General features: G+C 45.7%; 35 protein-coding genes and 3 rRNA genes. 12 read left to right on the top strand and 26 right to left on the bottom strand.

What is annotated here, in order from left to right:
* Together MSP8886_RS20910 and sfsA are read right to left on the bottom strand one after the other, a co-directional pair.
* A 16S ribosomal RNA gene (locus tag MSP8886_RS20910) occupies nucleotides 1-122 on the bottom strand; the annotation flags it as partial.
* 441 nt (nucleotides 123-563) lie between these two features.
* Nucleotides 564-1,286 (bottom strand): DNA/RNA nuclease SfsA, encoded by a 723-nt coding sequence (gene sfsA, locus MSP8886_RS20905; RefSeq protein WP_067020767.1) that lies wholly within the window; start codon nucleotides 1,284-1,286, stop codon nucleotides 564-566.
* Between the two features lie 517 nt (nucleotides 1,287-1,803).
* Here sfsA and MSP8886_RS20900 point away from each other — a divergent pair.
* Nucleotides 1,804-2,937 (top strand): MFS transporter, encoded by a 1,134-nt coding sequence (locus MSP8886_RS20900; protein ID WP_083201078.1) that lies wholly within the window; start codon nucleotides 1,804-1,806, stop codon nucleotides 2,935-2,937.
* Nucleotides 2,938-3,336: 399 nt separating this feature from the next.
* Here the strand turns inward: MSP8886_RS20900 and guaA are convergent, their stop codons facing one another.
* Together guaA and guaB are read right to left on the bottom strand one after the other, a co-directional pair.
* Entirely contained in the window at nucleotides 3,337-4,914 is a 1,578-nt protein-coding gene (gene guaA / locus MSP8886_RS20895) for a glutamine-hydrolyzing GMP synthase (RefSeq protein WP_067020748.1), read from the bottom strand.
* Nucleotides 4,915-5,040: 126 nt separating this feature from the next.
* Nucleotides 5,041-6,507: an IMP dehydrogenase gene (guaB, locus tag MSP8886_RS20890; protein ID WP_067020745.1), complete on the bottom strand. Its 1,467-nt coding sequence runs from the start codon at nucleotides 6,505-6,507 to the stop codon at nucleotides 5,041-5,043.
* Between the two features lie 93 nt (nucleotides 6,508-6,600).
* Here guaB and xseA point away from each other — a divergent pair, with 93 nt between their 5' ends.
* Nucleotides 6,601-7,962: an exodeoxyribonuclease VII large subunit gene (xseA, locus tag MSP8886_RS20885; protein WP_067020742.1), complete on the top strand. Its 1,362-nt coding sequence runs from the start codon at nucleotides 6,601-6,603 to the stop codon at nucleotides 7,960-7,962.
* Here xseA and MSP8886_RS20880 read toward each other — a convergent pair.
* The gene (locus tag MSP8886_RS20880; RefSeq protein WP_067020739.1) at nucleotides 7,959-9,887 is read right to left on the bottom strand and encodes a methyl-accepting chemotaxis protein; all 1,929 of its coding nucleotides are present in this window, start codon (nucleotides 9,885-9,887) and stop codon (nucleotides 7,959-7,961) included. The genes xseA and MSP8886_RS20880 overlap by 4 nt on opposite strands.
* Nucleotides 9,888-10,320: 433 nt before the next feature.
* Here MSP8886_RS20880 and MSP8886_RS20875 point away from each other — a divergent pair, with 433 nt between their 5' ends.
* Nucleotides 10,321-11,616, top strand: a complete 1,296-nt coding sequence (locus MSP8886_RS20875; RefSeq protein WP_083201077.1) for an MFS transporter — start codon at nucleotides 10,321-10,323, stop codon at nucleotides 11,614-11,616.
* Nucleotides 11,617-11,701: 85 nt separating this feature from the next.
* On the opposite strand, the gene MSP8886_RS20870 is transcribed toward MSP8886_RS20875, so the two are convergent.
* On the bottom strand, nucleotides 11,702-13,102 hold the full coding sequence (locus MSP8886_RS20870) for a M20 family metallopeptidase (RefSeq protein ID WP_067020737.1): 1,401 nt from the start codon (nucleotides 13,100-13,102) through the stop codon (nucleotides 11,702-11,704).
* A 107-nt stretch (nucleotides 13,103-13,209) separates the two neighbouring features.
* Here MSP8886_RS20870 and MSP8886_RS20865 point away from each other — a divergent pair, with 107 nt between their 5' ends.
* Nucleotides 13,210-14,112 carry a LysR family transcriptional regulator gene (locus MSP8886_RS20865; RefSeq protein WP_067020734.1) on the top strand — a complete coding sequence of 301 codons (903 nt, stop codon included), beginning with the start codon at nucleotides 13,210-13,212 and terminating at the stop codon, nucleotides 14,110-14,112.
* A gap of 10 nt (nucleotides 14,113-14,122) precedes the next feature.
* Here MSP8886_RS20865 and MSP8886_RS20860 read toward each other — a convergent pair whose 3' ends face one another.
* Nucleotides 14,123-15,502: a sigma-54-dependent transcriptional regulator gene (locus MSP8886_RS20860; protein WP_067020732.1), complete on the bottom strand. Its 1,380-nt coding sequence runs from the start codon at nucleotides 15,500-15,502 to the stop codon at nucleotides 14,123-14,125.
* Entirely contained in the window at nucleotides 15,489-17,417 is a 1,929-nt protein-coding gene (locus MSP8886_RS20855; protein WP_067020721.1) for a sensor histidine kinase, read from the bottom strand. Before MSP8886_RS20855 ends, MSP8886_RS20860 begins: the two co-directional genes overlap by 14 nt.
* Before the next feature lie 372 nt (nucleotides 17,418-17,789).
* Between MSP8886_RS20855 and MSP8886_RS20850 the strand changes: the two genes are divergently transcribed.
* The 4 genes from MSP8886_RS20850 to MSP8886_RS20840 all read left to right on the top strand — a co-directional run bounded on the left by MSP8886_RS20850 (nucleotide 17,790) and on the right by MSP8886_RS20840 (nucleotide 21,420).
* Entirely contained in the window at nucleotides 17,790-19,211 is a 1,422-nt protein-coding gene (locus tag MSP8886_RS20850) for a cytochrome ubiquinol oxidase subunit I (RefSeq protein ID WP_067020717.1), read from the top strand.
* On the top strand, nucleotides 19,208-20,206 hold the full coding sequence (cydB, locus tag MSP8886_RS20845; protein WP_245659166.1) for a cytochrome d ubiquinol oxidase subunit II: 999 nt from the start codon (nucleotides 19,208-19,210) through the stop codon (nucleotides 20,204-20,206). The genes MSP8886_RS20850 and cydB overlap by 4 nt, the downstream gene beginning before the upstream one ends.
* Nucleotide 20,207: 1 nt before the next feature.
* Entirely contained in the window at nucleotides 20,208-20,342 is a 135-nt protein-coding gene (locus MSP8886_RS22730) for a hypothetical protein (protein WP_267905994.1), read from the top strand.
* A gap of 181 nt (nucleotides 20,343-20,523) precedes the next feature.
* Nucleotides 20,524-21,420, top strand: coding sequence for an EamA family transporter (locus MSP8886_RS20840; protein ID WP_067020711.1), 897 nt, complete (start codon nucleotides 20,524-20,526; stop codon nucleotides 21,418-21,420).
* Between the two features lie 142 nt (nucleotides 21,421-21,562).
* Here the strand turns inward: MSP8886_RS20840 and MSP8886_RS20835 are convergent, their stop codons facing one another.
* From MSP8886_RS20835 to MSP8886_RS20785, 11 genes are all read right to left on the bottom strand, one after another.
* Nucleotides 21,563-22,417 (bottom strand): alpha/beta hydrolase, encoded by an 855-nt coding sequence (locus tag MSP8886_RS20835; RefSeq protein ID WP_067020709.1) that lies wholly within the window; start codon nucleotides 22,415-22,417, stop codon nucleotides 21,563-21,565.
* 270 nt (nucleotides 22,418-22,687) lie between these two features.
* A complete protein-coding gene (locus tag MSP8886_RS20830) occupies nucleotides 22,688-23,314 on the bottom strand; it encodes an RraA family protein (RefSeq protein ID WP_067020706.1) in 627 nt (208 codons plus the stop codon).
* Nucleotides 23,315-23,361: 47 nt separating this feature from the next.
* Nucleotides 23,362-24,198, bottom strand: a complete 837-nt coding sequence (locus tag MSP8886_RS20825; RefSeq protein WP_067020703.1) for an ion transporter — start codon at nucleotides 24,196-24,198, stop codon at nucleotides 23,362-23,364.
* Nucleotides 24,199-24,366: 168 nt separating this feature from the next.
* On the bottom strand, nucleotides 24,367-24,642 hold the full coding sequence (locus MSP8886_RS20820) for a hypothetical protein (protein ID WP_067020700.1): 276 nt from the start codon (nucleotides 24,640-24,642) through the stop codon (nucleotides 24,367-24,369).
* Between the two features lie 160 nt (nucleotides 24,643-24,802).
* A complete protein-coding gene (locus MSP8886_RS20815) occupies nucleotides 24,803-25,387 on the bottom strand; it encodes a mechanosensitive ion channel family protein (RefSeq protein ID WP_175365333.1) in 585 nt (194 codons plus the stop codon).
* Between the two features lie 90 nt (nucleotides 25,388-25,477).
* Nucleotides 25,478-26,485, bottom strand: a complete 1,008-nt coding sequence (locus MSP8886_RS20810) for a substrate-binding domain-containing protein (RefSeq protein ID WP_083201076.1) — start codon at nucleotides 26,483-26,485, stop codon at nucleotides 25,478-25,480.
* 107 nt (nucleotides 26,486-26,592) lie between these two features.
* The gene (locus MSP8886_RS20805; RefSeq protein ID WP_067020697.1) at nucleotides 26,593-27,387 is read right to left on the bottom strand and encodes an ATP-binding cassette domain-containing protein; all 795 of its coding nucleotides are present in this window, start codon (nucleotides 27,385-27,387) and stop codon (nucleotides 26,593-26,595) included.
* The gene (locus tag MSP8886_RS20800; protein WP_067020694.1) at nucleotides 27,387-28,469 is read right to left on the bottom strand and encodes an ABC transporter permease; all 1,083 of its coding nucleotides are present in this window, start codon (nucleotides 28,467-28,469) and stop codon (nucleotides 27,387-27,389) included. The genes MSP8886_RS20805 and MSP8886_RS20800 overlap by 1 nt, the downstream gene beginning before the upstream one ends.
* A gap of 128 nt (nucleotides 28,470-28,597) precedes the next feature.
* Nucleotides 28,598-29,617: a sugar ABC transporter substrate-binding protein gene (locus MSP8886_RS20795; RefSeq protein ID WP_067020691.1), complete on the bottom strand. Its 1,020-nt coding sequence runs from the start codon at nucleotides 29,615-29,617 to the stop codon at nucleotides 28,598-28,600.
* 159 nt (nucleotides 29,618-29,776) lie between these two features.
* Nucleotides 29,777-32,311 (bottom strand): PAS-domain containing protein, encoded by a 2,535-nt coding sequence (locus MSP8886_RS20790; RefSeq protein ID WP_067020688.1) that lies wholly within the window; start codon nucleotides 32,309-32,311, stop codon nucleotides 29,777-29,779.
* Between the two features lie 14 nt (nucleotides 32,312-32,325).
* Complete coding sequence (locus MSP8886_RS20785) at nucleotides 32,326-33,063, bottom strand: response regulator (protein ID WP_067020685.1); 738 nt, start codon at nucleotides 33,061-33,063, stop codon at nucleotides 32,326-32,328.
* A 140-nt stretch (nucleotides 33,064-33,203) separates the two neighbouring features.
* On the opposite strand from MSP8886_RS20785, the gene MSP8886_RS20780 reads away from it, so the two are divergent.
* The 3 genes from MSP8886_RS20780 to MSP8886_RS20770 all read left to right on the top strand — a co-directional run bounded on the left by MSP8886_RS20780 (nucleotide 33,204) and on the right by MSP8886_RS20770 (nucleotide 37,947).
* Nucleotides 33,204-33,506 carry a 2Fe-2S iron-sulfur cluster-binding protein gene (locus MSP8886_RS20780; protein WP_245659165.1) on the top strand — a complete coding sequence of 101 codons (303 nt, stop codon included), beginning with the start codon at nucleotides 33,204-33,206 and terminating at the stop codon, nucleotides 33,504-33,506.
* A gap of 44 nt (nucleotides 33,507-33,550) precedes the next feature.
* Nucleotides 33,551-36,085, top strand: a complete 2,535-nt coding sequence (hrpB, locus tag MSP8886_RS20775) for an ATP-dependent helicase HrpB (protein WP_067020682.1) — start codon at nucleotides 33,551-33,553, stop codon at nucleotides 36,083-36,085.
* 338 nt (nucleotides 36,086-36,423) lie between these two features.
* The gene (locus MSP8886_RS20770; RefSeq protein ID WP_067020679.1) at nucleotides 36,424-37,947 is read left to right on the top strand and encodes a hypothetical protein; all 1,524 of its coding nucleotides are present in this window, start codon (nucleotides 36,424-36,426) and stop codon (nucleotides 37,945-37,947) included.
* Between the two features lie 108 nt (nucleotides 37,948-38,055).
* Here MSP8886_RS20770 and MSP8886_RS20765 read toward each other — a convergent pair whose 3' ends face one another.
* The 4 genes from MSP8886_RS20765 to MSP8886_RS20750 all read right to left on the bottom strand — a co-directional run bounded on the left by MSP8886_RS20765 (nucleotide 38,056) and on the right by MSP8886_RS20750 (nucleotide 42,760).
* Nucleotides 38,056-38,448, bottom strand: coding sequence for a Zn-ribbon domain-containing OB-fold protein (locus MSP8886_RS20765; protein WP_067020675.1), 393 nt, complete (start codon nucleotides 38,446-38,448; stop codon nucleotides 38,056-38,058).
* A 2-nt stretch (nucleotides 38,449-38,450) separates the two neighbouring features.
* Nucleotides 38,451-39,638, bottom strand: a complete 1,188-nt coding sequence (locus MSP8886_RS20760) for a thiolase family protein (protein ID WP_067020671.1) — start codon at nucleotides 39,636-39,638, stop codon at nucleotides 38,451-38,453.
* Between the two features lie 102 nt (nucleotides 39,639-39,740).
* Nucleotides 39,741-41,906, bottom strand: coding sequence for an acetate--CoA ligase family protein (locus MSP8886_RS20755; protein WP_067020668.1), 2,166 nt, complete (start codon nucleotides 41,904-41,906; stop codon nucleotides 39,741-39,743).
* A gap of 62 nt (nucleotides 41,907-41,968) precedes the next feature.
* Nucleotides 41,969-42,760, bottom strand: coding sequence for a crotonase/enoyl-CoA hydratase family protein (locus MSP8886_RS20750; protein WP_067020665.1), 792 nt, complete (start codon nucleotides 42,758-42,760; stop codon nucleotides 41,969-41,971).
* A 270-nt stretch (nucleotides 42,761-43,030) separates the two neighbouring features.
* Between MSP8886_RS20750 and MSP8886_RS20745 the strand changes: the two genes are divergently transcribed.
* On the top strand, nucleotides 43,031-43,546 hold the full coding sequence (locus MSP8886_RS20745) for a MarR family winged helix-turn-helix transcriptional regulator (protein WP_083201075.1): 516 nt from the start codon (nucleotides 43,031-43,033) through the stop codon (nucleotides 43,544-43,546).
* Between the two features lie 337 nt (nucleotides 43,547-43,883).
* Here MSP8886_RS20745 and MSP8886_RS22725 read toward each other — a convergent pair whose 3' ends face one another.
* The 3 genes from MSP8886_RS22725 to MSP8886_RS20735 all read right to left on the bottom strand — a co-directional run.
* Nucleotides 43,884-44,012, bottom strand: coding sequence for a hypothetical protein (locus MSP8886_RS22725; RefSeq protein WP_281197874.1), 129 nt, complete (start codon nucleotides 44,010-44,012; stop codon nucleotides 43,884-43,886).
* A gap of 112 nt (nucleotides 44,013-44,124) precedes the next feature.
* Nucleotides 44,125-44,239, bottom strand: a 5S ribosomal RNA gene (gene rrf / locus MSP8886_RS20740).
* A gap of 186 nt (nucleotides 44,240-44,425) precedes the next feature.
* Nucleotides 44,426-44,513 (bottom strand): 23S ribosomal RNA (locus tag MSP8886_RS20735); the annotation flags it as partial.

Genomic DNA, 44,513 nt, shown 5'->3' with positions numbered 1-44,513 from the left:
TACGCGTTACTCACCCGTCCGCCGCTCGTCAGCAGGAGCAAGCTCCCCTGTTACCGCTCGACTTGCATGTGTTAAGCCTGCCGCCAGCGTTCAATCTGAGCCATGATCAAACTCTTCAGTTTAAAAGCTTGCTCACTCAAATTCTTACACTAACAATAACTTAATCGATTCATCATCTAAGATCACAAATCAACATAAAGCGAATTGACGTGTTTGACTCTCGTAAGACTTCAATTTTTTTGATCGCTCAGTGCCCTACTCAGTAAACTAAGCAAAACCCTGTCGATCTTCTGAAGGTCTCAGCGAGCGCCCACACAAATTATCTGATTATCTATTTTAAAGAGCGTCTGACGTGTTATCGTTCGGCTTGCTTAGCTTGTTGTTTCAGCCAAGTGGCAAAGCGTTGTTTGCGTTGCCGTCCGTGTCAGTGGGTGCGTATAATACATCCTAGAATTTTGAGCGCAAGTACTTTTTTAGGTTTCCGATGATTTTATTTTATAAAGTCTAAAATCGTTCAATAAGCCAACAAAAAAGCAAAAATCTAGCTCAAAACTAAGCCAATCTCATGCATCAAGTCGTTCAGGCATTACCACTGGAAGTTGGCGCTCGATTTTCATCGACTGCAGGCTTACCTCAACTTGATAGGCAATGACCTCTACGCCCTTTGCAACCACTTCGATAAAAGCTTGTGCATACTTCTTATCAATATGTGCAGCGGGTGTCACAGAATCGATTCCAGTATGACTCACACAGAAAAACATTACTGCACGATGTCCCTCTTCAACCATCTGTGCCAGTTCGTATAGATGCTTACGTCCCCGATCTGTTACCGCATCTGGAAAGTAGCCCCTTCCATCTTCTTCTAATAACGTGACATTCTTCACTTCTACATAGCACTTACGGCCGTCCTCACCCGTGAGTAACCAATCGATTCGGCTGTTTCCGCCATATTTCACTTCCGCTTTTTGCTCAGCGTAACCAGCAAGTTCTTTCACTACACCATTAGCAATGGCTTCGCCCACCAGCTTATTTGGATAGCCAGTATTGATACAAGCCAAATATTGATTATCAACTTCTACTAGCTCCCAGGTATAAGCCAACTTGCGCTTAGGGTTATCACTTTTCGAAAGCCAAACGCGAGCATGCTCTTGTTGGCAGCGTTTCATTGACCCCGTATTTGGACAATGGGCCACCACGACCTCGCCACTTGGCAACTCAATGTCAGACAAAAAACGCTTATAACGCTTAATCAATTTCCCCTCTATTAAGGGCGTTGGAAATTTCACAACAATGCTCCAGCACTTTTTCACTATTCAATACAAACCAAAACGGCCCTCTTTACTATAAAGAGAGCCGCTTTATTAAACCATTAACACGGGAAGATTATTCCCACTAAGTCACTCGTGCGGAAGGTACGCTCAGCGAATTTATAAAGTCGATGGTTTCTACCGCCATCGCTCGAGACAGACGAAATGCAAACAGCCCCTACGCCAGCGCGAATTGAATTAGGCTCTGTTCACTCGTGAGATGGATACCATCTAGGAATTGCGTGGCAGCTCTGTGGGTAAAAAACATAGCATTTTCTTATTCTCCCTTTATTATGACGAGCGACTGTGGTTGTTTTCGGTACTTATCCGTCAATCACTAAACGATAAAGGATATAGATACCACTACAAAGGAACAGCAACATGGGCCCCATCCTCTAAATATCATTGGTATCCCACTCTTTACGACACAATAGCTCATGCTGATTTGTACAAATAAATAAAATTATCCACTTACTCTCTAATAAAATTTTATCTTATGAAAAAAGCGTTTTACCTTGCTGCTTTACTGTCACTTTTTAGCCCGTTAGCAATCGATATGTACCTTGGCCTTATGAGCGTCATCGAAGGTGAGTTTCATGCAAGTGCTTCGCTTACGCTATCTGTTTTTCTCTTTGGACTAGGCGTAGGGCAAATTCTATTTGGTCTGGTTAATGATAAAAAGGGATTGTCGTTCTTGATTGTATTTTCCTTGATCGGCTATATCTCAACCTCTGGCGCTATTTTCTTATTTACCGACTATCTTTCTTTGCTCATCTCTCGTTTTGGCCAAGGCATCTTTGCGGGCGGTTTATCCTTGTCATCCATACTCTTTATTGATCGAAGCTTTCAAGGCAATGAAAAGCAAAAATACCTTGGCTATCAGCAGTCTATCATGAATGCCATTCCTGCTACGGCCCCAGCCATTGGTACTTTTTTATATGAGTTAACGGGAAGCTGGCGAGCCACGTTTTTAGTCCTTTTTGTTATAGGAATAGCATTTCTATTTTGGTTGTTGAGAAACCTTAGCATTATTCCTAAAAGTCACGCGACAATGAGACAAAGAGCTTCTTTCAATAAGGATTATATTCGATACGGTATTATTTCCATATTAAGCTTAGGTGGACTTTTTACTTATGTCTCAGCATATCCTTTTGTTATTGACGCCATGGGGCTCAGTAAGCTTTTCTTTCTGATTGCCTTTGCTTTTAATGCTGTATTTATCATATTGGGAGGCATTTTCTCTGGAAACCGCTCCAATCATTGGTCTTCGAAAAAGCTACTTACCTTGGGGGTTTTATTGCAAGCCATCAGTGCCATGATCATATTTTTTAATCATGGTTTTTATTGGCTGTCACTTTTAGGTTTTGCTATGTATTGTTTTTCCTTTCCGATTACGATTGCCAATGCTATGGCAATGAGCTTATCAGGTATTCATACAGGCCATGGAAAACTACTAGGCTATATAACATGCTTGCAAATGTGCGCTGGAGGATTAGGAGGCTATCTGGTCACAAGTCTGACCTTTTCAACGGCCATGTCTTTCGCCTTTTTATTGGCACTCTATGCGCTTATCTCCATTGTCCTCATTCAAGGAAAAACACAATATACGACGGAAGTGAAGGAGCCGTAAGGATCAACTGTAACGGAGCTACTATCGGCTTTTGCAGGTTAGGTACGATGCCCCTATACGGTTTAGTGTTTTTCTCTCACCAATTAGGCAGCTTTTTGGGTGCATGGGCCAATTGTATCGTCTACGATTTTACAGCTCATACGCCCCTATTTGGTGAACTACGGTTGCGCTAGCGTTTATCTCCGCATTGATTCATCTTCCAATCAACGACAAACCAGTCCCACGTTTAAATATGGCAACCGCGTAACGCTTAAACGCTCCTAGAATAGAATGTCGGGTGCTTCGATTTTCGGATCTAGAGCATGCCAAATAAGAGTCGTTAGACAACAAAAAGCCCGCTAGATAGCGGGCTTGAGAGTGTTTATTGCTGTTCAGTGCAAGGTGTTGCCTAACGCTGAATTATTCCCACTCAATGGTTGCAGGTGGTTTAGAGGATACATCGTATGTCACACGGGAGATGTGTTCGATTTCGTTGATGATACGACCAGAGACTTTTTCCAATAATTCATATGGAAGGTGTGCCCAGCGCGCGGTCATAAAGTCGATGGTTTCAACGGCACGCAGCGCGACAACGTATTCGTAACGACGGCCATCACCTACTACACCAACGGATTTCACTGGTAGGAAAACGGCGAAGGCTTGGCTGGTTTTTTCGTACCAACCGGATTTACGCAGTTCTTCAATAAAGATGGCATCAGCACGACGCAGAATGTCGGCATATTCTTTTTTCACTTCACCCAAGATACGTACCCCAAGACCTGGCCCTGGGAATGGGTGGCGGTAAACCATGTCGTAAGGAAGGCCGAGCTCTAGACCCAATTTACGCACTTCGTCTTTGAACAATTCACGCAGTGGCTCAACCAATTGGAACTTCATGTCTTCTGGTAGGCCGCCCACATTGTGGTGCGATTTGATCACGTGCGCGCCACCGGTTTTAGAAGCTGCAGACTCAATCACATCTGGGTAGATGGTGCCTTGCGCTAGGAAGTCGACATCGGTCAATTTCGCCGCTTCGGTGTCAAAGATTTCAATGAAGGTATTACCAATGATCTTACGTTTTTTCTCGGGATCCGCTTCATCCGCTAATTTACCAAGGAACAGATCTTCGGCATCAACACGGATGACTTTTACCCCCATGTTGTCGGCAAACATTTTCATCACCTGATCGCCTTCGTTTAAACGAAGAAGACCATTATCCACAAACACACAGGTCAGTTGATCACCAATGGCCTTGTGCAACAAAGCGGCAACAACAGACGAGTCCACACCACCCGATAAGGCAAGCAATACTTTACGATCACCTACTTGCTCTTGCATGCGTTCAATCGCATCTTGAGCGATGTTGGCAGGTGTCCATAGAGTGTCACAACCACAAATATCCACAACAAAGCGTGACAAAATACGACCACCCTGTAACGTATGGGTTACTTCTGGGTGAAATTGTACACCATAAAATTTCTTCGCTTCGTTCGCCATCGCAGCAATAGGGCAGCTTTCGGTGGAAGCCATCAAGGTGAAATCGCTCGGCATTTCAATGACTTTATCACCGTGACTCATCCACACATCAAGCATGGCAAGACCATTATTCGCGATATGATCATCAATGTCTTCGAATAGCGAGGGGCCTTCATGTTTACGAATTTGCGCGTAGCCAAATTCACGAATCTCAGAGCCTTGAACTTTACCACCCAATTGCTCTGCCATGGTTTGCATGCCGTAACAAATACCGAAAACAGGCACACCCATTGTGAAAACGGCTTCTGGAGCACGTGGTGAACCAGGCTCAGGAACGGATTCAGGCCCACCCGCGAGGATAATGCCTTTAGGAGCAAAGTCGATAACTTCTTGATCTTCCATATCAAAAGCACGAACTTCACAGTAAACGCCAATTTCACGCACACGACGCGCGATCAGTTGTGTGTACTGCGAACCGAAATCAATAATAAGAATTTTATGAGCGTGGATATCTTGCGACATTGTTAGCCTGTCCTTTCCCCTCACCAGCCAAGATCAGCTTATGCAAGTAAGAGCGATTAATAATTAAGAGCAATAAATAAAGAAGGGGCGTCTTATACGCCCCATCTCGGTATCAATTTAGCAGGTCTAGCCGAGGTGATAGTTCGGCGCTTCTTTGGTGATAGTCACATCATGTACGTGACTCTCACGCATACCCGCTCCGGTGATTTTTGAGAACTGCGTTTTAGTACGCATGGTCTCAATATCAGCAGAACCAGTGTAGCCCATTGAAGAACGAACCCCACCCATCAATTGATGGATTACCGCAGCCATTGGGCCTTTTGATGGTACACGACCTTCAATACCTTCTGGCACCAATTTTTCCACACTACTGGAGTCTTGGAAATAACGGTCACTAGAGCCTTGAGTTTGTGACATGGCGCCTAAAGAGCCCATACCACGATAAGCTTTAAAAGAACGGCCTTGGAACAGAACCACTTCACCAGGGGCTTCATCTGTACCAGCAAGCAAGCCGCCCACCATGATCACACTGGCGCCAGCGGCAATGGCTTTTGAGATATCACCAGAGAAGCGAATACCGCCATCGGCGATTACAGGAATACCGCGTGGATTCATCACTTCTGCCACATTCGCTACCGCACTGATTTGAGGAACCCCCACACCAGCGACAATACGAGTGGTACAGATAGAACCAGGGCCAATACCCACTTTTACGCCATCCGCACCCGCGTCCGCTAAGGCAATCGCCGCTTCTGCTGTGGCAATGTTACCGCCGATAACTTGAATGTGTGGGAAACTCTCTTTTACCCAACGAACGCGATCAATCACGCCTTTTGAGTGACCATGAGCCGTATCCACAACAATGATATCAACGCCTGCATCCGCTAAGGCTTTGACGCGATCCGGTGTGTCCGCCCCCGTTCCGACGGCTGCGCCGACTCGTAAACGGCCTTGATCATCTTTACAAGCATTCGGGAACGTCGTGGCTTTATTGAAATCGGTAACAGTAACCATGCCACGCAGTTCAAACTCTTCATTCACTATAAGCACTTTTTCAATGCGGTTTTCATGAAGTAACTTGCGAATAGAGCCTGCTGATGCGCCTTCTAGAGCTGTCACAAGACGCTCTTTTGGTGTCATGATGTCAGCGACGGTCTTGTCGTAATCTTTCACAAAGCGCACATCACGGCTGGTCACAATACCCACTAAATCGGTGCCTTGAACAACAGGAACACTTGAAATGCTGTTTGCCGCAGTCAGTTCCATTAATTCATGGACAGTGGCTTCAGGGTGAATCGTCACCAAGTCTCGAACAATGCCGCTCTCGTATTTTTTCACACGGCGCACTTCACGAGCTTGCTCTTCAATGGTCAAGTTTTTGTGGACAATACCAATGCCACCTTCTTGTGCCAAAGCAATTGCCATGCGGTGTTCAGTGACGGTATCCATCGCAGAAGACGTCAGCGGAATATTCAGCTCAATGTCTTTTGTGATTTTCGTTTTGAGGCTAACATCCTTAGGAAGAACTTCGGAATAGCCGGGGACAAGCAGTACGTCGTCAAACGTTAAAGCTTCTTGCACGATTCGTAACATAATGGGGAGTTTCCAATGCCAACTAGGGTGTTAAGATGGCAAGTAATTCTACTCCAATAGTCGCACTCGGTAAATCAAAACAACGAGAGATTGATGAAAAAATTTACAACCAGCCCGACACAAGAGACCGCTTTTACCGTCTCACAACTCAACCGCCAGATACAGCAGCTGCTTGAGGCCAGCTTGCCATGGATTTTAGTAGAAGGTGAAATCTCCAATCTAGCCAAGCCGAGTTCCGGACACTGGTATTTTTCATTAAAAGACGACCGAGCTCAGATCCGCTGCGCTATGTTCAAAGGCAAAAATAATGCGGTACGTTTCCAACCCAAAGATGGCGACATGGTACGACTGCGTGCGCGAGTCACTTTTTATGGCCCACGAGGTGACTGCCAACTCTCTGTAGAGAGCATGGAATCCGCCGGCGAAGGCGCCTTACAACAGGCCTTTGAGCGTTTAAAGAATACGCTACAAATAGAAGGCTTATTTGACCCCAAACACAAAAAGCCACTACCGACGAAACCTGAACGTGTGGCGATCATCACCTCCCCTGTTGGAGCAGCTGTGCGCGATATGGTGACCACGTTTCGTCGCCGTTTTCCCTTAACCGAACTCACGGTTCTACCCTCTTTGGTGCAAGGACAAGACGCAGCACGCAATGTGCTTAAGCAACTTCGACGCGCTGACGAAAGTGGTTACTTCGATGCCATTATTCTGGGTCGTGGTGGTGGCTCGTTAGAGGACCTATGGAGCTTTAATGATGAAACATTGGCCCGGGCGATTTTTGCCGCCAATACACCGATTGTTTCAGCGGTGGGCCATGAAGTCGACTTTACCATCGCCGACTTTGTCGCTGACATGCGTGCCGCAACGCCCACTGCCGCCGCTGAGCTATTAAGCCCAGACCGCACGCAACTGATCCGTCAAATAGAGCAACAAAAAAGCCAACTAACACGGCGTATGTCACGTATTCTAGAGCAAAACCAGCAACAGCTCGACTTTCTGACTAGACGTATTCGACACCCCAAAGAGCGCATTGACCAACAACAAAACCAGCTCGATCAACTAAAGCGTCGACTACAACAAAGCATGCAGCGTCAGATTCAGGACCAGCAGACACGTTCAGACAATTTGACTCACCGCCTGGCAAAAAACAGCCCTGCACGTCGTATTGAGCAAAATAAACAGACGCTCCAAAATATGGATACACGCCTTGCTCGCGCCTTACAAAGCACATTGACCAGCAAACAAACCGCCTTTGGGCGTCTTGTAGAAAAGCTCAACCTTGTCAGCCCGCTAAACACCTTATCTCGCGGTTACGCCATCGCCAGCAAAGACAAGCAAGTCATACGCTCCGTGGCAGATGTTAGCAAAGATGATAAAATTGCCATCCGAGTAGAAGACGGCACCATCACTGCGAGCGTTAGTTCTAAAAGAAGAAACAGAAAAGCCCTTTAAATGCCTTTAAACAAACTCACTTTGGCTTTTAATTGTGTCATTTCATTCCCAATGGATTCCGTTGCGATTCGGCTCTGGTTGAATAACGCTGTCGTATGCTGGCTCTGCTCGGCTAGCATAGACAAGTGATTATTAATGTCTTGCACCGCCACACTTTGATTGTCCGCTCGTTCTAGCACTTGTTCATTCATATTAAACAACTGTTGCAAACAGTGATCCAGCGACGACACCTTTTCATAAACTTTTTGTTGGCTGGAAAGGGTTTCCTCGCTGCGCTCGCAGGCGGTATCAATCTGATTCGTCACAAGGGAAGAAGCACTGCGTAATTGCGTAATAATCTCTTGAATTTCTGTAGTGGACTGACTGGTACGCTGGGACAACAAACGCACTTCATCGGAAACAACCGCAAAGCCACGGCCATGCTCACCAGCACGCGCCGCTTCTATAGCGGCATTCAACGCCAATAAATTCGTCTGCTCAGAGATCGAGGTAATAACATCTAAGACCGACAAAATTTTCTCGATATGCACATTCAGCTCATTCAAGCTGCTTTTGCTTTCAGTCATATCCGTTTTGAGTGTCTGTAAATATTCAAGACTGTGCTCTACTTCGCTATTGGCTTGTTTTAGCTCTTCATTTCCCTGATGAGATAACTCACCCGCTTTGGCTGCTAACTCTGATACTTGAGTACTTTGTTCCGTAATATTTTGCGTCGCTGTGTAGATTTGCTCAACGGACTTCTGCTCCTCTTCAGAGGCCAAGGACAATTCATCCACCTGTTTATTTAACCCCTCAACCGAATCATCCGTCGTCTCAACGGCATGGTTTACCGTCGTCAACGAGCTCTTAAGTGTGTTAAGCAAAGAGTTAACAGCATTGGCTAAGTCGCCTACTTCTGCTTGGTCTTTGGTGAGCACTTTATGATTAAGGTTCAAGCTTTCCGACACCGCGTTAATTTCTTTGCTAATCAGTACAATCGGCTTGGTCAAAGACCCTACCATAAAGTATAACGCCACTAGGGAAACAGCAATGAGCCCAATAACCAGCAACAACGCCGTAATAAGCTGTTGATAGATAGGTGATAATATTTGCTCAGAAGGCACCCCAATAACAATAAAGCGATCCAGCATGGGCACCCACAACGCCCCCAGATAGTAATCTTTTCCCGAAATGCTTTTCTCAACTATTTGAACTTGGTTTTTATCCTGTAACAGGGAAGCAATATCGGCTGGTTTGATCATATCGATCGCTGGAGACTCTCCTTTGGCCTGGATAACACCTTGATCCGTCACCAACATCGCCCGGCCGCTTTTCCCAATGGTCAGTTGTTTGACCATGTCAATCAACTTATCGACTTTAATGGCCAACCCTGCCACTACCAGTGGTTTGCCTGTTGTGGGATCCATCTCACTACTGCGATAATTGATGTATAACTTTTGATCGGCATACTGCAGATTGAGCTCGTAGTCTTTATTTTTTGCTAAAAAATTAGGATAGAATTCTTTGTAAGGGTAATCAGCTAGAGGCGTGCGGAAAAACTTTTTATCATAACCTAAGAATTCCAAGCCATTTTTCATATTGACCACATAAAACGTGGAATCACTGCCGGATAGCCGCTTAATACTGCTCAGCTCATCCGCCACTAAAGGTAATCTTGATTCATTTGCTCCTTTTTTTACCCAATCGGCTATAAAACGGTCATTGGTCATTAACTTAGAGGCATTAATCAACGGGGAAATTTGTTCGCTTACACGAGAAGAGAGACTGTGCAGACGATTGGGTAACAACTCTTCTTTCAGTTGTTTAAGATCTGACTCCATTGTGGAACTGGCCCAAAGCCCTAATAACAAGGCCCCAATGGCGACCAGCAATACAGATAACGCAATAAACATTCGACTTCGAATAGAAAGAACCTGCCAACTCATACACTATCCTTAATACCTATATCCCTAAACCTATTGACCCAAGTGATCAACCATTAATGAAACGCAATCGGAAAGGCTTGTTTTAACGATTTGATACAATCACTTACTCAGCTCTATATGGTAATAGCAAAGAAATGATGATTCGTCACCTAACTTAAAGAAATTAAGATAAAATCTAGCGTCCTATAAAATAGAACAGCTCACCATCTTAAATAAACAAATCATTGACGTGGAACGGAACAAAGAGTGACCACTGTCATACTCGAAGACTTCAGCCACCCCCTCTGCTGCAAAACGCCCCAAATATAGCCATAACTCATTTCTAAAAAAAGCAAAGATATCTTAATAAATGAATAATTGTGCAAACCTTGATGACTCCCTACTATTCAAAGCTTAGCTAAATTGATTATAAAAATACTGCGGAGCCATATCCATGATGAATACGCATGTGGACGTTGATACCCCTCTCTCGAATAGAGCAATCTCTGATAAGAAACTCGTCAAGTTGGTTGTTGCCTCTTCCATTGGCAATGCGTTGGAATGGTTTGATCTTATCGCTTATGCTTTTTTTGCACGTACCATTTCTAAGCTCTTCTTCCCCACAGACAATGCCACCCTATCATTGATGTTGGCCCTGTTTGCCTTTGCCATGTCGTATTTAATTCGCCCTCTTGGTGCCATTGTCATTGGTAATTATGCCGATAAAGTTGGTCGTAAATCCGCAATGCTACTCACCATTTGGTTGATGATGGCAGGCACATTTTTGATCGCGGTGATGCCGACGTATCAAACCATTGGCCTGCTTGCACCAATCGGTATATTGGTCGCTCGTTTACTACAAGGTTTTTCCGCTGGCGGTGAGTTTGGCAGCGCAACGGCGATGCTGGTAGAGCATTATCCTGAACGCAAAGGTTTTATTTCGAGTTTTATGTTTGCGAGCCAAGGGTTGAGTGGGTTGTTAGGTGCGGGATTTGGGTTGCTATTAACCACCACATTGACCACAGATCAACTTGAAGGCTGGGGGTGGCGTGTTCCTTTTATCTTTGGCCTTTTAATCGGCCCAATTGGCTTGTATATTCGCCGACATATTGAAGAGGCTGGAGAGTTTTCACAAAGCAAAGAAGAGAAAATCCCTCTCGTCGAACTGTTTGCCTCCAACAAGCTTGGCATCTTACTCAACATTGGAGCCATGGTTCTGTCTACATCCGTGACTTACTCCATCATTTTCATGCCGACTTATGCGACAAAATACCTTGGTCTAAGCAATTCTATTGGCTATGGTGGCACGCTAATCAGTTATACCGTACTTATGGTACTCACCCCCTTTGTGGGGATTTTATCAGACCGTATTGGCCGTACTCGCTTAATGATGGCCGCAGGCTTACTCTTTTTTATTAGTGTTTTTCCTGTGTTTTTCTTACTGTCCCATCACCCAACATTGATTATGCTCGCAAGTGTTTTATTTTGGCTGAGTATTTTAAAGTCCCTGTATTTTGGCGGCTTGCCTGCCTTGATGTCAGAGCTTTTCCCTACTCGCGTTCGCGCGACGGGTATGTCGCTTAGCTATAACATCAGCACCACGATATTTGGCAGCTTTACGCCCTTTCTATTGGTCTGGACGATCAGTGCAACTGGAGATGAGCTAGCCCCCAGTTATTACTTGCTCTTCACCAGTTTTATTAGCTTGATGTCGCTTATAGCAATCCGTAAGTACTTTACAATACGCTAAGCCCATCATAAGACGCCACAAAATAGGCGACGTCATAGTGAGGTCGCCTATTTTAGGATGGTGCAGATATTGATATTTGTTATCTCTAACTAGGCCAGTGCTCACCAAGATCCCAAAATACCCCAGCGGCTGATAACAGCCCTTGTTTTACAATACTCTCCAGAAGATGTTCGTCTGGCGCATGTTGCTTACAGGAAGGATAAGAATGAGGCATCCAAACCGTCGGCAATGCTAATACATCGGCAAAGCAGTGATTCGGAATCGTGCCACCTAAGTTGGGTAATACAGTGACCGTTTGCCCCAACGATGTCTCCATCGATGTTTTTACAAATCCGACCCAAGGGTGTGCGGGGTCCAACCGTGTTGCATTGTAGCCGCCGTCATAAAGGACTTTCACATCCCCTAAGCCCTGCTCTTCAAGAAAAGCCGTCAAATTGGCCACCAAGTTTTGCCAATCAGTTCCGGGGACAATACGTAAATGACACACGGCTTCGGCGACATTCGGGATAACACCAATAGGCTTGTTAATATCACCCGCCCCCAACGCGATCACTTCAAGCGTATTACAACCAAATAAGCGCTCGCCGTCGCTCAATTGAACCTCCCCCCATTGATCATTCAAGACGGGGTCACTCGCGCTACCACCAATGGTTAATTCACGCATCATCTCTGCGGCAACACCATTAGGCAAAGGCGCCCGTAAACAGGTAGCGGTGACGCGACCATCAGCGGTTGTTAAGCTGGCTAACGCATGCTGTAAACGTATGGCAGGGTTGGTAATAACACCACCCCAGTTTCCAGAATGGCGATCACCGTTGCCCGTTTCACAACGCAACCGAAACTGACAAACACCACGGGAACCTAAAAATATCGTGGGGGTGTGGGCATTAAGACGGGGGCCATCGGACGCCAAAAACACATCGGCTTGCAGTGCGTCTTTGTGCTCCCGACAAAAATGCTCCAACCCTTTTGAGCCAATTTCTTCGCTCATTTCGAACAGCACTTTGATGTTGTAACCCAGTTTACCTTGGCGCGCCTCAAGAACAGACGCTAGCGCCATAAGATTAATAGTGTGCTGGCCTTTATTGTCGGCCGTGCCACGACCAAAGATTTGCTCACCAATCTGCGACAATGTCCACGGATGTGTACCTGCTTGCCACAATTCCGCCTGCCCATTCGTGACGTCTCCGTGCCCGTAAGTTAACAGGGTCGGTAACGCATCGTCTTCGATACGTTTGGCAATCAATAAAGGCGGGCAAGATTCGATAGGATTCGGATAAATCTCACAGTCAAAGCCCAACGCTTCTAAAGTGGGTTGAATCTCTTCAATAAGGTAGCGATGCAAGTGACTACTGGCATCAGGATTTTGGCTTTCAGTAGGAAAACGAACACGACGCGTTAACGTGTCGATAAAAAGTCCCTCTTCTAGCGTCTGCGCAGCGAGTTGCAATGCCAATTGTCGACCTTGACTGGAAACATCACTCATTTTTTCTCCCAAAATATCGCTTTAAATACGACATTTAGCTTAAGATGGGAGAAGCTTTACAACAATTATTAATTATATAACCGAGGCTTCGATAAAGTAGAAAGCTGATGCACGATATATCACTCAAGTACTTCCACGCTGTCGCTAAAGCGGGCTCTCTGTCTGCCGCATCAGAAGAACTGCATGTGGCCGTTTCGGCCATTAGTCGCCAAATAACCCAATTAGAAGAAAGGCTACAACTGCCGCTTTTTGAACGCAAAGCCAGAGGCATGTCACTCACCACAGCAGGCGACATTCTCTATACTTACTCGCTTCGTAATGCCTTGGAATTTAAAAACGTCTTGGCAGAAATGAAAGGCATTAATAATATCCAACAGCAGTCCATTGCGCTGGCATGCCCTGAAGGCATGGCGTGGGACTTTTTACCCCATGCGGTTGCCCAGTTTCGCCATGCCTACCCAAGCGCTCGTTTTTCGCTCCAAGTCGTCGGATCCAGTAAAGCCACGCAACTGGTCAAAGAGGGGAAAGTAGATGCAGCCCTAACCTTCAGTTTACAACCAGAACAGGGGGTAGAAATCACATTACAATGCCCTTCCCCCGTGGTGGCATTATTATCTAACAATCATCCTTTGGCTGAAAAAGCCTTTCTCAATATCACAGATTTAACCGAATATCCTTTGGCGTCTTCAGAGCCCGGCACGACCTTAAGCTACTTACTAGATATCGCCTGCCAGATTGAAGGCATCCACATTGCCCCTGTTCTGACCAGTAGCACAGTAGGAACAATTTATACCTTTGTATCAGAAAGTAGCGACGCCATTGCCTTATGTGGCGAGCTCACTGTAGCTCGTCGGGCCAAACAAGATAACCTTGTTATTCGCCCTATACATGCTCCCTCACTAATGCAGAGGAGCTTACAGGTGCAAGTAATGTCACGCCGCAAACACTCTATCATTGTGCGCTACTTTTTAACCTATTTAAGTGATCTACTAACACAGCAAACACAGTGATATAAATACACTACAAGCCATAGCGTTCAATTTTTTTCAGCAACCCTTGCCGTGATAGTCCTAACTGACGAGCGGCCTGACTACGATTGTCATCACTCGCGTCTAGCGCTTGACGTATTAAACGAATTTCCAGTTCACGAACCTGCTCTTCTAACGTTTTGTCATCCGGCAATAAACTATTGGCGGTCGCTAATTGCTCCATGCTTTGCTGTGCAGACGCATCAGGATAAAGCAGTTGAATATCCTCTAAGGTAATGCGACCTTGTGGACAAATGGATACCACGCTGTCTAATGTGTTTTTTAGCTCTCGTACATTGCCGGGCCATTGTTGACGACGAAACCACTGCATCGCCTCGGCTGTGAGTTGCAATACCTTTGACTGCTGGGACTGTAAGCGTTGTAAAAAAGCTTGTAACAGGATGGGCACATCTTCCAGCCGTTCCGCCAATGCCTGTGTTTCGATATTCACGCCCTTAATTCGATAATACAAATCCTCTCGAAAGGAGCCATCACGAACTTTTTCGACCAAATCCGCATTGGTTGCCGAGATCACTCGCACATCAATGTGTTTTTGTTCACGACCACCGACGGGGAAGAACGTCCCTTCTTGCAAGACTCGTAACAGTTTCACTTGCATAGGCAGCGGCATTTCACCAATTTCATCTAAGAACAAAGTGCCCTTATCCGCCAGCGCTAATAATCCCACCTTGTCTTTCTCCGCGCCGGTAAAAGCCCCTTTCACGTAGCCGAATAATTCACTTTCTAGCAATTCAGCCGGGATCGCCCCACAATGCACTGAAATAAAAGCATGATTGGCTCGCAGGCTAGCATCGTGCAGAGCGCGGGAGATCACTTCTTTGCCAGTACCAGAAGGCCCTGTCACCAAGACTCTTACATTGGTCGGCGCAATACGTTCAATCAACGCTCGAACTTTCTGTGCGTTTGGGGAGAGACCTAAATAACTGGCCGCTCCCGTCGGCTGCTGAGTAGACTGTTTAAGCTGGCTAATTTCACGTTCCAATGTGGTTTTCGTAATGGCTCGACGTACCACAACGGCTAACATATCAGGGTCAATTGGCTTAGCGATAAAATCCCATGCACCAAGGGACACCGCTTTCAAAGCCAGCTCTCGATCCGCATTGCCAGTAATGATAATCACTGGGCGCCCCTCAAAATCCGCCATGGACTCCAAAGTAAGTTGCGGATCAAAGTGTGGCGGCATGGAAAGATCCAACAGCACTAAATCGGCGTCAAACGAGGCCAACACCGCACGGGCTTCATCCAACGTACCCGCACCTTGAACCTCATAATCTTGCCTGGTCAACCAACGACCCGCTAATTCACGGAAAGCCGGTTCATCATCCACTAAAAGTATTTTATTGGTTGCCATAGATTCCATCCGTTGTTGATTCTGATTGTTCATTAGATTGGTGACAAGGAAGAATGAGCTCAAATGTTACCGGCCAGCCGAGATCGTTTCTGTGTTGAATCTCACCATGATGCGCATCAATTACCCGTCGAACAATGGCGAGCCCCAATCCACTTCCCCCTGCTCGTTTCGTCACAAATGGCTGAAACAAGGACGTTTGTAACGACGTATCTATCTCAGGACCATTATTATGTACTCGTATCTGTACAAACTGCGCGTTCATCGTTTTCGCAGTAATCAGCAAGCGCGGATCGGCTTGGTTGCGTAAAAAAGACACCGCATTATCAATTAAATTGCTAAACACTTGTTGCAGCCGATGGAGGTCAGCTTCCAACACTAGGCCCTCTTCAATCTCCATATCCCATTGGATTCCCCCAAGTTCGGTTTGTGCCAGCATATCTTGGATCAAATTTCCTAGTGATATAGAGACGGGCTGCAGCGACAGCCCGCCTGAATACACCAACATATCACTGACCAAACGATCTGCACGTTTTAACTGCGTCTGAATATGTTGACGAATATCGGAGGGCGTATCGTAAGCCGCCATGGCAATAATATTGAGGGGATTACGTAACTCATGGGCCATGGCTGCCGACAAGCCCCCAAGCTCCACCAAATGCTTCTCGTCTGAACGTTTTCGCTCGGCTTCGGCCAGAGCCAATGAGCGCTCCAATAAGCCACAACTGGTCGAAAATAAAGAGCCAAACACCTCGGCGCTCAAGCGCATTCCTGGACTGGTATCACCCCATCCAACAAGGCTATAGTGCCAACCATTCTCCCCTAGAGAGACAGCCAAAGAAAGCTCCCCTTCCGTGTGTGCATTAAGCTCAAGAAGAGAAGGAATGTTTAAACGAATCAACACACGATGTCTTATCTGTCGTGAGAGTAAGTGTTCGCCAATTTTCACTAACTCTTGCCAATCTTGAGCCTGGTTGAGTTGGGTAGACCAGGTTTCTAAGACGGTTTCATTAAGCGCCGCACCAGGGTAAATCAAACGGGAGATCAGACGACTCAGCGGTTGGTAAAGCAGTGTGGCAAGCAGCACAACCACCAAGGAATAGAGCCAAAGTTGCCAACTGGGTACATTGGCTAACGCTTGCAATCCAAGGCGTCCAGACACCACACTGATGACGGCAATGAAGCATAAAATAACCAACATCATCGCGACCCAGAGCAAGGCTCGGTTAGCAAAGGCGTTGACGGCTAAAATTTGATAGCGCACCACCGCATAGACTAGCAAGAGCAAATAGGTCGGTAGCAAGAGCATGGGATAAGGAAACCAGCCAATACCAAACGAGGGAAAAATAAAACTGGTCGCAAGTAATAGTCCCCAGGCCCCAACGCCAAACATGGCCAAAATCGAGCGGCGCTTATTGCCTTTATGTCGATACCAGCCATATAACAAGACACCATGGGCCAATATCCCCAATAACACGGTATACACCAAGTTTCCAATGCCACTGCGGGTAAAAATGAAGAATGAATCCACTTGCAAGGTTTTGGTCGACGCACCGCCTTGTATCCACCAGCTCCATAGCACCACGATAACACTCGCCACATAAAACCACGGAATAGACTGCGACAAGCGCGTTAACCAAGGGGTTTGTGCTGGTCCCGAGTTCACAAAACGAATAGCAAAATGCAAAAAGAAAGTCGGCATAAAGGGGTTGGCGAGGATGATACTCACCCCCAGCACGTCATAGCCCTGCAACATAGCGACATGACCAAAGCACCAAATGGCCATCATAATGGCAAATCCGGCTAGGGCTTGCAGATCGTGTTGCTTTCGAGCCCGCCATAATAACCATGCTCCGACCAAGAGGCCGCAGACGCTGCATAACAGCATGGCAATTTCGAGCATCAAAGAAAATGTCATTGTAAACCTCGTTTACACCTAAACAGAACAAAAATCGTAAACATTGTTTACGCCCATATCAAGCATAAAATTTTTCTTCTTATATTTCATAAGGTTAAAGGCAATTCACAGACTGGCATGGGCTTTGCTCTATGCAGAACAAATAATTGATTTATCTCAATACTTCTTTAAATAATAGGATAACCGCCATGAATAATGCTTCTTTTATGACCGAAATCATCGCTTTTACCATCATCATTTGCTTGGCAATTGCGCCGCTTGCGATCAAAGAATTGTCTAATAAAAAGTCTTAATTCACCGTTCTCATCCTAACGGATAAGCCAAGGTTTTAAGGGGCTTATCCTCCTGTTCACTGCTTTATTAGGTCAATATATGGAACATCTAAACACTGAGATGCTATCGCGAGTGCAATTCGCCTTTACCGTTAGCTTCCATATTATATTCCCCAGCATCACCATAGGGTTAGCGACCTTGATTGCGATCTGGGAAGGGTTATGGCTTAAAACCCACGACCCTCGCTATTTGCAACTTGCCAAGTTTTGGATTAAGCCTTTCGCCATTACCTTTGGTATGGGCGTGGTTGGCGGCATCGTGATGTCTTACGAGTTTGGTACCAACTTTTCCAAATTCTCTGAGATAGCGGGGCCAGTGCTTGGTCCACTCTTGGTATACGAAGTACTGACGGCCTTCTTCCTTGAAGCCGGCTTCTTAGGTGTCATGCTGTTTGGCTGGCAACGGGTTGGACCAAAAGTACATTTCATCTCGACCCTTGTTGTGGCAATTGGTACCTGGATATCCTCTACTTGGATCATGGCCGCCAACTCCTGGATGCAAACCCCAGCAGGCTATAAAATCGTCAATGGCGTGTTTCATGTAGATAGCTGGATGGATGTTATTTTCAATCCATCCTTCCCTTATCGCGTTACCCACATGTTGTTGGCTTCGTTTATCACCGCCTGTTTATTGGTTGCTGGTGTGAGTGCTTTTTACTTATTGAAAAAGCAACACACGAACTTCGCCAAAAAAGGCTTATCCATGACCATGTGGATGTTGCTGGTGTTGACACTGGTTCAAGTAGTTGTGGGCGATCAATCAGGGCTTGAAGTCAAAGAACATCAGCCTGCCAAGCTCGCCGCCATAGAAGGGATTTGGGAAGCAAAAGAAAGCAACGTTCCGTTACTACTCTTTGCCATCCCTAATATGAAAACCGAACAAAATGATTATCAAGTCGGCATCCCGCATTTGGGCAGTCTCATTCTAACGCACTCTTTTGACGGCGCCGTCACAGGTCTTAAAGCCTTCCCTAAAGAAGACCGACCATACGCCCCCTTGGTATTCTGGTCGTTCCGAATCATGGTTGGTTTGGGCATCGGTATGGTACTGATTGCCTTAGCGGCTTTGGTATTGCGTCGCAAAGGCAAATTGTATGAAAACAAATGGTTTTTACGTGCCGTGGCGTTTTTCACGCCAATGGGGGTCGTTTCTACCATTGCTGGCTGGTATGTTGCCGAAGTAGGACGTCAACCCTGGGTGGTTTATAACCTGGTTCGTACCGCCGATGTGGTGTCGCCATTGCCCGCACAGCGTGTCCTTTTTACCTTGATCGCCTTTGTTATTATCTACAGTTTATTGGGGCTTGTTTACTTGTACTTCATGCGCAAACTCATCCGCAAAGGGCCACCCAAAATGGCCACGCTTGAAAAGCAACTTATTGGTATGAATGCGCCAGGTTACGCCCTTGCTTGGGTAAAAAACCTTAAACATGAAGATCATCATCAAGAAGGAGAGAAATGATGGATTTACCTTTATTTTATTTCTTGGTTCTAGGCTTTGCTATCTTCATGTATGTCTCTCTAGATGGCTTTGATTTAGGCATTGGCATCTTATACCCCTGGTTCGATAAACCAGGGGAGAGAGATCATCTAATGCAGTCCATCTCACATGTCTGGGATGGCAACGAAACCTGGATGGTGATGGGCGGTGCGCTGTTATACGGTGTCTTTCCAGCAGTGTATGGCACATTGCTGTCAACCTTGTACATCCCCTTGATGTTGATGTTGTTTGCCTTGATCTTCCGGGGGGTCGCTTTTGAATATCGCTTCAAATCCGATCGTTCTCGTGCCTATTGGGATCTTTCCTTTAGCGCAGGTTCTGCGATTGCCGCTTTCTGCCAAGGGCTTGTATTAGGCACCGTGGTACAGGGTATTCCAGCAGACTCCAGCGCCTTTTCCAGTCTGCATTGGATCACGCCCTTTACGCTCTTCACTGGCTTTGCGGTCATGGCAGGCTACGCCATGTTAGCAGCTTGCTACCTATTTATGAAAAGTCGCCACGACATCCAAGCCCATGCGGCCAACATTGCCAAAACGCTATTGATCACCGTACTGATTGCCATGGTTGTTGTCAGTGTTTGGACTGTCCTTACCCAGCCTTATATTTATCAGCGCTGGTTCTCGGGCATGAACTTTGTTTATCTTGCACCTTTGCCTTTGCTCTGCCTTGTTGCTGGGGTGATCTCATGGAAAGACCTTCACAGTCATCGCCATGAGTCCCGCCCTTTCTGGTGTGGCATCTTGCTCTTCTTGCTTGGTTTAGCAGGCTTAGTTATCAGTATTTTTCCGTACATGATTCCGCAACAACTGACCTTGTGGCAAGCCGTCTCACCTAAAACAACCTTAGAGTTTGTCTTGCCTGGGGTGTGTATTTTTATTCCGATTATTTGCCTCTACACCCTGTGGGGATACCGCATCTTTTCAGGCAAAGTAGAAGATTATCGGGAGGGTTATTAATATGTTAAAAGCATTAAAAGCCAAAACCGATAAGCTAAAGCCTTGGCAGTGGTTTTGCCTGCTGTATTTAGGTGGATTTATCGGCGTCGCCATACTATCTCAAGTGATGAATCTGGCCATATTATTGTTTATTTAAAGATTTCGAACGACGTAATACATCGTTCGTTTTCAACCGCAAAGGCTGCCAGTGGTAGCCTTTTTTATGATGAAGCCTTAATCTGTCTGTCACATTATTCGCCAATCTGTGCATAGGCAAGTTAGTGGAAACATCGTAGAATCCCCCTCTATTTCTCATACCTGCTAAAGGGATTTACCGCATGACCCGTAAAGATATGCTGTTGGCACTGGCAATTATCGTTGCATGGGGCTTAAATTTCGTCGTCATCGCTTGGGGGCTAGATGGCCTGCCTCCCATGTTACTGGGCGGGTTGCGTTTTTTGATTGTCGCTGTGGTCGGTTCTTTCTTCTTCAAACGCCCCAAGACACCACTAAAATGGTGGTTTTGGTACGCTTTACCGATCAGTTTCGGACAATTTGCTCTATTGTTTACCGGGATGGAACTTGGGATGCCAGCGGGTCTCGCCTCTTTGGTTTTACAATCTCAGGCCATTTTCACCCTACTCTTTGCCGTGCTTTTCTTAAAAGAATCCGTTCGTCCCTATCAGCTACTCGCCATTGCTATCTCTGCGGGTGGTTTGGCTTTTATCGCCCTATCGAACAGTCATCATGAAATGACGGCCATCGGTTTTGGTTTAACTATAGCTGCCGCCAGCTCTTGGGCATTGGGTAATATCAGCACCAAGATCATCGGTCAAAAAGGCTATCACGCCAACGTTAACTTGGTTATTTGGAGCTGCTGGATTCCGCCCATCCCCTTCTTTCTCTGTTCTTGGTTTATCGACGGTCCAGAGGTGATCACACACAGCTTACTGAATATTAACTGGTCGACTGCAGCAACCTTAGCCTATTTGTCTATCTTCGCCACAGTGGGCGGTTATGGCTTATGGAGTTATTTGATGTCCCGTTATTCGGCAGCCACCATCGCACCACTAAGCTTAGGCGTGCCAATTGTTGGCTTAACGTCATCGGCGATTTTATTAGGCGAAACCATCAGCCCCATGCAATGGATTGGCATCACCCTCGTACTATTTGGTTTACTGATGAACACATTCGGTGGGCGCTGGCTAAAGAAAATCAGTCAGCATACCGCTTAGACGTCCTTTTGAAACGAAAGAGAAATTCATCCCTTATAGCTTGTTGCACGTCGATTTTATTCTTAAGGCGTGCAACGTAAGCCTGCCAATCGGCAATCTGAGTCACTAGGCGATTAAGCTACCGAACCATCCAAGCTAAGGTCTAAATAGAGGACATCTCAAGTATATCCTTTAGTAACATCCCATCGGCTTTATAGTAGTGATCGAGCACACTATAGTGATCTACATTAGGTACACTTGCATACTCAACGTCAAACCCCTTACTCGATAAATGACTAGCATAAACCTTAGATTGACGATGAAACTCTTCAGGCTCCAACGCCCCCACTCTGATTTTTACTGGAATAGGATAATTCGCTTCTAGATGAATAGGACTTAAATCCTGTATGTCATGTTCAGACAATTGCAACACAGGCTGCAACCATGAGTGCGGAAAAGGCCTTAAATCAAATAACCCGCTGACCGCAAGCGCCCCTTTAATTACATCCCTTGGTAAGCCATAGTCACCTTCCCAATCTGTCGCCAACAGCATTCCGACCAAATGTCCACCAGCCGAATGCCCAGAGATCGAAATGCGATTTCGATCAATATCCAGTCGGTCAGCGTTATGCCATGCCCAAGCCACTGCGGATCTCACCTGGCGAACAATCTCGGACATGCTCACTTTAGGACAAAGGGAATAATTAACGATCAGTGTCGTAACTCCCGCCGGCACCAGCTGACGAGCCACCAAGGCAAACTCTTTACTGCTACAGGCTCTCCAGTACCCTCCATGGATAAAAATATGCAAACGAGCTTTTGACTCTGCAGCTTTAAATACCTCTAGGTGCTCATCTAAAGTAGGACCAAATGCTAGCGTTTCCGGTGCTCCCAATACATCACATGTGTCATCACTTTTTTTCGCAACACTGGCTAAAATAGAAGCGGCATCCTTACCTAACATAGGGTTATATTGCTCATCTATTTCATGCTGACTGTTAAACTTTTGATACAACATTTGTCACTCCGACTATCAAACTAGGACATAAACTCAGTTCAACATTATCACCTAAAAAATACGGAATCAGAGCCAAAGAAAGTGAAGGTATAAAGGTAACTAATAACAATGCAAGTCCGCAGAGAGACACTTTTATTAGACTGAACCACCCGCCTCATGCAATGAGGTTGATCTTATCCTCGTGCGATTTGGTTTACTGATGAACACATTGGGTGGGCATTGGTTGGCTCGTCGTCGAGCCAACCAACTATAAAACGATCTTTCTTTACTCTAACTCTGTGCTTTGCAAGCGGAGATAAGCGACGCTATCTTCTGTTGGTGGGCTTGTTGCCAGTCGGCTAAAGATTGCTCACTTTCTTTCGCCGCTTTGGCCTCAACTTTCGCTAATATCGCGTCCACCTCATCAGCTTTAATAACGACAACCCCCTCTTCATCAGCAACGATGATGTCGCCATTATTGACGGTGATGCCACCGCACTGGATAGACGTTTCCAGTTCCCCTAACTTGGCTTTTTTACCCGGCTTTGGAACGTTACCCCGTGCATAGACAGGGAACCCCATCTCACGAATCTCTGCCACATCGCGAATCACACCATCGATAATAAAACCGCTAATACCGCGCTCAGCTGCTGTCGCACAGACATTACCACCAGCAACCGCAAAGCGACTGTCACCAGCGTCAACCACCAGTACCGATCCAGGCGGCGCTTGATAAATAGCGGCATGCACCATCAGGTTATCACCAGGCTCACATTTCACAGTGAAAGCTCTGCCGACTAATCGTGGCGCCCCAGACCATAGCGATTTTATGCCAAAGTCCATAAACGCGTCGTCCGCAAGAAAATCAGCGTAGCTACAGGTAGAGAATGCCATTAACTTAGAGAGATCATCTATCATTTTATACGTCACCTTAGTCATTATTCGAAATGGTTAGAGGCCTTTCGTTATTTGTGCTTGTCGTCCCCTTGTTGCGCGTCTAGCTTATCGGCTAGGCGTGATACTTGGGCTTGCAGTTGAGAGATCTGTTCCACCAGGGCTTGGTGGTTATTTTCTTGATTTTCCTGATCCTGTGCGGCGGTTTCTCGTGTCATGACATCCAAAACCACACCCACCATCATGTTTAAAAACACAAACGCGGTCAGAAAGATAAAGACAATATAGAAAATCCAGCTCAGTGGATAAACTTCCATTGTCTCGTACATGACATCCGTCCAGTCTTCGAACGTGGCAATACGAAATAAGGTCAGCATGGAGATCGCAATGTTCCCCCAAAGCTTATCATTCACTCCTTGAAAAAAGATCGACCCCACAGCACCGAATATATAAAAAATAATAAACATCAGCAATGCAATGTAGCCCATCTTCGGAATGGCTTTAAACAGAGCGTTAATAAGAAAACGCAGATCAGGAATGATGGAGACTAAACGTAATACCCGAAAGACCCTAAGCAACCGTGCGACCAACACCATGTCCGTATCGGATATCGGCACCAAACTACCAGCCACAATCACCATATCAAAAATATTCCAAGGTTCTTTGAAAAAACGCACCTTAGATTCGCTGGCCAAAAAGCGCAAACTAATTTCCAAGAGGAAAAAGACGGTAATAAAGGTATCAAGATAGTTGATGGCTTTATCAATGCCATAGGGCAACGGGTAGGTTTTGGCACCCACCGTCAACGCAGCAACAATAATGATACTGATGATAAAACCTTGAAAAACAACACTTCGTTCGACGCGTTTTATCGCGTCAAACCAGGAATGAGTACGACTGATTTCCATTGAATGCTCTACCTACTAGACCAAAGAATACCTGTCTTAAAGACAGGCAAGGCCAGTGTAAGTTCATCTTAAGAAGAAGAAAATCAATATTATGTCTAATAGTGTAAAGCTAACTATTTTACAAATTTTATACACGCAAACTAAGAAAAATACCTAATAGCGCCTCTATCAAGTACGCTTTACTCGAACGACTTTCATAATTTCCATGGAAACACCAGCTACCACCTCTTGAGTTGGGTAGTAGGTAAGGTTGACACGGGATCCGCGCAATGTACGGTATTTCCCTTGTCGTTTAAAGCGGAATGGTACGTCGTAGCCTTCAATCATCAAAGTATGGAGAACCCAATCTTCTTGCGGTCTTTGCACATGGGATTTGACTTTCAGAGCGTCCGAATGAACCAGCTTATCGTTTTGCTGTAATAAATCTTTTGGGTCAGATTGCATATAAAACTCTCCGCATGAGGTACGAGAGCGTTTTATTATGCCATAAAACACACCAAAAATTAAAAATTTGGCTATTTTTTACTCAAATGGCTAATGTGCTGATATTGTCAGCCTGTAATGAAGCACCGTACGACGGCTTGAAGATCATTAAAACAATCGTTTAAAGGGTTTTGGGAAGGGACTTATCAGCCACTGTTGGGGAAACGTTTTTCCCACCCTCGCCCATGCTTTCTTTCATCGCTCGGGCGGCGGCTTCATTATCAAAACGTACCACAGGTTTTTGTAAAATTAAGCTGTTTGGGTAGGTCACAATATCACCAGAAAAACGACGAATAATGACATGAAAGCTCGAAATATCAATAATTTGGCCAAGTACTTCTTCATCTTTTTCGGCCACACGAATCCAATCACCAACACGATATGGGAATGCAAAAAAGATAATCAAACTTGCGGTGATATTACTTAGGATCGACCACTGGGCAAACAATGCCACACCAACCACAGCAAACACAGAGGAAAAAAATACCGCCAGCTGACCGTATCCAACCCCCATCACAATGCAAGCCAACATAATAAATAAGGCGGTTAAACTAAGCTGCATCATCTTGGTCACATAACGCAAGCGAACTTCACTCGTACCATTTTTATGACCCAGCAATTCCACACTGCTCTTCATAATACGATTGATTACAATATAACCAATTATCAGCAGAACAACCAAACCGATTTGCACCATGATCTTCATCACTCTAAATACCTTTTAAACCAAAGCATAATAAAATAGGCAAGAACCGTCTCCCAGAGATTCTCGCATATCATGGCATGAATTAACCGATTATTGTGTCTTCGGAAGGGGCTTTTCCACTAGAACGGAAGGAATTTGGATAAAACGTTGGGGCACTGGTCGCCCTTCGAGCAGAGCAAGACCAATTTCAACCGCTTTGTCCGCCATCTCTTTCGGACGCTGAACCGCCGTTGCCACCCATTGGTTATCTTGGTGAATCATCTTTTCTGCGAACTTAGCACCGTCCACTGAGGCAATAATAAAATCCTTACGGCCCGCCTGTTGCGCCGCTCTAAGCGCCCCTAACGCGGTGGGGTCATTAATGGCAAATACCGCATCTAGATGCGGATATTTTTCCATCAAATAGGTCATGACTTCCATCCCTCCATCGACGCTGCCACTGCCATTCATACGGTAACTTAACAGAGAGATATTCGGGTATTTACTCAATACCGATTTGCAGCCAGCCACACGCTCCACCACTGACGACACTAATACCCCGTTAATAATCACAAAGTTACCTTTATAGTGAATTTGCTTAGCAAGTCGTTCACACGCCTCCATTCCGGCTTGAACATTATCTGTGGTAATGGTTGCGTCTGCCCCTTGAGCATTCACATCCACGGCAATCACTTTAATACCAGCCCGCTGAGCTTTCGCCACCACAGGGGCAATTTTGTATGGATCCGCAGCGGTTAAAATAATCAGATCGACGCCCGCTTTGATGAATTCATTCACTTGCTTAATTTGACGATCTAAATCGTAGGCATCCGAGTGAATTAACATTTTTACCGGACCGCCAGCCAATTCTTTGGCTTTGGCGGCGGTCGCATCAATCAATTTGACAAAATAAGGGTTACCAAGGTCAGACACACTAATACCAATCGACGTCAGCACCGGCGTTTTACTCGTACTCTCTAGCGAGCTTGATGGCACAGGGGTGGCGGCAAACAACGCGGTGGCAAATACCGCAGAGACCAAACAGGAAAGTAGTCGCCCTCTAAAAAAATTTAAACGCAGAAAACGCCCATAGGATTTCAATACTGCGACGCGACGCATGGAGCAGAACCTCTATTTGTAGAAAAAACGGCTCTGAATACCTGAGAGCCATTCTCCCATCTAGCAACACAGGACACATGTATGCTCTGTGTATCTATGAATGAACATTAAGCGGCTTGTGGATCGTTGTTTACCTCTAACGCTCCGGTCATAATGGCTACCGCCTCAGACATAGAGTGTGATTGCGGTGTGATGACAGCGGCACGTTTGCCTAGGCGGTGAATGTGAATTCGATCTGCCACTTCAAATACGTGAGGCATATTATGGCTGATCAGAATAATCGGCAAGCCTCGGTCTCGAACTTCCTTGATCAAATTCAAAACACGACGCGACTCCTTCACACCTAATGCTGCGGTAGGCTCATCCATGATCACAACTTTGGTGCCAAACAAGGCTGAGCGAGCGACGGCAACCCCTTGACGCTGACCACCTGATAACGACTCTACTGCTTGGCTAATGTTTTGAATGGTCATTAAACCCAGCTCTGTCATTTTGTCTTTGGCTTTTTGTTCCATAGCTTTCTTATCCAACATACGGAAAACCGAGCCTAAGATTCCAGGCTTGCGAATTTCACGCCCCAAAAAGAGGTTATCCGCAATATTGAGCGCAGGAGAAACCGCCAAGTTTTGATAGACCGTTTCAATGCCCAACGCACGCGCTTCCATCGGTGAACTAAAGTTTACCGGCTGACCATCCAGTAGGATTTCTCCTTCATCTGGCATTAACGCCCCTGATAAGGCCTTAATTAGGGAGGATTTACCTGCCCCATTGTCACCAATAATCGCTAAAATCTCGCCCGGATATAACTCAAAATCTGCATGGTCAATGGCTGTTACACTGCCGTAACGTTTTACTAAATTCTTGGTTTGCAGAATGGGAGTTTGGTTTGTATTGGTTGTCATTATGCTGTTCCTTTTCTGATCCATTGGTCAACACCGACGGCAACAATAATCAAGATACCAACAGTGAACTCTTGCCAAAGTACATCAACACCGGCGAGGGCTAAGCCATTGCGGAAAATACCCACAACCAATGCACCAATTAACGTTCCGAAGATGGAACCTCGTCCACCAAACAAACTACAACCACCAATTACTACAGCGGTAATACTGTCTAAGTTCGTGGTATAACCAGCCTGAGGACTGATAGAACCGATACGACCAATCAATACCCAAGCACCCAATGCGCAAACAATCCCAGCTAAAATATATACAGAGAGCAAAATACGATCGGTACGAATACCGGCTAACTTCGCTGCGGCAGGATCATCACCCGTGGCATAAACATGTCGCCCCCATGCAGTCCAGTTCAAGGCGTACCAGATCACCACAAACATCGCTAACATTAATAAGGAGCCATAGGTTAATTGCGCACCAAACACATTAATCGTGTTACCTAACCACTGTAATAGCGGGGCGGTATTGGAGATATCCTGGGCACGAATGGTCTCACTGTTGGAGTACCATAAATTCAACGCAAAAAAGACGTTCCATGTACCCAATGTAGCAATAAAAGGAGGCAATTTCAGGCGCGTAATTAATGAACCATTGATAAAACCAGCGACAGCACCGACGGCGATCCCCACACATAATGCCAACCAAGGATCAAGGCCATAGTCAATCGCCATACGACCCATGACCACCGATGCCAGTACCATAATGGCACCCACAGACAAGTCGATCCCTGCGGTTAAAATAATCAGCGTTTGGGCAATCCCCACCATGCCAATGATGGTCACTTGCTGCAGCACCAACGACAAGTTAAAAGCCGATAAAAAACGACTACCAACAATCAAGCTAAAGCAGAAAATAGCCAGTAACAAAACAATACTAGGGGCAGCAACAGGATAATGGTGAAGGAATTTTTTAAAACGCTGCACGGGCGTTTCTTTATGCTCAAAACTGGCCACATAGACCTGAGCTTGATCAGCCACTTTATCGTGATCAAGCACAGCAGTTGAGTTTTTTTGTTCAGTTGAACTCATAGGGTAACTCCAAGAAGGAAAACAACCGCTGACAAAATCCCCTGCCAGCGGTAAAAACTAAGCTTTCTAAATCGTTTGGACTAGACGACTTGCCTATCATCCATTGTCTTAACAGGCAAGTGTTGACATTAACCCCAGCACATTGCCAAGCCCGTTTTCGTCGTGACAGATTTCACGCCTTTAACAGGTTCATTGGTAATCAACTGAACACCTGTGTTGAAGTAATCCAGGCCTTTCGTCGCAGTAGGACGAGTACCTGTTTTTGCGAATTGCGAGATAGCGTCTACGCCATCAATCGCCATTTTGATAGGGAATTGCATTGCCGTTGCGTCCAAGATGCCTTCTTGGATGTTTTTCACACCAGGACAACCACCATCAATGGACACAATCATCACCTTTTTCTCTAAACCAAAAGATTTAAGCGCTTGATAGGCCCCTGCTGCTGCAGGTTCGTTAATGGTGTATACCAAGTTGATACTTGGGTCTTTTTGCAACAAATTTTCCATGGCTCGTCGGCCGCCTTCAGCAGACCCTTGAGTCACATCATGGCCAACAATACGCGGATCGGTTTCATCACCAATGCGATTTGGGTTTTTAATATCGATACCAAAACCTTTTAAGAAACCTTGGTCTCGAGCAACATCGACGGTCACTTGGCTGGTGCTCAAATCCAACATAGCAATTTTAGCGTCTTTTGCTTTGGCACCCATTTTGGCTTTGGCCCATTCACCAATTAACTCACCCGCTTGAAAGTTATTGGTGGCAAATGTCATGTCAGCGGCATTCGCTGGGTTAAGTTTGGTATCTAAAGCGATTACCAATAAACCCGCCTTACGTGCTTTTTCAATCGTAGGAACAATCGCGGCAGGGTCACTTGGTGTAATCAAAATACCTTTGGCACCCGCTGCAATCAAATTCTCGACCGCATCCACTTGAGATTGGTTATCGCCATCATAACGACCAGCAAAAGTACGCAGATCCACGCCAAGCTTTTTCGCTTCTTTTTGAGCACCTTGCTTCATGGTAACGAAATAGGGATTGGTATTAGTTTTAGTGATTAGACCGATGATAGGTTCATCTGCCAGAGCGACAGTCGATAGAGAGCCAGCGGCGACTAGGCAAGCTAGTTTACGGTAAGGAAATTTCATTGTATTGGTAACTCCAGTTTTGTTTTTATTATCAGCTGAGAGGCTGTTGAGTCAGACCTGAGTTCACTCTGTTGGAGATCTGCTTCTAAGGGCACTTTGCCGTATAAAAACTAATGAAAAATTTCATATGGAGTTTTTTTTTGTAATATTTGTAATTTTCTAGCGATCAATATAGAAAATTTCAAATAACTCTTTGATATTAAAAGGTTTTGAAATAAATAAATCGGACTCTTTAAGTTCGTATTTTTTTCTTATTTCATCATAAGGTAAACCTGACATGATCACTACAGGACCATGAAAGAGCACGTTTGACGTTTTCTCACCCACCTGACTCGGTTTTAGCGTGTGTGCTAGCTTTACCCCATTCATCGCCCCAGCTAAGTTAACATCCGATACAATCACATCGGGCAACATGGCTTGTTTTAATGCACTCAAGACCGCTTCGGCACGATCAAAACACTGCACGATAAAGCCCATTTTTTGCAACTGTTCTCGCATAGCACTTTGTACTTCTATATCGTCTTCCACCAGCCACAATAAACTATCTGCCGGTAACGGTATGGCCTTATGACGTTCAATAGTGACGTTAGGCTCTGCCTCCTTAGCACTAAGCTGTTCAGGTAAAAACAAACACACTCGAGTCCATTTACCCGGTTCCGACGTGACTTTGATTTCCCCACCACTTTGTTTCACAAACCCATAAATCATACTCAGGCCAAGACCACTGCCTTTACCAACAGGTTTCGTGGTAAAAAAAGGTTCGAATATACGGCCTAGCACGTCTTCTGATATGCCTTCACCAGAATCTTCTACCTTGATACGAATGCCCGGCTTCGTACTATCTGGCAACATAGCGTATTTGGTTGAAAAGGATAAATGACCACCATCCGGCATGGCACCAGCGCTATTCAAAGCAAGGTTAAGCAAGGCATTTTCTAGCTGAGATGGGTCAATCAGGCTCACAAAATCCGGACACCCTAAATGACAAGACACACTAATATGGGTGCCCACACTGTATTCCACTAAATCCAACATGCCCTCAATGAGGTCATCAATTTTGGTGGGGACCGGAAACAGCTGCTGACGACGGCTAAAAGCCAACAAACGCTGCACTAAATTACTGCTTTTTTCTGACACGGCCAAAGCGCGTTCAATATACCGAGCCTGATCTGTTGTTTGCGGAGAAGAATCAGACAACATCTGCAAGTTGCCCATGATGGCCGCTAGCAGATTGTTAAAATCATGGGCAACCCCTCCCGTCAGTTGCCCCAACATCTCCATTTTCTGAGCTTGACGCAGTTGGCTTTCCACGCTTTTCCGGTCAGTTAAATCCGTATACAGGGTCACAAAGCCCCCTTCAGGCATGGGTTTAGAGCGAAACTCAATGATCTTGCCTGAATCAAAATGACGTTCAAAACTTTGACTGCGTAAATGACGAGAAATGTTCACCTCGTCCATATGAACCTGCTGATTTTCTAAATTCAGTGTTTTTTGCTGTCCCTTATTAATTAACGATTGGACCGTTTTAATGGACATACCCGCCTTTAACTCATCGGGAGACAAGTCAAACAGCGTTTCATAGCTGGGGTTCCAAGCAACCAATTCTCCTTTGCCCGAAAACACACTCAGCCCATCATTCATATTATCGAAAATGGTTTCCAACAATTTTTTCTGAGCTGAGAGTTCCGCCGTCACTTCCACTCGCCTTATTGCGTCATAGCGGAAAACTTCAAACGCGTCAGCCAAAGTACCAATTTCATCATTACGTTTAATCTTCGGACGATCTGAGTCCATATGTCCCATCGACAGCTCTTCCATGTCCTTGGTCACTGCCTGTAAATCCCTCGTCATACGCTGGCTTTGCCAATACAAACGAATCAGACCAATCATCAAAAAGATGGAAATACCAAAAATCCAATGCTGACCATTAGACACATATTTCGACACCGCCTCTCGCTGACGGGCTACCTTCTTTTGTAATGAGCCAACGAACTCACTCACTTGTGTACTAAGCTCTTCTGATTTGGCTCGAATCAAGGTCAGTAGATATTGTTTTCGTAACTGGATTTTTGCTAGACGACGGTGTGCTTTCAATAAGGCTCTGGCGATACTTTGTGCTTCTTTGCCTTTTGTATTGAGCGTCAATTGCGTCACAATACTGTCTGGCACCACATGCGGGGACTCCAGGAGCTTTAATAACCAATCCAAACCTTGTTGGGCACTAATGACATGAGCCGTGTCATTATCGGGTTTGATTTGACGAATCTTAAACTGTAAGGCATAGCTGTCTTCGCGAATGTATAACTCCTCACGAACCAGAGACACCAGCTCTTCTAAAGTCTTTTGCAGATCATCCAAGCGACCATTGACAGTGTCCCGGAAGGCCGGATCCATCAAGCTATTGGCGACACTTCTTAGAGCAGCAATACTCCGATTGATGCGTTGTGATTCTGCCTGTAGTTGAAAAGGCCGTCCAGAACCTGCCGTATAAGGTGCCGTCGCTGCTAATTGGGCTACACCTTCGGCCAGTGTTAAGGAGGTGCTGATTTCGGGTAAAGTCTGAGCTTCAAATTCTGACAGTGAATCTTCACTCACTCGCATAGACTGCCAGCCAATGCCCACCATACAAAATGCGACCACACTCACCGTCAGAATGGCAAAGGAGACTTTTTGACGAATGCTGATAAAGCGCATTTAGTTTTTCCACTCTAGTTTTTACGAACTGGCCCTTGGAAAAAATACCCGAGCCCACGCTGCGTTTTAATAAACTGTGGCGTTTTAGGGTTGCTTTCAATTTTACGGCGCAATCTTAAAATCAAAACATCGACGGTGCGATCAAAAACTTCTGCTTCCAAACCACGACTTTGATCGATTAATTGTTCCCGTGAAAAAATACGATCAGGGTGATGGACCAGCACTTCTAATAAGGAAAACTCACCCAATGTCAGCACCACTTGTTCACCGTCTTTGTTCAGCAGTTGACGAGCGGTCAGATCCAATACCCAGTTACCAAAGTATAAACAATCATGTGGGTCTTCAAGGGTATTTAACACCGGCGCTGGTGCAAGTTGTATCGCACGTCTCAGCAAAGCATGTATTCGAGCCATCAGTTCCCGCAAATTAAACGGCTTCATCATGTAGTCGTCGGCAGCTAACTCCAACCCCAGAATACGATCTGTTTCATCTCCTTTCCCTGTGAGCATCATGATGGGCATCGTAAAAAGAGCACGAACATCTCGCGCTAAATGCAAACCGTCTTCTTCACGGAGATACAAATCCATCAAGATAAGATCGACCTGTGTTTGTTCTAAATGCGCCCACATTTGTGCTCCACTGTCCGCTTCCAAGACTTGGTAACCTTTTTGCGACAGTACATCACACAACAACTGACGAATATCTTGGTCATCATCAACGATCAGTAAGGTTTTTTTATTTGGCTCGATCATCGTTACGAGTTTAATCCTATGGCTCTAATTAGGCGTTTTCGTTTTACCATGCAAAATTAATTGATTTGATAAGATTAGAAGAAAAAACCAACTTAGAATGTATCATGCTAAAATCTGCCCCATATTAACAGTTGCTGACCATGAATATGAATAATAAACGCATTTCTCTGCAACAAGGGACGTCTGAGAAACATTTTCCAGCGACAGAGGAATCTATTTTAGAGGTATTAATCGCCCATAGCGTGCCCATTAAACACGCTTGCCAAAATGGCACCTGTGGAATTTGTCTTACCCCTTTAATTACTGGCGAAATAGACTATGGTTCGCGTCAACCAAGAGGACTGAGCGACAAAGAACAAGCGGCAGGGTATTTTTTACCTTGTATTGCCAAATGCAAAACCGATATTCGCATTGGCCCTCCGAAAGTCAAGGTTCACCGATAAAGCCGGAACGTTAATCATCGACACAGCCAAAAAAAGAGTCTGTTATGTCCGCTATACTGCCCATTTACAAGCTGATGCCAGCCCTTAAACAACAACTTAACACGGCCCATGAGGCGATTTTAGAAGCGGCACCAGGGGCGGGGAAAACCACAGTCGTACCACTGGAATTGATGAACGAAGCCTGGCTTAATGGCAGACAGATCGTCATGCTCGAGCCAAGGCGGCTGGCCGCAAAAACCGCCGCCAAACGCCTCGCAGACACCTTAAACGAACCGCTAGGCAAGCGCATCGGTTATCGTATTCGTCACGAAGGCGCAGAAAGTCAAGACACTCAAGTACTGGTGGTCACCGAAGGCGTGCTAACACGCATGTTACAGGATGACCCTAGTCTTGAGTCCGTTGCACTCGTCATTTTCGATGAATTTCACGAACGCAATGTCCATTCCGACCTCGCCCTTGCTTTATGCTTACAGGCCAGAGAACTGTTTCGTGACGATTCACCACTAAAACTGCTCATCATGTCTGCCACGTTGGACACGGCCATATTAGAAGAGCGCCTCAGTTGTAAAACCTTAGTCAGCGAAGGACGCAACTTTCCCGTTACCATTCACTATGGCAATAAACGTTTAAAAACTCTAGAGGTCGCTGACGAGGTCATCAAACAAACCCTCAAAGCCTATCAGGAAGAAGACGGCAGCTTATTGGTTTTTTTGCCAGGACAAAAAGAAATTCGTCATGTGGCAAGCCAACTTAGCCAAGCCCTAAAACAAGACCCTCATGCGATGATTTTACCCTTGTATGGCGAGTTGAGCCTAAAGGAACAAGAGGTCGTGATTCAACCCATTGCCCCTCCCCATCGAAAAATTGTCTTGGCAACTGCCATTGCACAGACCAGTTTAACCATCGAAGGCATTCGTGTGGTGATTGATTCAGGCCTAAGCCGCGAAGCCCAATTCGATGCCAACACTGCCACCACACGATTACATACCCGTCGTGCCACACAAGCCGAAACCACTCAACGAATGGGACGGGCAGGAAGAAGGGAAGCAGGCGTATGTTACCGCTGGTGGAGTGAAGAGCAGCAACATCAACTCGCCCCTCAAGCATCACCACAAATAGAATGTGTCGACTTAAGCTCACTCACCCTAGACGTCGCCAAATGGGGTGTACAAGATCGACTTGAACTAGATTGGATCACCCCACCACCGCTGGGCCACTGGCAACAATCCGTCGAGTTACTTAGCACCTTAGGTGCCCTCGATCCCGATCATTTCACCCTAACGCCTCAAGGGGAAACCATGGCTCAGCTTGGTCTGGCTCCTCGTCTGGCACACCTGCTTATCGAAGGATGCCAACAAGGACAGCCAATCCTCGCCTGCCAGATCTGCGCCCTTTTATCCGAAGGTGATCCATTTACCAGTCAAAACAGCGACTTTTCTAGCCGTTTACTATGGTTCAAAGGGAAACATAACCAGCCGACTCGACGCCCCAAAAGCATCTATCAAACCTCTTTCAAGCAATGGCAGCAGCGCAGCCAAGGGCTTTCCCACTCCATCGATACAAACACGCTTTCAGACCAAGCCTTAGCCAATATTCTTGCCAGCGCGTTTACCGATCGACTCGCAAAACGGCTGGGTGAGCAAGCGAACAGCGTACGCTATAAACTCTCAAATGGTCGTATTGCGGTGCTGGATAAAAACGACACGAATGCACAAGCAGATTATCTTGTGGTGTTAGATCTTGGAGGTCATCAGGGGCACAGTGAAGATCGTATTTTCTTAGCCCAGCCATTTAATCTTGACCACTTACAGAGCCAATACCCTAACCTCTTCTCCCATCAGGATCATGTAGTAGCTTGGTCTAAAAAAGATAATCGACTGATTTACGAGTCACAAACCTGGTTAGGCAAACTCTGCGTCCATCGTAGACAAGCCAGTAAACCATCAGAAGACGCCATCCGCTCCGCCATGTGTGTTCATCTCCGCCGTGAAGGCATCGCCGCGCTACCTTGGGATGATAATAGCTTACCACTCAAAGCCAGATTGGCCTTTGCTCATCAGCAAGACACTCATTTTCTCACTAGCCAGCAAGAAAGCTGGCCCAACATGTCGGATGAGGCCTTACTAGCCTCACTGGAAAACTGGTTAGGACCCTATCTTGGCAACATCACGAATCAAGCCCAACTCGATAAAATGGATCTCAAACAAATCCTGCTAGATAGCTTACCCTGGGAATTACAAAAGCGTCTTCAAGACAAAATACCAGAACGATTATGCGTCGCCTCAGGCAATCATCATAAAGTGGACTATTCACAACCTACACCAACACTGCGAGTCAAACTACAGGAAATGTTTGGCACCATGCAAAACCCAACCATCTTAGGTATGAGCGTCAAAATAGAGCTGCTCTCTCCCGCACAGCGCCCACTGGCAGTTACTCAAGATCTGCCCTTCTTCTGGAAAGAAGCCTATCCGGAGGTAAAAAAGGAGATGCGTGGGCGCTATCCAAAACACCCTTGGCCAGACGATCCGATGAGCGCCATCGCCACAGCGAAAACAAAACGCGCTTTAGAGAAATAGTGTCTTATCACGTAAACACGACGGTTTGGTGCTTGAGAGTGATCCTCATGGAACGGTCCATTATCTTGCCCGTTTTTATGATTCCTTAAACTCTTTCCCATTCTGAATGGGATTCCAAATACCTCAGCCCTTACTTCGTTTTTAAATCACTTTCCATACAAAAACTTACATAAAATAGTCATATTGTAAATTAATACAATTTATTAGACATATTCTTTGCTTATAATGAGCAAGATTTTGCGCCATCAACCAATAACAAAACTCTTGAGAAAAGCAAAACTATCATTTTTTGATGGAATAGCTGATCAATAAGAACCATCATTCATAGCGGATAGTTTATGGAATCCAATACAAAGCTTTCGAACGACAAGTTATTTAAAATAGGGGTCAGACTGGTTAAAATCGCGTGGGGGGTAGAGATCCTTGCGGTTAGTATCGGCTTTCTTATCTCCATTATTGTCTCTTTTTCCGTATATGCCCAACTCGATACAAAAGACAGACCGCTAGATTTCGGTGACTATAGCAACATTCTGGTTGCCGCTTTACCTTTTGTCCTTGTGGCAGTCGTTGAAGCCTCCAAAATACCAATGGCCACCGCATTAATGTATGCCAAACATACTTCTTGGCGCATTCTTTTCTTCCTTGTGCTTATTATGCTGGCCACTATTACCTTTGAAACCATGTTGAATGGTTTTGAACGAAACTTTGCAGGCCTCAATATTGCCATTGATGACCGAAAAGATGCCGCTCTATTGTTACAGAACAAGATTGATGTTCTGAATCATCGCAAGCAGGACATTGATATCATTGATCCACAAAAAGTCGACTCGAATTACCAAAGCAATATCCAAAAAGCGAATGCGGCCTACTACCGATCTTTGGAAAAAGAGCGTGAATACATCAATCATGAAATCGCTAAACTCAGCTCTAATAATCAGTTAATTCAACAGTATCAAGCGGATATTAATGATCTCAATAAGAAAGAAAGTGAGATATACGATGCTTGGGATACAGAGCGAAACAGGTTAAAAACACGCTATTACGGTCAATTAAACAATTATGTGGAAGGCTCTGAAAGCGATAAGAAAAAGCTGCAAAGAGAGCTTGACCAGTTAAAAGCAGAAAAAAAGAAAGCGCTGGACGATGCCAACTTTTTCACTCGCCCTTCCGTCGAGAAAAAGTACAGTAAACTCATTTCCGAAAAAGAAGATCGTTTATACAAAATTGATGATCGAATTAATGGTGATAAAGGCTTCAGTAAACAAAACCAAAATGAGCAACAACTACAAGCTCAATTAACAGCACTAGCGGATGATTATCAGAATCGTATTAGGTTAGGTCGAGCTCGTATGGCCTATCTTGAAGAACAAATAGCATCCCAAACGAAAGACATGAAAACGAAGCGACTTAATTACCGTAATGGCTATAACGATTTTGCTAAACAAGCGAGCCAAAATCGTAACAGCGTCGTGTCACGCGCTGCGAAAGAAAAAGCAAAACTATTAGATCAATATGACGAGATTCAGGTGGAAGTCAAAGCCATCGATAATGAAATTTATGAGATTAAACAAAAACAAACCCTCATAAAAAATGAAGTGAACCGTTTGGTAAACCAAAACCAGTTCTATCGTCTTGCAGCTTATATCACGAACAAAAAAGAAGCTATTGACGTCCCCAAATCAACCGTTGGCTTAGTGGCCTTGATTTGGTATTCATCACTGGCATTCATCAGTGCGGTGACGGGGGTGCTGCTTGCTATTGCTGGACTTTATATACAGCGCATCTATGCCAAAAATGAAGACGATGACACATCACCTCGCCTTCCCTCGTCCAGCGTTCATAACAGCGCTCCGAACGAGTAAACCGGTCTAGAATAGAGCCAGCAACAATGTTCGCTGGCTCTTATGGGGAATAAAAAAATAGACCACCTTATTCAACTCTCTGCACTGCAGTATCTGTCCACCCCTTCCCTAACCAGAGACAGGGGTAAACACAGGTACCTTCTGACCATTTTCACTTGCAATAAACACCACCGTTACTGACTGTCCGATTTTAATCTGATTAAAATCATCAGCCACTAAATTGGTGAGTATGATAGGCCCTTCTTCCAGTTCAACATAGGCAATGCAGTAAGCGGGCGTTGCTCGAGTCATGACGCTATAAGAGTAAAGAACCCCCTTACCACTGGCTTCGAACCATTCACAATGATTTCGTCCAGAAAATGGGCTGTGCTCTCGCGGATAAAAAAACGCCTTGCCAGTATCCAGACAGCGCTGAATCATTAGCTTGTCTTCATTAGCAGCCTGCCAAAAAGTCTGAGTCTCTGACCACGGTTGCGGTGATGTAGGAATACGATGCGACATAATCAGCCCTCTCTTTCTAGAATTAACGTGGCACTGCCATGACGCGCCCCTAGCTGTCCACCCGTGCCATGCACTAATGCTAGAGTACAATTGTCCACCTGTACGGCAGGATGAGCTTCACCACGCAACTGACGCATGGCCTCAATCAGTTTTGTCATCCCCCCACGATTTCCCGGATGATTGTTACATAACCCTCCACCATCGGTATTAAACGGCAAGCGGCCTACCCCAGAGATCAATCCACCATCGGTGACAAAACGCCCCCCCTGGCCTGGCTCACAAAAACCAAGGTTCTCCAGTTGAATCAAGACAGTAATCGTAAAGCTATCATACAAAGAAGCATACTGAATGTCCTGAGGTGTCACACCGGCTTCAGCAAACGCTTCTTTACCCGTTTGCACGGCACCGGACTCAAGGATGTTGAAGTAACCGCCGTTAAGGTGTTTCACCGTAAAACCCGATCCAATGGGTCGAATCAACGGACGCTTAAGCTGACGAGCAACATCGGGATGAGCAATCACCAATGCCCCACCACCATCGCTTATCACACAGCAGTCCAAGCGATGCAGTGGTGTCGAGACAATTGGTGATGCAATCACCTCCTCAACCGTCACCACCTTAGGTAACATCGCATTAGGGTTATGTTGAGCATGGTGGGATGCTGCCACCTTAATCCAAGCTAACTGTTCGGAGGTTGTGCCATATTCGTACATATGACGCGCGGCACACATCCCATACATATTGGTGACCACTGGTCCGTATGGTAGCTCGAACGGAGATTCCGCTGTTGATTGTGTCTGTTTGAGATGGCTCTCGACGGGGGAAAACTTTTCCGCCCGTGGCCGACCCGCTTGGGTAATCAGAGCAACGCGGCATTTACCCGCTTGGATGGCTTGAACAGCGTGCTCCACATGATTGATATAAGACGAGCCCCACGTTTCAGAAGTATCGAAATGGCGTAATTTCAACCCCAAATACTCGACCACGGACAATGGACCAACGCCAGGAGACTCCCAACCAGGCACATCCCCCGCACAGAAATAACCATCCACATCATCGACCGTCAAGCCCGCATCCTGCAAAGCTCCCAGTGCCACGTCAGCATGTAGCTGACCCAGCGATCTATCCACGGCATGACGTGTTGGATGTTCGTAAGCGCCCACCACATAGGCTTGCCCTTTAAGCCCCATGATGTTTCTCCTCATAAAAATAGTTTAGTATGCGCTGCTTACGACTACTCGGTAGTTGCTACACCACGTAGGCAGCTCACGTTACTCATACTCCATCGAGGCTTAATCAATAACCATAAGCACATCTTGAGCAACGACACCCTTACCTTTCTCAAACGCCACCAATGGGTTAATGTCGATTTCAGTGATCTCTGGACGCTCGCTCATGAGTTGGCCCACTGTCGCCACCACATCAGCCACTGCCTCCAGATCAACGGCAGGCTCACCACGGAAGCCATTGAGCAGTTTCTTACTTTTTAGACTATTTAACTTGGCGATAATCGCTTCTTTTGGTAATTGAGGTGGCATCAATTGCACATCACCTAATACTTCCACCCAAACACCACCTAAACCAACCATGAGGATAGGTCCCCATTGCGGATCACGACTTGCTCCTACCAACAGTTCAAGGCCTTTTTGACCCATTTTTTCTACCAGCACACCATCCAACGTCAAATCTGGTCGTGCTTTATTAACATTGTCATAAAGTTTGCTCCAAGCAACACGTAATGAGCCTTCATCCTTAATGTTTAGTAAGACACCACCTGCATCACTTTTATGAGTCAGATCGGCAGACTGAGCCTTAATCACCACGGGATAACCAATTTCATTAGCGATATGGATGGCTTCATCAAGCGTCGTGGCAAGCGATCCAGTTGGTGTAGGAATAGACAGTTGCTCAAGAATTTTCTTGCCAACCCACTCAGGCTGCGTCCCTTTATTCAGGGTTAAGCTAGCAATAGCCTCTTTCTTGTCCAAGGTATTCTGTTGCTGTTGCAGCGCCTGTTGACGACCAAAACGGGTGACATTGGCTAAGGCGCGCATGGCACGCTCAGGAGAGCGCATGATAATAGCGCGGTGTTTACGCGCTTCTTCAATAAATTCTGGTGACAATGGTACATCTTCGTTTTGCATCACATAGATAGCGGGCTTATTACTACCTTTAATCGCTTCAAGGTAATAGCCTAACCACACAAGAGACGCTTCCTTAGTTGGCAAAGGCATAGAGACCAAAACACTGCCAATGGATGGATCCGCCAGTAATGACTTCACACCCTTTTCAATCAAATCAGGCTGGTAGCTCGACAGCGTGCCTAAGTCCAGAGGGTTACGAGGAGGTAAAAATTCGGGTAAATGCGCGGTCAGTGCCTTGACCTGCTCTGCTGATAATGGCGGCATTTCTAAATTGAGCTGTTCAATATAGTCCTGAGCTAAACCACAAATGGCACCAGAGGCGGTCACTAAACCTAATCCGCCGTCTGGCGCAATCGGATAGCGTAACAGCAGCTGTGTGGTATCGATCGCTTCTTCCAAGCTATTCGCGATGGTTACACCAGAATACTCTGTTATCAACTGCATGGCAGCATGGTTACCAGAAAGCGCTCCTGTATGTGACTTAGCCGCTTCCTGAGAACGCTCGCTTCGCCCTGAATGCAACAAAACGACACCTTTACCGTGACGACGGGCTTCCTTCACGGCATCAATAAACTCACTCGCAGAGCGAATTTGCTCTGCGTACACGACGATAGCCCCTGTATACTCATCCGTCGCATAATAACGGATCATATCAGACAGACCAGTCTGTGCTTCATTCCCCGTGGTCACCATATAAGAAAGAGGAACACCACGCGCTTTCAGTGATGCCGCGATATGAGCACCAATGCCACCACTTTGTGCTACCACCGCCACTGCTGGACCATTATCAGGATCAAGACGAGTCGGCAGCTCCAACTCAACCATCATGACATAGAAACCATTAACGTAGTTGAAATAACCCACGGTATTAGGACCCAGCAGAGACATATTGCCCGAGTTCGCGATGTCAGCCATCTCAAGCTGCAAATGACGACCCTCTTGACCCATTTCAGCAAAACCAGAAGCAAAACACACCGCACTGAGCACGCCTCGGGAGACACATGCTTTAATCGCATCCAGCACAGCGGACGACGGCAACATTAAAATGACTAACTCAATCCCTTCGGGCAACTGAGTAATATCCGTCAGGACCTGACGACCATCAATCTGCCCCCCGCTGCGACCAACTAAATAAACCTCTCCGCTAAACCCACCGGCTAATAAATTATTCAGGACCACTTTTCCAGCGGAACCCGGTTTGCTAGACATGCCAACAATGGCAACGGTTTTGGGATTAAGAATCGGACGAATGTCCTTGTTAAATTGGCTTTCGATAGACGAACTGGCATCGCCTTCATGATTAAATGTACTCATAACAACCTCTTATTTTTATAATTAAAGTGTCTTTGCTAAAAGTAAAATTAACAGGGCTATCATTAATCAGGCGTAATTTTATTCGCCCGTTTTTGTAAGAATGCGTTTACTCTATCTTTCGCTTCTGGTGCATCTTGCGTAATGGCGGCCATCAAAGATTCAGTCATCAAGCCATGGGACATGGGCTGTTCCGCAATCAAAGGTAATGCTTTAAGAATGGCGAAATTAGACATGGGTAAGTTACTGGCAACTTTCTCCGCTAACTCCCTAGCTTTACGCATCCCTTCACCTTTCTTCACAACGTAATGAGCAAGGCCTATTTGATGGGCTTCTGTTGCATCAACAACGTGGCCTGTTAGCATCATTTCAGCAACACGAGAAAAGCCAATCAGCTTCGCAATCCGAACCGAGCCTCCACCGCCTAAGAAAATCCCCCGTTGCCCTTCTGGCAAGCCGAAATAGGCATCACTTTCAGCAATGCGGACGTGAAGGGCCGAGGCTAATTCTAGACCACCGCCAACCACCGCCCCCTGCATTACCACAATCACAGGGACTCGACCAAACTGTATTTTGCCAAAGGCCTCATACCACAACATAGAACCTTCAATGTTTTCAGAAGAGGAAGACTCCTTCAGTTCTGACAGATCCAACCCTGCACTGAAATGCTCTCCAGCACCAGACAGAATCACGGCTCTCACGCTCTTGGGTAAGGACGAGAACACATCCATTAATTCCTCAACCATCGCCATACTCAGCGCATTACGCTTTTCAGGTCGGTTAAGCGTCACCATGGCAATGGCTCCTTCAATAGATAGCGTCACAAGCGGCGCACTACTAGTATCAAGCTCTTTCATTATTTTTATCTCCTCAATACGAATCAGCACTTGTATCTGATACCGATGTTAACCCACACCAATGCATTGATCAGTGTTGGTAAAAAACATATTGTAAACCCAATATAATGTTAACCTAGTTAACATACTGTCATGTTATTATGAAAACATCAAGCCACCTTAAAAAGCTTGGGTAATGACCTCATATCCCGTCTAATATAGACAAACATCAAGCTTCTACTTTGACATATGCTTCTGCATTAAAATGATAAATAAAAGGACAAACTGGGAATGAGATCAGGCAAAAAAACGCCGGAAGAGGGCGTATACAGCAATGAAATAAAAATAGACCCGCTAGATCTGGTATCTAAAGCGCTGGGATACTCAATAAAGCGCGCACAAGTACACGCATACGAACTTTTTTTTGAATTTCTTGGTGACAATGCCATCTCACCCGCTCGGATGACCGCATTATCTTTAATAGGAACCCACCCTGGCATTACTCAATCTGCTTTAGCCAAAAAGCTTGGCATCAGCCGAGCCGGTATTGTCAAAGTCGTCGATTGGCTGGAATCTCTCAACTTAGTAGAACGTCGTAGCAAACAAAGTGATCGTCGCAGCAACCTACTCTACCTAACGGACTCAGGACAAGATGAACTAAGCTGGTTAGCCGAACAGTCAAAAGAGTATGAAAAAATACTTGCTTCAAAACTCACGGACGAAGAACGCGACCAGCTTATTAGCCTACTGGAAAAAGTCACCCTGTCACGGTGCGACAAACAAGCCACTCGTAAAACGCCCCAATAAGACCTCATTCAAGTAACAGAGAGGACTGATTATCGGTTTTTCAGAGAGATAAAACTGCCTGTTTCGCGGACACATTCAGCCTGCAATACAGGCCTAGGGAAATCCATAGTCTCTCTTTTGTTAAATGGCTTGTTTTTTGGTCGAAATAAAATCATTTAATGAGAGAGAGGCATCTATTACAACACCTTGTCAGACACACTTATTGGGACGGTATGGTATGTCTTTTTACTTTTTTGGATTTTCTGCAGACGAAAAAAAGCCCTGACAGCATAGCTATCAGGGCTTTCTTAAATTAAATCTTGATAACGACCTCACGGATCTAACGCTATGCGTTATCCTACTTCGCAGCGCCTCCGGCGTCTTTGGCTGGTTCCTTTGGAACATTGCCAATCACATGACTTTTTAATTCAATCAAGCCCACACTACCATCGGCGATGGCAAGCGCCTGCGGCGAAAAAAGAGTCACTTCTGAGTTCCGAGATGGGATCAGGTGGCTCAACCCGGCTGATGGTTTAAAACGTTTCTTGAGACGAGAAAAAACCCTGACAGCATAAGCTATCAGGGCCTTCTAAATTAAAGCTTGACGGCGACCTACTCTCACATGGGATCTCCCACACTACCATCGGCGATGGCGCTTTTCACTTCTGAGTTCGGGATGGGATCAGGTGGTTCAACGCCTCTGTGACTGTCAAGCAAACTCGTGTGCGTAATGCGCAAATTCGTTCACTTGTCTCTGTTAACAATTCATTCTGAAATAGCGACAATCAAGCGTTAAACCGGATCGTATTCTGTGTCTTTTGTGTGTCTTACGACCTCCATGGAAGGAGGAAGTGCTAGAATGGTCAGGAACCATCTCCAGTAAAACCACTTTGGTGTTATATGGTCAAGCCTCACGAGCAATTAGTATTGGTTAGCTCAATGCCTCACAGCACTTACACACCCAACCTATCAACGTCCTCGTCTCGAA

It is taken from the genome of Marinomonas spartinae (genome assembly GCF_900089775.1).
Taxonomy (GTDB): domain Bacteria; phylum Pseudomonadota; class Gammaproteobacteria; order Pseudomonadales; family Marinomonadaceae; genus Marinomonas; species Marinomonas spartinae.
Note: the sequence above shows the minus strand (reverse complement) of the source record. Positions and strands in the feature narration are given on the sequence as shown.

Coding starts and splice junctions, on each gene's coding strand:
- MSP8886_RS20900 (WP_083201078.1), top strand. CDS start 1,804: ATGAAAAAAGCGTTTTACCTTGCTGCTTTACTGTCACTTTTTAGCCCG.
- guaA (WP_067020748.1), bottom strand. CDS start 4,914: ATGTCGCAAGATATCCACGCTCATAAAATTCTTATTATTGATTTCGGT.
- guaB (WP_067020745.1), bottom strand. CDS start 6,507: ATGTTACGAATCGTGCAAGAAGCTTTAACGTTTGACGACGTACTGCTT.
- xseA (WP_067020742.1), top strand. CDS start 6,601: ATGAAAAAATTTACAACCAGCCCGACACAAGAGACCGCTTTTACCGTC.
- MSP8886_RS20880 (WP_067020739.1), bottom strand. CDS start 9,887: ATGAGTTGGCAGGTTCTTTCTATTCGAAGTCGAATGTTTATTGCGTTA.
- MSP8886_RS20875 (WP_083201077.1), top strand. CDS start 10,321: ATGATGAATACGCATGTGGACGTTGATACCCCTCTCTCGAATAGAGCA.
- MSP8886_RS20870 (WP_067020737.1), bottom strand. CDS start 13,102: ATGAGTGATGTTTCCAGTCAAGGTCGACAATTGGCATTGCAACTCGCT.
- MSP8886_RS20865 (WP_067020734.1), top strand. CDS start 13,210: ATGCACGATATATCACTCAAGTACTTCCACGCTGTCGCTAAAGCGGGC.
- MSP8886_RS20860 (WP_067020732.1), bottom strand. CDS start 15,502: ATGGCAACCAATAAAATACTTTTAGTGGATGATGAACCGGCTTTCCGT.
- MSP8886_RS20855 (WP_067020721.1), bottom strand. CDS start 17,417: ATGACATTTTCTTTGATGCTCGAAATTGCCATGCTGTTATGCAGCGTC.
- MSP8886_RS20850 (WP_067020717.1), top strand. CDS start 17,790: ATGGAACATCTAAACACTGAGATGCTATCGCGAGTGCAATTCGCCTTT.
- cydB (WP_245659166.1), top strand. CDS start 19,208: ATGATGGATTTACCTTTATTTTATTTCTTGGTTCTAGGCTTTGCTATC.
- MSP8886_RS22730 (WP_267905994.1), top strand. CDS start 20,208: ATGTTAAAAGCATTAAAAGCCAAAACCGATAAGCTAAAGCCTTGGCAG.
- MSP8886_RS20840 (WP_067020711.1), top strand. CDS start 20,524: ATGACCCGTAAAGATATGCTGTTGGCACTGGCAATTATCGTTGCATGG.
- MSP8886_RS20835 (WP_067020709.1), bottom strand. CDS start 22,417: ATGTTGTATCAAAAGTTTAACAGTCAGCATGAAATAGATGAGCAATAT.
- MSP8886_RS20830 (WP_067020706.1), bottom strand. CDS start 23,314: ATGATAGATGATCTCTCTAAGTTAATGGCATTCTCTACCTGTAGCTAC.
- MSP8886_RS20825 (WP_067020703.1), bottom strand. CDS start 24,198: ATGGAAATCAGTCGTACTCATTCCTGGTTTGACGCGATAAAACGCGTC.
- MSP8886_RS20820 (WP_067020700.1), bottom strand. CDS start 24,642: ATGCAATCTGACCCAAAAGATTTATTACAGCAAAACGATAAGCTGGTT.
- MSP8886_RS20815 (WP_175365333.1), bottom strand. CDS start 25,387: ATGAAGATCATGGTGCAAATCGGTTTGGTTGTTCTGCTGATAATTGGT.
- MSP8886_RS20810 (WP_083201076.1), bottom strand. CDS start 26,485: ATGCGTCGCGTCGCAGTATTGAAATCCTATGGGCGTTTTCTGCGTTTA.
- MSP8886_RS20805 (WP_067020697.1), bottom strand. CDS start 27,387: ATGACAACCAATACAAACCAAACTCCCATTCTGCAAACCAAGAATTTA.
- MSP8886_RS20800 (WP_067020694.1), bottom strand. CDS start 28,469: ATGAGTTCAACTGAACAAAAAAACTCAACTGCTGTGCTTGATCACGAT.
- MSP8886_RS20795 (WP_067020691.1), bottom strand. CDS start 29,617: ATGAAATTTCCTTACCGTAAACTAGCTTGCCTAGTCGCCGCTGGCTCT.
- MSP8886_RS20790 (WP_067020688.1), bottom strand. CDS start 32,311: ATGCGCTTTATCAGCATTCGTCAAAAAGTCTCCTTTGCCATTCTGACG.
- MSP8886_RS20785 (WP_067020685.1), bottom strand. CDS start 33,063: ATGATCGAGCCAAATAAAAAAACCTTACTGATCGTTGATGATGACCAA.
- MSP8886_RS20780 (WP_245659165.1), top strand. CDS start 33,204: ATGAATATGAATAATAAACGCATTTCTCTGCAACAAGGGACGTCTGAG.
- hrpB (WP_067020682.1), top strand. CDS start 33,551: ATGTCCGCTATACTGCCCATTTACAAGCTGATGCCAGCCCTTAAACAA.
- MSP8886_RS20770 (WP_067020679.1), top strand. CDS start 36,424: ATGGAATCCAATACAAAGCTTTCGAACGACAAGTTATTTAAAATAGGG.
- MSP8886_RS20765 (WP_067020675.1), bottom strand. CDS start 38,448: ATGTCGCATCGTATTCCTACATCACCGCAACCGTGGTCAGAGACTCAG.
- MSP8886_RS20760 (WP_067020671.1), bottom strand. CDS start 39,638: ATGGGGCTTAAAGGGCAAGCCTATGTGGTGGGCGCTTACGAACATCCA.
- MSP8886_RS20755 (WP_067020668.1), bottom strand. CDS start 41,906: ATGAGTACATTTAATCATGAAGGCGATGCCAGTTCGTCTATCGAAAGC.
- MSP8886_RS20750 (WP_067020665.1), bottom strand. CDS start 42,760: ATGAAAGAGCTTGATACTAGTAGTGCGCCGCTTGTGACGCTATCTATT.
- MSP8886_RS20745 (WP_083201075.1), top strand. CDS start 43,031: ATGAGATCAGGCAAAAAAACGCCGGAAGAGGGCGTATACAGCAATGAA.